Here is a 49,428-nt window from a genome sequence, read left to right on the forward strand (position 1 = left end):
AGCAGTCCTACCAATTAGATTTGCAACCAGAACACAATACCACTTTAGAAGTTATACCACAAGTTATGACAAATGATGCAGATGAATTTTTGTTTGTTGTAAAATACGTACAAAGCTTAGGCTATAAAGAGTTAAACTGGAATTTAGGTTGTCCGTATCCAATGGTTACAAAATCAGGAATGGGTTCTGGTTTAATTTGCAATCCTACTAAAATTGATGATATTTTAAAAAGAATACACAACGAAACAGACATCACTGTTTCTATGAAAATGAGAATGGGTTACGACCATGCCGAAGAAATTTTAGACACCTTCCCTATTCTAAATAAATATCCGCTTAAAAACATTGCAATCCATGCTCGCATTGGCAAGCAATTATACAAAGGTCCTGTAGATTTAAATGCGTTTGAGCGTTGCATAACTAACACAAAACATAAACTCTATTACAATGGAGATATTACAAGTGTAGATGCGTTTAAAAAAATGCAAACACGTTTTCCTAGTATAGATCATTTTATGATTGGTCGTGGTTTAATCGCAGATCCTTTTTTACCAAGTATGATTAAAAATAACACTACAATATATCCTAAAAACCGTTGGGACATTTTTTTAGAGTTTCACAACACAATTTACCAACAATACGATGAGTATTTGTCAGGACCAACACCCATAAAAATGAAAATGTTAGGTTTTTGGGAGTTTTTCTCTCAGTCGTTTTCTAATCCTCAAAAAACGTATAAAGCCATAAAAAAAGCAGGCAATCCTGTTAAATACAAACAAGCTGTTGCTAGTATTTTAAATAATGAACAATAAAATTTGATATTTAACTATATTTACAGCTAATCCTAACAATTAATAATGCGAAATAATTACAGATCCAAAAGCTTTAAAAAATGGTTGGACCAACTACAACAAGAGAGTTGGCAACTAGAACTTATTATTTCTGGGTTTTCAATTTATGGATTATCACAAGCAATAGGACCATTAGGAGTATATTTTAATATTTTTCAAAATGAAGGACAAGGCATTGTAGCATTTATATTAACAATAGCACTTATCTCCTGCTCCATTTTAATGTTTACACTAATCCTACATGTTATATTAAGAGGGTTATGGATTGGTGCTTTAGGATTACGTTATGTTTCTGGAGATATCGATTATAAAGCACTTAACTACAGTTCGTTATTCGATAAATATTTACGGAAACGAATAGGCTCTTTCGATAAGTATATAGCCAGATTAGAAGATTATTGTAGTGTTTTATTTGCACTATCTTTTTTATTAGTTTTCTATGTAATATCAGCCTTTCTAACCATTGGAGTTATAGCTTCAATTGCTTGGGTGTTTTTTGATTTTGGTGATTCGCAAACAGATAACTCTGTTTCAATGACAGTTGGTATTATATTAATTTGCATTTTTTTAATAGGTGTATTTTTAAATTTTATAGATTTTGTCACTCAAGGTATTTTAAAAAAATACAAATGGACGTCACTAATATATTTTCCCTTTTATTGGGTGTTTAGTTTTATAACACTATCCTTTTTATACAGGCCATTAGTGTATAATTTTTTAGACAATAAGTTTGGCAAACGCTTAAGTTTGTTTCTTGTCCCTTTGTATGCAATAATTATATACACTACTACTTTAAATTATAACAGATCAAACTATTTAGACGAAACTAATACTTCTTCTTCTTATACATCAAATAAGTTTAATTATGAGGATTTAATTGAAGAAGAAGGAGAATTTATAAACGAAGTATCTATTCCTTCTAAAATAATTGAAAAACCTTATCTACCTGTGTTTTTTGAATATTATAATCAAATTGAAACTGAAGTCTTTAAATTTAACAACTCATTAAAACCTAAAGAAGATAAACGAGGTGTTGCCTCTAGCATTGAGCTAAATATAAACTCAGACATAAACGCTTTACAAAGAAAAAAAGACAGTCTAACTATAGAGTATTTAAAAACTCTAAAACACATGTATAATATTAAAATAGACTCTATTAATATTACAAATTATGATTTTGTGTTTACAACAAATAAACAAAACCAATTAGGTTTTGAAACCGTTTTAGATTTAGACACTCTTCCAAAAGGGAAACATGTTTTACATATTAATCGTTTAGAAAAACTAAACAAAACAGACTCAACAGTTAACAAGAAAATAATATCAATTCCTTTCTGGTATTACAAAAATTAATCTATTTGACTACAATTTCTTTTTCAGACAAAAAGCAATTTATAATGTTTGCACTCCGTAAACACTTAGGTTTAATTGGTATATGGTTAATTTTTATTGTCTTTGGGATTTTGTTTTATTTGATTGGTACGCAAGTAAATGATATAGGATTAGGGTTTAAAATTTTTGGCAGTTTATTTATTGTATTAAGCTCTGCATTTGTGCTATTTACTTTACCTTCTAGTTTTAAATATTATTACAATAAGGCACTCACAAAAAAATACGGAAGTTATACTTTTGCAACTGTAACCAATAAAAGAATTGACGATTATTCACATACAACAAGTACATTAAAGGGTGGAAAAGCAAAAAAAATTGAAACCTTTTTATATGTTATAGAATTTCAGTTTAACTACATTACTACTACATATCATAGTGAGTGTGCTTTTAAACACCAATCTACATATAACGCTATAACAGAAGACACAGAGTTACCAATAAAATTTCTTAAAACAAATCCTAAAATTGCATATTTAAGACGACGAAAATTAGCAAATCAGCTTGGTATCCCAGAAAAAGACTGCCAATAACAACCCTTTCTTTAAAGTAAACTTTCATAATGTAACGCTTTACTCACTCAAAAGTAGAGTTCACTAATTCCCTGTTTTTATAAGTTATAATCCTTCTTAAGTTTGATGTATAATAACATTAAAACTAAATATTATGGAAAATCAATTCAACTTAGAGATTAACACACCTTGCTCAGAAAAATTTAATCAATTTACACCAACTCCAAAAGGTGGATTTTGTGGTTCTTGCGAAAAAGAAGTTATCGATTTTACTGGCATGAATGCACAGCAAATTATTTCTTATTTTAAAAATAAAGAAAACAAAAACACTTGCGGACAATTTAATAGTAACCAATTAGGCTCTTATGTTAAAAACCCAAGAAAAAGTAAACTAGTAAGTCTATTAAGCGGAATTGGCTTAGCTTGTCTCTCACTATTCTCATTTACTACAGTACAAGCGCAAGAGATCAAAAACTCTTCAGAAATAAAAACGGATACTACAAAAAACACTTTTAAAGTACAAGGTACCATTTTGGACGAAAACAACTTACCATTACCAGGCACAAACGTAGTATTACAAGGCTCTGCAATTGGCACGCAAACAGATTTTGATGGCAATTTCGAGTTTCCTCAAAAATTAAAAATAGGAGATGTTTTACTCTTTAGTTTTGTTGGCTACGAGTCTAAAAAAATAGTTATTACTAATAAAGATTCTGCTTCAAAAATAAGCTTAAAAGTGAATATGGATGCAAGCTCAATGATTATTATGGGAAGAGTTGCAGTTAAAGAAGTGTACAAATCTAAAAAACAATAATAGCTGTTTTTATGAAACATACGCTACTCTTTCTAGTCATTATAACATTCTCTGTTGGGAATGCGCAAATCTCGGATTTTAAAACTATAGATTTTACTGTTGCAGATAATCGTGCTAAACTTCACAAAGGTCATAGTTTAAATAACATGCCTTTGTTAGCACATAAACTCACCAAAAATTTACCAACAGAAGTTGAGAAATTTAGAGCCATTTACACTTGGGTGTGTACTAATATTAAAGGAGACTCCAACCAGCATGATAAAGTAAGTAAAAAGCGTAAACAACTACAAAATGATAGTTTAGGGTATATAAACTGGAATAAGAAGTTTAAAAAAGTAGCCTTTAAAACACTGCTAAACAAAAAGAAAACTATGTGTACTGGTTATGCCTATTTAATAAAAGAACTATGTTTTTTAGCAAACATAGAATCGAAAATAATTGATGGCTACGCACGATCAGTGAGTACAAACATTAACTCTTTAGAGTTAGCTAACCACTCTTGGAATGTTGTAAAACTAAATAACAAATGGTATTTGTGTGATGCCACTTGGTCTAGCGGTTACATGCTATCCAACGGTTATTTTGTTAGTGATTATAACGATGGTTATTTTTTAACAGATCCTGTTTTATTTGCTCAAAACCATTATCCAATACATAAAAAATGGTTATTAAACGAAAAGCTAATTGCTGAAAATTTTATTGCTACTCCACTCGTTTATTCTGAAACATTTTCGCATAAAATAATACCTGTTAGTCCAGAAAAAATGAGTGTGACTGCTTTTAAAAATGAAAACATCAAATTCAGATTTAAAATGCTTCAAAATAATCCAAATGCTAAGATTAAATTAGTTTACTTCTCTGGAGACAACCAACGAGAATTTGAAATCAGCAACCTTAAAAAAGAACAGGATTCAATTTCATTTCAAACTCAAATAAAGCGCAAAGGGTTTTACGATATTCATTTAAAAATTGACAACGATATTGTAGCTACATATACAATTAATGTGATTAAAAATGATGATAAAAACGTATCTCCTAAATTAGTTTTTCAATAAAGTAAGGATTAAAAAACTACCTTTGTAGTAAACGTTTAAAATACATGTCCTTTAAAGACTTACAACTTAACAAGCCTCTTTTAAGAGCCATTGCAGAAGCTGGTTACGACAATCCAACACTTGTGCAAGAAAAAACAATCCCTTTTGTATTAGATAAAAGAGATGTAATTACCTCTGCACAAACAGGAACTGGTAAAACAGCTGCCTTTGCATTGCCAATTTTACAGGTATTGTACGATAAGCAAGTAGCCTCTAAAAAAGGAAAAAAAATAAGAGCATTAATTGTAAGTCCTACTCGAGAATTAGCTGCTCAAATCCAAGAAAACTTTAAAACCTATGGTAAAAACACCAACTTAACAAGTACTGTTATTTATGGTGGTACAAGTATAGAACCACAAAAAGATGTGCTTAATAAAGGTGTAGATATTTTAATTGCTACTCCAGGTCGTTTGCTAGATTTACACAAACAAGATGTTATAAACTTAGATTATATTGAAACTCTTGTTTTGGACGAAGCCGATTTAATGTTGGATATGGGATTTATAGACGATGTTAAAAAAATAGAACGTCTGTGTCCTGAAGACAAACAAATTTTGCTATTCTCTGCAACAATGCCATTTAAAGTAGAGCAATTAGCCAACACCATTTTAAAAAACCCAGAACGTATTGAGGTCACTCCAACGTCTTCTGCTGCAAAAAATGTAAGCCAGGTTTTATATTATGTGCCTAAAAAAAATAAAATCGAATTGTGTTTACACTTACTTCGCAACACAATTAAAGGAAATATTTTAATTTTTAGACGCACAAAATTTGGTGTCGATAAATTAGAACAAACACTACTAAAAAATGATTATAAAGTAGAAACTATCCATGGCGACAAATCGCAAAATTTAAGAACAGATGCGCTTAAAAAATTTAAAAATGGGTATGTAAATATTTTAATTGCAACAGACGTTGCAGCTCGTGGTATTGATATAAATGAGTTAGATGCAGTTATTAATTTCGATATGCCAAATGTGCCAGAAACCTACGTACATCGTATTGGTAGAACTGGTCGTGCTGGTAGTTTTGGAAAATCGTATTCGTTATGTTCTGCAGATGAAAAAAGCTATGTAAAAAGCATACAACAACTTATTAATGTACAAATCCCAGTTGAGGAGAATCATCCTTATCCTTTAGATCCTAAAGCGAAACCAATTATACATAAAAAACAAGGCAGTAAATATAAAAAAGGACGTAAAAGCGAAGCGTCTAAAAAGAAAAAGAAACGTTGGTATTAAAAACCATAATCAGTTAAGTAATACATCGCCTTATTTTAGCGTTTACACCATTGTACCCAGAAGCATTAAACAAAAAAAATGAACAAATACATTATTATAATTGCACTAGTAATTAGCAATTTAGTTTGTAGCCAAACTGTAATACAAGATCGGCAATCAAAAATTGGTGTTTCATTTGCAACTATATCTTTTGGTAATGGTAATGGGTTGTTTGCGGATGAAGATGGTCAGTTTATTTTCACCCAAAAACTATATAACGATATAGACTCGTTGTACATTTCTGCAGTAGGCTACAAAGCAGTAACATTTGCAACAAAAAATTTAGCATCTACACTTTTTTTAGAACCTTCAACCGAAGCTTTAGATGAAGTTATAATAACTACAAAACCAAAAGGGAAGTTTAAAACTGTAACTATTAAACCTAATGCCTACAACGACTATTTTAAATGTTGGTTACCAACCATAGAATCAGAAATAGCAGTATTTTTCCCTAACAACGACACAAAAACCAAACAGGTTTCAAAAGTACTTGTACCAATAAAAGTGGAAGATAATTGGGATAATAAATCTTCTAACAAATTAAAATTTTCTACCTTATTTAGACTTCAGTTTTACGAAAACAACAATGGTGTGCCTGGAGACCATTTAACCAGTGATAATGTATTATTTATAGCGACTGAAAACAGCAAAAACAAATTAGAAATCGACGTCTCCAAACACAATATTTATGTGCCTAAATCTGGTATTTATGTTTCAATTCAGGTTTTAGGTTATACCAATGTTAAAGGCAAATTACTGCCAAACAAAAAATATCAGGAAGTAAAAACAAAACGAGGTATTGTAAAAGTCTCAACAACCTTTAGACCTCTTTTACCTTTTACAGATAAGGTTATTGGTAAAAACACGTATGTAAAACGCGTGTTTTTAAATGGAAACAGATGGCAACGTTTTGACCAAAATAACATTAACGACTCTAACCTATTAAGCCAAGGCCTAACCAATTACGGAATGGGTTTAAAACTTCAGGTTTATAAAAAATAAACTTATTTAGTTTAATCTTCAAAAAACATACTGCACATTCAATTTTTTTACTATTTTTAGTATAGAAATCACAATATGACAGCAGTAGATCTAGAAAAAGAAAATCAGGCCATAACCAAAGCCTACAAAGAGCTTTTAAGTGTAAGCTATCGCGATTTAACAACCGACGATAAAAAACTAATACGCAAAGCCTTTGAGGTTGCTGTTGATGCGCACAAAGACCAACGCAGAAAAAGTGGCGAAGCCTATATTTTTCATCCCATTGCTGTGGCTAAAATTGTGGCTAAAGAAATTGGATTAGATGCTACGTCAATTGCTGCTGCCTTACTCCACGATGTGGTTGAGGATAGCGACGATTACACCATAAAAGATATCGAACAACTTTTTGGAGAAACCATTGCGAAAATTGTAGATGGACTTACAAAAATATCATCCTTAAAAAAGGATATGGATGTCTCACTTCAGGCAGAGAATTTTCGTAAAATGCTGCTTACTCTTAATGATGATGTGCGTGTAATTATTATTAAAATCGCAGACCGTTTACACAACATGCAAACCATGGAGTCTATGCGTGCAGATAAGCAAATAAAAATTGCTAGCGAAACACTTTATATTTATGCGCCTTTGGCACATAGAATTGGACTTTATAATATTAAAACAGAACTTGAAGATCTTGGATTAAAATATACTCAACCAGAAGTATTTAATGACATCCAAGAAAAAATGCAAGAAAGCAAAGAAGAACAAGATGCTTATATCGAAGAATTTAGCAATGTCCTAAAACAATCGTTAGATAAAGAAGGTTTAAATTATGATATTAAAGGCCGTCCAAAATCTATTTTTTCAATACGTCGAAAAATGGAAAAACAAGGTGTTGCTTTTGATGAAGTTTACGATAAATTTGCCATTAGAATTATTTATAAAAGTGATCTTGAAAACGAAAAATTTCTGGCATGGAAAATATATTCAGTTGTAACCGATCACTTTAGGCCAAATCCTGTTCGTCTTCGCGACTGGATTTCTTCACCTAAATCCACAGGATATGAAGCCTTACACATTACAGTAGTTGGACCAAAAGGACGTTGGGTAGAAGTGCAAATACGTAGTGAGCGTATGAATGAAATTGCCGAAAAAGGTTATGCAGCCCACTACAAATACAAAAATACAGACGATAAAGAAGATAGTCTAGACGATTGGATTAACAAACTCCAAGAAACCTTAGAAAATCCCTCACAAAATGCAGTAGATTTTGTAGAGCAGTTTAAACTCAATCTCTACTCTAAAGAAATTTTTGTGTTCACTCCAAAAGGAGATTTAAAATCCTTGCCAAAAGGCGCAACACCCTTAGACTTTGCTTTTAGTATACATACAGAAGTTGGCATGAAAACCAGAGGTGCAAAAGTAAATGGTAAATTAGTGCCTTTAAGTCACGAATTAAAAAGTGGAGATCGTGTAGATATCATGACTTCAGAGAATATTAGACCAAATTCTAACTGGTTAGATTATGCAACTACAGCAAGAGCTCGAAGCAAAATAAAAGCGTCATTAAATGATGAAAAGAAAGTATTAGGAGAAGAAGGAAAAGAAATTTTAAGACGAAAATTAAAACAGCTTAAAATTACGCTTAATGAAAACTCTGTAAACGAAATGGTAAATCATTTTAAACTTAAAACAAGTTTAGATTTATTTTATCGTGTTGGACTTGGCACTATTGATAACACAATGCTTAAAGAGTATGCTTCCTCAAGGAGTAATGCTTTTATGAGCTATATTAAAAATAAAATTTCCAGAAAACCATCGACTAATAAAGAAGACATTGAAAAGGATGAAGTTACTACAAAATACGATCTTTTAGTATTTGGTAAAGAAGAAGAAAAATTAGATTATTCCTTTGCTAATTGTTGTTCTCCAATTCCTGGAGATAATGTTTTTGGGTTTCTAACCGTTAGCGATGGCATAAAAGTGCATAAAAAAAACTGTCCAAATGCAGTAAGCTTACAATCCAATTATGCCTACAGGATTATGACTGCAAAATGGATAGACTCCTCTCAACAAGAGTTTGCAGCACAAATTAAATTGTCTGGTATAGATAATTTAGGCTTGGTTAACGAGATCACTAAAGTCATTTCATCTAATATGCATGTTAATATGAAAAGTATTAGCTTTCAAAGTGACGATGGTATATTTACAGGAAAAATTAATGTAGTGGTTAACAACCAAACCATGCTTAAAAAGCTAATGGAAAACCTCAAAAAGGTAAACGGAATTGATAACGTTTCTAGAGAATAAAAACAGTTATTAACAATTATTAATAACACTTCTACCAAACAATTCTTTAAGTATAAGAATACTCAAAAAATTCCGTAAATTTGCCACTATATATGAGTGTGAAAACAGATACTAAAAATCAGGAAATAGTAAAAAATGTATTTACTACATTTTTAGAAAGTAATGGACATCGTAAAACTCCAGAACGTTACGCTATACTTCAAGAAATATACGATAGTGAGGAGCATTTTGACATAGAATCGCTCTACTTAAACATGAAAAACAAAAAATATCGTGTAAGTCGTGCAACCTTATACAATACTATAGAGTTACTTTTAACTTGTGGTTTGGTAAGAAAACACCAGTTTGGTCAAAACCAAGCACATTACGAAAAATCGTATTTCGATAAACAGCACGATCATGTTATCCTTACTGATACAGGAGAAGTGATTGAGTTTTGCGACCCAAGAATTCAATCTATTAAAAAAACAATTGAAGAGATTTTTGATATCGAAATCAACACACACTCACTCTACTTTTACGGCAACCGAAAATCAACCAAAAAATAATATTTTACAATGGCAGTAGATTTACTACTAGGACTACAATGGGGAGACGAAGGCAAAGGAAAAATTGTCGATGTTTTAACCTCTAATTACGATATTATTGCACGTTTTCAAGGTGGACCAAATGCTGGTCACACACTAGAATTTGATGGCATAAAACACGTATTACGCACTATTCCTTCTGGGATTTTTCATAAAAAATCTATGAATGTGATTGGTAATGGTGTAGTTATAGATCCTGTGGTTTTTGCAAAAGAGCTGGAAGGACTAGATCAATTTGATATTGATTACAAAGCTAAACTTATCATTTCGCGTAAAGCACATGTTATTTTACCAACTCATAGATTATTAGATGCGGCAAGTGAAGCCTCTAAAGGAAAAGCTAAAATCGGCTCTACTTTAAAAGGTATTGGTCCAACGTACATGGATAAAACAGGTCGTAATGGCATTCGTGTTGGCGATTTAGAGTTAGCAGATTGGAAAGATAAATACAGAGCTTTAGCCAATAAGCACGAGGCGATGATTAATTTTTATAATGTAGATGTACAGTATGATTTAGAAGAAATGGAAACTGAGTTCTTCGAATCTATTAAAGTATTAAAATCACTACAATTTATAGATTCTGAAGAGTATTTATACCAAGCGCAACACTCTGGTAAATCTATTTTAGCCGAAGGTGCTCAAGGGTCTTTATTAGATATCGATTTTGGGACGTATCCTTTTGTAACTTCTAGTAATACCACTGCAGCAGGAGCTTGTACAGGTTTAGGTGTTGCACCAAATCAAATTGGTGACGTCTATGGAATTTTTAAAGCCTATACTACTCGTGTTGGTTCTGGTCCTTTCCCAACCGAATTATTTGATTCCGTTGGCGAAGATATGGCACGTATTGGACACGAATTTGGCGCAGTTACAGGACGTGCTCGTCGTTGTGGTTGGTTAGATTTAGTAGCACTTAAATATGCTTGCCAAGTTAATGGTGTGACTAAATTAATGATGATGAAAGGTGATGTGCTTTCTGGATTTAAAACCCTTAAAGTCGCAACAGCTTATAAATATAAAGGAGAAACTATTACGCACTTACCATACAATATAGAACCTGAAAACATTACTCCTATTTATACAGATTTTAAAGGCTGGAAAGAGGATTTAACTCAAATGACAGATAAAGCGCAATTTCCAAAAGAATTAAACGATTATATCTCGTTTTTAGAAAAAGAACTCAATATTCCTATCCATGTGGTTTCTGTTGGACCAGATAGGAAACAGACTATTTTTATGTAACTGAATTTGAGTGATTTAAATTTTAATATATACAATATAATTATTTTCACTGGAATAATACAAGGCTTAATTTTTAGCCTAATCGTATTATTTAATAAAAAATATAAATCTAAGACTAATAATTATATTGTATTTACCGTTTTAGCTTTATCATTCAGCAATTTACAATACTGGATAGATGACGTTGGTTTAAAAGGATTTATATCAATTTTTGTTAACTTAAGAATTCCTTGTGACACCTTAATAGTTCCCTTTTTCTTTTTATTTGTTAATAGTTATTTAAAAAATAAAATTTCAAATAAAAATTTATTTTTATTAATCCTTCCGTTTTTTATTAGCCTATTTTTTAATATTATAATATCCTATAAATTATTCTTCAATGATAATCAATTAAGAACAATAAATATTTTATTAGAAACTTTCTCATTCTTATTCAATTTAATATTAATTGTAATTATTATACTAAAAATTAAAAATTATAAAAAAAATAATATTGAATATATAAAAGAAAACGTTAGAGCTAAAACTAAATGGTTAATACACATACTTTATATTGGAGGTATTATGTGTTTATTTTGGTTTGCAACTATAATAATAATGCAAACTAGTTTAAATACTGGACTTAAAATCTATTATCCTCTTTGGATAAGCATTTCGTTACTTGTATATTGGATTTCTTATGTAAGTATTATTAATTCTAAAATTAATAATGATAGAGAAACGATAAGAATAGCTTTAATAGAGCAAAACACTTTTTCAAAACTTTTAAAACCAAATAACAATATATCTAATAACAAATCTTTGAACAAAATCATGGATTGGATTACAGAAGAAGAAATATATTTAAATCCAGACTTAAACTTAACCTTAGTTGCTGATAAATTTGAGATAAGTAAAGGTTATATATCCCAATTATTTAATGCTAATACTAACTATAATTTTAATGATTTCATTAATAAATTAAGGATAAACAAATCCCAAGAAATGCTTTTAGATAATAATTACAAAAATTATACAATTGAGTCAATTGGGTTAGAAGCGGGTTTTAATTCTAAATCAAGTTTTTATACAGCATTTAAAAAATTTACTAACAAAACACCTGTGCAATATAAAAAAGGTGTCCGAAATAATTAACTATCTTAATATTTCGTACTTTTAAAATTATAATACAACTTATTATTGTTTCATTAAAAATTTAAAAACTAAACTTATGAAACACAAAATGAAAAATTTATTAAAAATCGGATTCTTAGCTCTAGGAATACTTTTACTTAATGTTAGTTGCTCGGAAGAGAGTATATCAAACCTTGAGCTATCAGAAATTAAACAAATACAAAACAATTTTACGCTAGAAAATTTTAGTAATTCATTTATAAAAAACAATCTAGATGTAGATTGGACAAACTATAATCAAAAAGTTAACAACGAAAACTCTTTTTTAACTTATGAATTTAATACACATTTAAAAGTAAGAAGTGAATTAGAAAAATTTTCTGTGTTTAAATTAATTGTATACCAAGACGATGATGATTTATGGAATTATGAGATTATTAAATTTTTATCTAGTAACACTAATTTACCGAATGAATTAGGCTATTTTAAAACTAAAGACTTTAATGGCACAGTATATCATTACAATTTAAAAGGAGAAAACACAATAATAAAAGCTTACGAAAAAGGTGTTATTATTGAAAAAATTACACTACAAGACTTTACAGGAATTAATACTCTTGAAAGAGCTCCTGCAGTAGGTGGAACACATTGTGCTGGCTGTTGGACCTTGGTAAGAACTAACCATTATACAGATTGGTATTCAAATTCTGGAGGAGGCTCTACTTTGTATTATTCTCACTCTTCTTATGATGGAACAACAACAGAATGGGTATATATACCACCAAATAATGACTATCATGGAATGCCTTACGATATAGATGATGCTTCATATCATGACCACTATAATGGTCCACATGCTGGAGGAGTCGGTAATAATCATAATGAAGAAGTTATATTAACGCAAGAAGAAATTGATGATATTTGGTCGGATATTTTTCCTGTAGATTATGGTGGAAATCCTATTCAAAACTTAGTGGAATATTTAAAATGTTTTGATCTAACTCAAAGTGCTGAAATAACAATATACGTAGACCAACCAATACCAAACTCAACAGATCCGTATAGTTATAATTTGAGCATTTCTGATCCTATTGATGTAGGACATACTTTTATTGGTATCAATCAAAATGGTATAACAAGATATTTAGGATTTTACCCTACACCAAATACAATTAATCCGACAAGTGGTGTAATAACTTCTGCTGGCTTAATTCGAGATAATAGTGACACAGAATTTGACGTAAGTTTATCTACAAATATTACGCCTACACAGTTAGCAAATGTTCATAATTTAATTACGAATTACAGTGCTAATTACAATTTAAATACAAATAATTGTACCGATTTTGGTAATCAAGTTTTTAATTTAATAGGTATATCGCTTCCTGATACAAATGGAGTTTGGCCTTATGGAGGGAATGGTAGTAATCCAGGTAATCTTGGTCAGGATATTAGAAATATGACAGTTCCTCAAGGAGCTACAAGAAGCACAAATAATAGTAACACGCAAAATAATAATGGAACATGCAACTAATTATGAATAATACAATATTAAATATTTTATTTGTTTTTCTTATTTTTAACTTTACTTCTTGCTCAAAAACTAGTAAATTAATAACACAAACTGGAATATCAAATATAAACTTAGGTGATAAAGTCAACACAAGAAACGTATCTGATATTGAAGTTATTACCGATGAAAACAATGTTATAAAATCTATTAGTACTGATTCTGAAAAATATAAAACTTCGGAAGGGGTTTGTGTAGGCTTTAAAATTGATTCAGTTAAACTAATTTATAAGAATAGCTTTTTACAAAAAATCACAAACAATAATCAAAATGAAAATGGTAAATTAGTAATTCATAAAAATATCTTTTTTTTAGATTCTGATAATGATGGGCTTATTGATAATATTTCAGTAAAAAAGTTATATATAAACAAAAACTAAAATATCTCCATAACGCTCCAAGCTAATAGCTTGGAGCGTTTAAATAAATATATAGCCATGTACAGACTTATATTTACAACTTTATTAACTCTATGCACATTAAGTAATAATGTAATAGCGCAAAGTAAAGATATCACTATTTATTATGAGAAAAATAATGACAATTCAATAAGTTTTTATTACGAAAAAGAATATTCAGGTAGCATATACTTAACTGTTGAGCTAAAGAATTTACAAAACACTAGCAAATCTGATTTTAATGGATTAATAAATAGGGATTCTGGTTCTCTTTTTAATTTGCGTCCTATTAATACAAAGAAAAACATCGGGTTTGGTTATAAATACTCTTACATTAAAGGCATTCCAAACTCTAAATTTGACCGTATATTTGTTTATAGTTTACCTTTTGATAAAGGAAAAACATTAACAGTTGTCGAAAGCCAAAATTTAAAAAAAAGTACTTTGAAAGTATATAAGAGATGAAATGACAAATGGTACACATATTAGTGGTGGAAAAGCCAGTTTCACTCCTCCATTGGGCTTTAATGGTCCAATTAAAGACTATGAAAGCTATTGGTTTCTGCCAGATGATTGTGACTAAAATTATTGTAAAATGTTATTCGAAAACTATTTAAATACTATTTCTTATTTATATTACCCAAAAGGAAAATCTATATTTGACATAGATTATAATGACAGTTTGGAAGCTAAACGTTATTTAGAAAAAACAAATTATAACAATTCAAATAACACTGAATTTAATCTTTTTTTAAAAAAATTAGAAAATAAAATTAGACCTCTTTCAATAACTGAGTTCAAAATGGGTTTAACTTTTCCTTCTTATAATTTTCAAATTGTTTTGGATTGTTATAAATCAAAAATAAATGTGCTATCAATTTACATTAGTCATCTAATACCATACTATCATATTTGCTTATTAGAAGGTAATAATGATGTAGATTATAATAAGGTAACTTTGAAAGAAAGTTATTCATTTGACACAATAAAACTAGTAGAATTAATAAAAAATGAAATAACAAACAATCTTTTTTATTACGAATTTCCTAAACAATTTTTATTAAAAAAAGCATCTAATATTAGGTCAGAAGAAAAATTCACTTATTTAAATGCTTTTTTTATAGATCATTATAGAATTATTAACTTTTGATATAAAAAAAATATGGATATTAGTATAGGTGATTATTACTTTACTATTTTAAATTGGCAAATTATAGTGTGTATTATAATTTTTGTAATTATTATCTATTTAATTATAAATAAAATAGTTAGCAAGAGAATAAATAAGTAGTAGTACTTATTATAATTTTAAAACATATTACCCAAATCAAAACGCTCTAAGTTAGCTTGGAGCGTTAAAATAAATATATAGCCATGTACAGACTTATTTTTACAACTTTATTAACTCTATGCACATTAAGTAATAATGTAATAGCGCAAAGTAAAGTTATCACTATTCATTATGAGAAAAATAATGATGATTGTTAACATGAAAAATATTTTAATTACTATAATTCTTATATCATTTTTCTCATGCCAACCTAACAATTTAGATTGGTCAAATTTAGATGAATTTATCATTTATAAAGAAAAAGGGTTAGATCCTTCTTATTTGCAAAACAAAGATTTTTTTAAGTTAAAAACTGAAAAAGTTATACCTCTACTTAAAACTAGTAAAGAAACAAACTCTATATTTCTTTGGAAAGGACATTGGATTGCAAAAGCTAGTTTTAATAACAAAGAGGTGTTATTTTTCAAAATTAGTGTCTATAGCGATATTATTTATGATTTAAAAAATAAAAAAAGCTATAAATTACCAAGTGGAAGCATAAACATTCTATTGAACACTAAATAAAAGAAATTACAAAACAACCCCTAAAAACCTGCCAACAAAAACTGGCAGGTTTTTTGGTATTTAATCATAAAGTTTTCATAAGTGACTACAAAAGCACTAATACTTAACTAAATTTATCATTATTTTTGCGCAAACAATACATTATATTGAAATTACACAAATACATATTCCTATTTTTAAGTCTTACGTTTTTAAGCACAATTGCTCAAGCTCAAAACAACAAACGTATTGAGATTAGGGAAGCAGGTTTTGGAGATATCGACGAAGAAAAATATCCAGGAGCTAGAATTTTAACGCGTAGCGAAGCAGGACAAGTCCACGTATTCCACGATGGCATAGACATGTGGTGTGACCAAGCCATTATATATAGTAAAGACGATTTTATAGAAGCCTACGGAAACGTAAAAATGAAGCAAGGCGATACTATAAACATGAATGCCAATTACGCCGAATATAGTGGAAAAACCCAATTAGCATTTGCTAGTGGAGATGTGGTGTTAACAGAGCCAAGCTCAAAATTAACAACAGATAAACTCTATTTTGATCGTGTAAAACAACAAGCCTTTTATAAAACAGGAGGCACTGTGGTAAGAGATAGTTCTGGTACTATTACAAGTACAATTGGTCGTTACTACATGAACCAGAAAAAATACCAATTTGTTAACAAAGTAAAACTTGTAAATCCAGACTACGTATTAAAAACAGAGCAGTTAGATTATTATACAACAACTGCACACGCTTATATGTTTGGACCAAGTACAATAACAGACGCTTCGAGTAAAATTTATAGCGAACGTGGATTTTACGACACCAAAAATAAAGTAGGCCATTTTGTAAGAAAATCGAGGATTGATTACGATAATCGCATTATAGAAGGCGACAGTTTGTTTTTTAACCGTTTGAAAAATTTCGCCTCTGCAACCAATAATATTACAATTACAGACACTATAAATAATAGCATTATTAAAGGTCATTATGCCGAAGTGTTTAAAGATAAAGACTCCGTGTTTATTACCAAACGCGCTTTAGCCATTACGCTTCAGGAAAACGATTCTATTTTTATGCATGCAGACACGCTAATGGTTACTGGTAAGCCAGAACATAGAATTACGAGAGCCTTTAGAAACGCTAAAATTTTTAAATCCGATATGAGCGGAAAAGCAGATTCTATACATGCTAATCACAAAACAGGACTTACAAAACTTATCAATTTATCGCGTTTATCGTCTAATGATGCCTTTGCCACCAAACGCAAACCTATTCTCTGGAATTTCGCCAATCAGATGACAGGAGATACTATTCATTTAAAATCAAATCCAAAAACAGAGAAATTAGATTCGCTAATTGTATTCGAAAATGCCTTTTTAATAAGTAAAGACACTATAAGTGAAGATGGTTACAATCAAATTTCTGGTAAACGACTCTATGGTTTGTTTAATGAAAATAACAAGCTAAAACAAGTTGATGTGATTAAAAATGCAGAATCTATTTATTACGCAAGAAATGATGAAAACGAATTAATAGGTATCGAAAAATCAAAATCTGCAAGTATTGTGATGTATTTTGAAGCTAATGAAATTGTTGAGCTTAGAAAAAACAATCAAGTAGAAGGCAAACTATATCCAGAAACTGAGTTTCCAAAAAACGCAAGAAAACTAAGAGGTTTTGATTGGCGAGAAGACGAACGTCCAACAAGTGTAGAAAGCCTTTTTGAAGACGATCCACCTTTAAACCTACCAGTAATTAAAGGTTTGGAAGCTTATGTGCCACAAGAAGAGTTTTTTGATGAAGCTTTAATTGAACGCGTTCAAAAAGCCGAAAAAGAAGAAACAAAACCTAAAACCGAAGCTAAGAAACCACAACTTAAAGCAGAGCAAAAACCCTCAAAAGCGGCAAGACGTTTACCTCAAAAAATGAGAGATTCTCTTATGAATTCAGACTCTGGAAGAAAACCTATTTTAAAGAAAAATGAGTAGTGATTTTCAAAAATATCAGGCACAAACAACACCACATCCTTTAGCTTTAGAAATCGCTCATGCAGAAGGCTCGTATATCTATGATACAAATAACAAAGCCTATTTAGATTTTGTCGCAGGAGTTTCCGCATTACCTTTAGGCCACAGACATCCACGAGTAATTTCAGCAATAAAAAAACAGCTCGACAGCTATATGCACGTTATGGTTTATGGTGAATATATTCAAAAACCAGCAGTCGAACTTACCAAGTTATTAGCCAAATATTTACCAGCACATTTACAAACCACTTATTTAGTAAATTCTGGAACCGAAGCTATTGAAGGTGCACTAAAACTAGCCAAACGTTTCACTGGTCGCTCACAACTAATTGCCGCTCATAATGCCTATCATGGCAATACTTTAGGCTCACTTAGTCTTATGGATTTCGAGGAACGCAAAGCACCATTTAGGCCTTTGTTACCAGATGTTAGTCACATTACTTTCAATTACGAGCCTCATTTAAAACACATTACTACAAAAACAGCTTGTGTTGTTTTAGAAACTATACAAGGTGGAGCAGGTGTTATTGAGCCTCAAAATAACTTTTTACAAAAAATTAAAGCACGTTGTACAGAAGTTGGTGCTTTGCTTATTTTAGACGAAATTCAACCAGGAATAGGACGTACAGGAAAGCTTTTTGGTTTTGAGCATTATAATTGCGAACCAGATATTTTGGTTACAGGTAAAGGATTAGCTGGTGGCATGCCAATTGGAGCCTTTACAGCTTCAGAAAAAATGATGAGTTGCTTGCAGGACAATCCAAAACTTGGTCACATCACTACTTTTGGTGGTCATCCAGTAATTGCAGCAGCTGCACTTGCTACCTTAAAAGAAATAACCGAAAGTGATTTAATGGCTAAAACACTTGAAAAAGAAGCTTTATTTAGGAAACTCTTACAGCATCCTCTCATAACAGAAATTAGAGGCAAAGGCTTAATGCTTGCTGCACTAACGCCTTCCGCAGAACTAACAAATGAAATTATTTTAAAAGCGCAAAACAAAGGTTTAATTCTATTTTGGCTTCTTTTTGAAACTAAAGCTATTAGAATTACACCTCCTTTAACGATTTCAAATGAAGAAATTGAGAAAGGTTGTGGCATTATTATTGACATACTTAATTCAATAACACAAAAAAAGTAGGCTTTTAACCTACTGAAAATCAATTAAAAACCACCAAAAACAAACTATTAAAGTGCAAAGTGTTAATTACTTTGTTAAAAACATTTAATGTTTTAAAGCCTTCAAACGGCTAATGAACATTACATTTATTGAACTATAAACAAGTGCCTATGGAGTTTAGTCAAGAAGACCATAACAACTTATCGCTAACAAAATTTGAATCGATGTTAAAAACAAACAATGTGTTGTTTTTTGACTCTGCAGAATTTGAAAATATAATCCACTATTACCTTAATCAAGGCAAGGTGGCATTGGCAAAAAAGGCTATTAAATTAGGATTAGAACAACATCCAACCTCTACAAATCTTAAATTATTTAAAACTGAAGTTTTCATTTTTGAAAACAAACTCGATGAAGCCAATAAACTACTTAATGAACTGTATATTGTTGAGCCTTTAAATGAAGAAATCCACATTCAAAAAGCAAATCTTTTATCTAAAGAAGATAAGCATGAACTTGCCATAGATGTCTTAACTAAAGCCTTAGACCTTTCGGAAGATAATGTAGATATATACTCACTAATTGGTATGGAATATTTATTTCTAGATCAATTTGAAAATGCAAAAGTAAGCTTCATGAAGTGCCTAGAAAGTGACCCAGAAGATTACACCTCACTTTATAATGTTATTTATTGTTTCGATTTTTTAGACCAAAATGAAGAAGCAGTCACCTATTTAAACATTTATTTAGACAAAAATCCTTATTGCGAAGTCGCTTGGCACCAACTAGGAAAGCAATATTACGCCATTAAAGACTATAAAAAAGCACTTGCTGCTTTTGATTTTGCTATAATTTCTGACGATACTTTTATAGGTGCATACCTCGAAAAAGGTAAGGTATTAGAAAAACTTGGCGAATATAAAGAAGCGATAGAAAATTATGAAATTTCCCTTCAATTAGAAGATCCAACGTCTTTTGCTTTATTAAGAATAGGACAATGTTACGAAAAATTAGGAGATAAAAAGTTAGCAGTACAGTACTATTATAAAACAGTAAAAGAAGACCCATTATTAGATAAAGGATGGATTGCTATTACCAAATTTTACAACAAACAAAAAAAATACCAAAAAGCATTATACTATATAAATAAAGCAATACATATAGATAGTGAAAATGTTAAGTACTGGAAATTATATGCACAAATCAATCATCGTTTAAAGTTTTATGAAGAAACCGAACATGGTTTAAAGCGTGCCTTAGAATTAGGGAATTATGAGCTAGAAACTTGGTTACTAAGATGCGATGTCCTTATACTATTAGGTGAACCTGAATCTGCTATTAAAAATGTATTACAAGCGTCGGAGTTTTACCCAGAACAAGCAGAAATAGAATTTAGACTTGCAGGATTATACTATAAACTTTTAGAAACAGAAAAGGCAAGTTACCATTTAAAAAATGCCTTTATTTTTGATGCTGAGCAAGTAATTATTCTCGAAGAATTATTTCCAAAAGTGTATCAAATGCTAAAAGATACCAATAGGTTAAATTCTTAATATAAAACTCATCTTCTTTTAAAAATTATATACCTTTGGTTTACTAAAAAACTAAAGATGCAAAGACGTTTTATAGATTACCTAATTATTTCATTAAAAGGTGCTGCAATGGGAGCAGCAGATGCAGTTCCAGGAGTTTCTGGAGGCACAATAGCTTTTATTTCTGGTATTTACGAAGAGTTGGTAAATACCATAAGCAACATTAATATTTCATTATTCAAAACGCTAAAAAACGAAGGCTTTAGCGCCTTTTGGCGACAAGCTAATGGTAATTTTGTATCTGCTTTACTCATTGGCTTAATAATTAGTTTTGTCTCTTTTATGCGCTTGGCAAAAGTACTTATAGAGCAACATCCTGTACTTATTTGGTCGTTCTTTTTTGGCCTTATTTTAGTTAGCATTTATTTTGTTGGTAAACAAATAACAAAGTGGAATATTCCTACTGTAATAGCACTAATTGTTGGAGCACTTGTTGCATTTTACATTACTAGCTTACCGTCTTTAGCCTCTAGTACAAACTCATTCTTTCTGTTTTTTGCAGGTGCAATAGCTATTTGCGCAATGATTTTACCAGGCATTTCTGGTTCGTTTATATTGGTTATTCTTGGTGCTTATAAAACCTTAAGCAATGCGTTTCATGATTTCGATATTAAAAAAATTGCACTTTTTGCTTTAGGAGCTATTGTAGGTTTATTAAGTTTTAGCAGACTTTTAAAATGGCTATTTAAACATTATAACAATATAACTTTAGCGGTTTTAACAGGTTTTATTGCAGGTTCTTTAAACAAAGTTTGGCCTTGGAAACGTACAATTACTGTAATGGATGATGCATCTGGTAAAATTGTACCTTTTAATAAAGTGTCTGATTTAGCAACCCTTTCTGTACACCAAAAAAACACACTAGATTTCGAATCCTATAAAATTGTAATAGAAGAAAGTATTTCGCCATTTACCTATGCCAAACTTAATGGTATTGACGATCAACTTTTAATTGCAATTATATTAATGACCTTTGGGTTTTTAACCATTTTAATATTAGAAAAGCTAGGCGCTAAAAAGAAATAATGGAACAAACGCGTACACTAAAAGATAAATTTTTCTTGGTTTTAAAAGGTCTAGGAATGGGAGCAGCTAATAAAGTTCCTGGTGTATCTGGTGGTGTTGTTGCGTTTGTTGCTGGTTTTTACGAAGAGTTTATTTACTCCCTTCAAAAAGTAAATAAAAATGCATTTAAGCTACTTTTTACTGGTCGGTTTAAAAGCTTTTACAATTATATTAATGGTCCATTTTTAAGTCTTCTCTTTTTTGGAATGCTAATTAGCTACTTTAGTATTTCTAAGATTTTAGATTATTTTATAAAGCATTATGAGCTATATGTTTGGAGTGTCTTTTTTGGGATGATTTTAGGGTCTATTTACTATATAAGCAAGGATTTTAAAGACTGGAATACCAAAACGTACCTTAGTCTCTTTTTAGGTGTGGCTCTAGGAATTGCGATTAGTTTTTTAGATCCTGCTACCGAAAATGATAATCTTATTTTTGTGTTTTTCTGTGGTATAATAAGCGTTTCTGGTATGACACTTCCAGGATTTTCAGGTTCTTTTATTTTAATCTTGTTAGGAAATTATGTATTGCTACTTGTGGACTCTGTAAATGCTTTATACGACACATTTATTGAAATGGTTTCAGGCGATTTTAGTTTTTTAGAAAATACTATTAGATTAAGATTACTAAAAGTATTAGCTGTTTTTACTTTAGGCTCCATAACAGGATTAGTAACCTTTTCGCATGTTTTAAACTATATTTTAAAACATTATAAAAGCATAACTATTGCAACTATTATAGGCTTTATTGTTGGCTCACTTGGTGTAGTTTGGCCTTGGAAAAAAACTGTTTTTAAAACAAATCCCGATAACAGTTATATGCTAGATTCCACAGGTAAAAAAATTATAGAAAACTATAATAGGTACATACCTGAGTTAAACCAAGAGACTTTTTTAGCCCTTTTGTTTATAATTATAGGTATTGCAATTGTTTTAGGTTTAGAACTTTATGGACGAAAAACCAGACCAGCAAATGCGTAGATTCGGACTTTTAGGCAAAAACATTTCGTACTCTTTTTCTAAAGGGTATTTTGAAACTAAGTTTAAGCAAAAAGCAATCGAAAATGCTTCCTATGAAAACTTTGACATAGAAAATATTAAATTATTTAAAAGCATTTTTAAAAAAAACGCAAATATTAAAGGCCTAAACGTCACCATTCCTTATAAAGAAGCTGTAATACCATATTTAGACAAACTGAATAAAAAAGCTAAAAAAATTGGTGCAGTTAACACTATCAAAATAACAAAAAAAGGAAAGCTTATTGGATACAATACAGACTATTATGGATTTAAAAACAGCTTAAAACCGCATTTAAAACCACATCATAAAAAAGCATTGATTTTAGGAACTGGAGGTGCAAGTAAGGCGGTTGCTTTTGCACTACAACAACTTAATATTGAGTATAAATTTGTGTCTCGCAACGTTTCAAATAATAGTACAATGGCTTATAACAATTTGCTAGATGACCATATAAATAATGCCTCTATTATAATTAATTGTACACCTTTAGGTACGTTTCCAAATGTTAAGCAACGACCAGAAATTCCTTACCATGCAATTAATAATAAACATATATTATTCGATTTAATTTACAATCCTGAAGAAACCACTTTTTTAAAATTAGGAAAATCACAAGGCGCTACCATTATAAATGGCTATAACATGTTAGTGTTACAAGCAGAAAAATCTTGGTCTATTTGGAACAAGTAACTTAAAATTAAAACTCTACAACCTTTGTATATATTGAAGTTGTTAGTATATTTAAACACTAATTAATACAGTAATAAATAACATTTTAAAATGTCAGAGCAAGATAACCTGCAAAATGCAGACGGAATTGAGAAGAAAGAAGCTGTTAAAAGCACAGAATCTACAGTAACTTCGGAAGAAATTAAAGAGGAAGCAACACCTAATGAAGAGGATGCTGCTTTAGACGAAATTGAAGCCTCTAATGCTGAAGATGCTGAAGATGAAGGCAATAGTGAAAGACATAATATAGAAGAAAAAGCTTACGAAGAGCTCTCTATGGATGCTTTGGTAGAAGAATTTGAGAAACTACTTAACTCTCAAAAAATCCAAGCTATAAAAAAACCTGCAGACGAGATTAAAAACGAATTTTACAATAAGTATAACGAACTTGTAGAGGAAAGAAAAGAAGCATTTTTAAGCGAAGGCGGAAACGAAATCGATTTTCACTATTCTAATCCTGTTCAAAATAAATTTAAATCCCTTTATAAGGAATACAGACAAAAACTAAACGCACATTATAAAAACTTAGAGTCGAGTTTAAAAGATAACTTATCTAAAAGACTTACTATAATTGAAAATATTAAAGCGCTAATGGAAGATGCTGAAGACAGTATGAACTCCAAATACAAAGCCTTTAAAGATTTACAAGACCAATGGAAAACAGCTGGTCCAATACCAAGAGATAAATATAATAATGCTTGGAATAGCTACCACTTTAACGTAGAGAAATTTTACGACCTCTTACATTTAGACAGAGACTTAAGAGACAAAGATTTTGAGCATAACTTAGAGCAGAAAATTAAAATTATAGAACGTGCCGAAGAACTTGCTGCAGACGATGACACCAATAGAGCCTTTAGAGAACTCCAAGTCTTACATAAATTATGGAAAGAAGATTTAGGACCTGTAGCTAAAGAACATAGAGAATTAGTTTGGGATCGATTTAAAGCGGCAACAAAAAAAATACACGATAAAAGACAAGAATATTTCTCTAAATTGGATGAAGTTTACGAGCAAAATCTAAAAAACAAACACGAGATTATTGATAAAATTGAAGCAATTACTGCCTCTGAAATGAAATCTCATGGTGTGATCCAAAATAAGATTAAAGAAATTGAAGCATTAAGAGCCGAATTTTTTAAAGCAGGAAAAGTACCTATTAAGGTTAATGAAGCAACGTGGACTAAGTTTAAATCTGCTGTTAGAGAATTTAATAAAACCAAAAATGCGTTTTACAAAAATTTAAAGAAAGACCAATACGATAATTTAGCAAAAAAACTAGAGCTTATTAAAATTGCAGAAGACAATAAAGACAGTGAAGATTTTGAATCCACTACACCTTTAATGAAAAAAATACAAGGCGATTGGAAACGTATTGGCCATGTACCAAGAAAAGACAGCGACAAGATCTGGAAACAATTTAAAGCTGCTTGTAATCATTATTTTGATCGCATACATGCTGAAAGGAATGCTGCTACACAAGAAGAAGAGCAACATTTTGAAACCAAAACTACGCTTTTAAAAGAAGTAGAAAGCTTAAAACTTAAAGGCGATCAAAAAGAAGATTTAAAAGACATTAAAGAGTATATCCAAAAATGGAAAAACGTTGGTCGTGTACCAAATAACAAGCGCCAAATAGAAGGACAATTTAATAAAGCTCTCGATGGTTTATTTACATCGTTGGATATGAATAAAACCGAAGTTGAGCTTATTAAATTTGATAATAAACTACAAGATTTAAGTACAGCAAAGGACTCTAGAGTATTAGATAACGAACGTAGTTTTATAAGAAAAAAAGTGGATGAAATTAAAGGAGAAATCAACCAGTTAGAAAACAATTTACAGTTTTTCTCTAATGTGGATGATAAAAACCCTTTAGTGCAAGATGTACACAAAAACATTGCTAAGCATAAAGACGCTTTAACGCTTTGGAAAACTAAACTTAAAAAAATTAAGGAATTATATTAAGCAAAAAGAGATTACAAAATAAACTCATTTTATAAAAACAGCTTTTACATGTAAAAGCTGTTTTTTTTTGAGCAAATTATGAGCAATTACAAAAGGTATAAAAAACCAAATCCTGCTTGTATAAACAAGCAGGATTGTGGCTCCTAACTAAACTAACTAATAGTATTTATAAAGCTATAAATACAATTGTTTTTAAATGATATGACAAGTTTATTTGTGTTTGCTATTAACCAATTATTCTTATGAAAACCATATCATTTTATATATATACGCAACAAAAATAGTTTTGGACTACGAAGACTATAAAAAAATAAAATTTTTTTATAGTTCTGATAAGTAAAGAAGAATATTAAATGTTAATTATCTGGTTTTGAGAATTTTATATTAATTTTAAAATCTACTAAAAAAGAGTTTCCAATTACTGTTTTTTGGCTTCTTCCCAAAAATTGAGGTATTTGAAAAATCTACTAAAAAGATTTTCCAATTACTGTTTTTTGGCTTCTTCCCAAAAAACATCCATTTCACCAAGAGTCATGTCTTTTAAGTCTTTATTTAAGCTTTTAGCCTTTGCTTCTAAATACTGAAAGCGTTTTGAAAACTTTTTGTTTGTGCGCTCCAAAGCATTTTCTGGATTAATTTTTAAAAAACGTGCATAATTCACCATTGAAAATAAAACATCTCCAAATTCGCTTTCCATAGCATCTCTGTTATTGGCTTTTACTTCGTCTTTAAACTCTTGTAACTCCTCCTCTACTTTTTCCCATACTTGTTCTGGTTGTTCCCAATCAAAACCTACTCCTGCTACTTTATCTTGTATTCGGTTTGCTTTTACTAATGCTGGTAAGCTTTTAGGCACACCTTCGAGCACACTTGTTTTGCCTTCTTTTAGCTTCAGTTTTTCCCAATTGCTTTTTACTTCTTCTTCATCTTTAACATTGACATCGCCATAAATATGTGGATGTCTGTAAATTAGTTTTTCGCAAATAGAGTTACACACATCTGCAATATCAAAACTATTTGTTTCGCTTCCTATTTTAGCATAAAACACTAAATGCAATAAGAGATCTCCAACTTCCTTCTTTACTTCTTCTAAATCATTATCCAAAATAGCGTCTCCTAATTCGTAGGTTTCTTCTATGGTTAAATGGCGTAGTGTTTCCATAGTTTGTTTTTTGTCCCAAGGACATTGCTCACGCAACTCGTCCATTATAGTTAACAATCTATCAAAGGCTTTTAGTTGGTCTGCTCTAGAATTCATTTTTTATGTTTTTGTAAAAGTACTATTTCTATAAACAAAAAAATCCAGCGATTGGCTGGATTTTTAATTGGTAATATTTTATTTATTCTTCTTCATCTGAAGCGTCTTCGTCTTCTAAGTTAAGCAAGTCGTTTTTTAATAGCATATTGTACCATTGTACAACTTTTTTTATGTCGCTTGCATACACTCTATCTTCGTCATAATCTGGTAAAACTTCAAAGAAATACTCTTCTAATTTATCTTTTCCATCTTTATGGCTAATAGAAGTTTCCTTACCATCTTCCTTGTCTTGGATTTTTTTAAACACAGCTTTAAGTGGCACTTCCTCTGTTAAAGTATAGATTGCTATTTCGCTTAACACACTTACATTTTGTTGTAATCCTACAGAAATTCGCTTTTTATCTATTAACGATTCTGCAACAAAACCTGAACGTGTTTGGGTTAATAATTTATATAATCCTGGCTTCCCAGAAATGGCTAAAACTTTCTTTAAACTCATAATCTATTTTTTAAGGATAGCAAATATGCAATGTTAGTTACTATTTTGCAACAATTATCTTTTCTTTTTCATATCAGGAAAACGCATTCTGTAATCTATGCTAATTTTCCCTTTAGAAATATTAGATAATTTTCCTTTTATTAAACGTTTTTTTAATGACGATAGTTTATCTGTAAACAAAACACCTTCAATATGATCGTACTCGTGTTGAATAATTCGTGCTATTAATCCTGAATAATTTTCGGTATGTTTTTTAAAATTCGCGTCGTAATATTCAATAGTAATATCTGGTTTTCTAAACACGTCTTCGCGCACGTCTGGAATACTTAAACAGCCTTCGTTAAAAGCCCATTCGTCGCCTTTTTCCTCTAAAATTTTGGCATTAATAAAGGTCTTTTTAAATACTTTTAATTCTTCTTGCTCTTCTGAAGTAAACACGTCGTCTTCTGCAAATGGAGAGGCATCGACCAAAAACAAGCGTATTGGTAATCCTATTTGAGGAGCTGCTAAACCTACACCATGAGCGCCATACATGGTCTCGTACATGTTTTCGATAAGTGTGTCTAGCTTAGGATAGTCTTTATTAATTTCTTTTCCTTTTTTCTTTAAAACAGGGTCGCCATAGGCTACAATTGGTAATATCATGTAATTTTTATTTGTTGTAAAGGTAACTTTGCAAAATTATTGTTGCACTAATTTCGTCTAGTAATGCTTTATTTTTTCTTTGTTTCTTTTTTAAACCACTATCAATCATGGTTTGAAATGCCATTTTTGAGGTAAAACGCTCATCTACTCTTTCCATTGGTATGTTTGGATATTGTTGTTCTAATGTTTTTAAAAACGGAAGAATTAATGCTTCGCTCTCTGACACCTCGTTATTCATTTGTTTGGGAGCACCAACCAAAAACAACTCTACCTTTTCTTTATTTAAATAGTTTTTTAAAAATGGTAACAATTCTTTTGTAGCCACAGTTGTAAGTCCTGAAGCTATAATTTGAAGCTCATCAGTCACAGCGATTCCTGTTCTTACTTTTCCGTAATCTATTGCTAAAATTCTTGCCATAATATGTTACTCAAAAAAACGACTATTTTTTTATTAATTTTTTGTGCAAATTTAAACTTTTATAGTCTTATCCTATAAAATTTCGTGCCATAATTCATTTTTACAGTTTATATTTGTTGAAAATTCAATGATTTATGAGCACATTACAGCAAACCATAGAAAACGCTTGGGACAACAGTGCACTTTTAAAAGAAGAAGCAACTCAAAAAGCGATTAGAGAAGTGGTTAATTTATTAGACTTAGGCACATTACGTGTTGCAGAACCTACTACAAAGGGTTGGCAGGTTAACGAATGGGTTAAAAAAGCTGTAGTGTTATATTTCCCTATACAAAAAATGGAAACTTTAGAGGTTGGTATTTTTGAGTATCATGATAAAATTCCATTAAAAAAAGGCTACAAAGAAAAAGGTGTTAGAGTTGTACCACATGCTGTTGCACGACATGGTGCTTACATTTCTAGTGGCACTATTTTAATGCCAAGTTATGTAAATATTGGTGCGTATGTAGATGAGGGCACAATGGTAGATACTTGGGCAACTGTTGGGAGTTGTGCGCAAATTGGTAAAAATGTACACTTGTCTGGTGGTGTTGGGATTGGAGGCGTTTTAGAACCTCTACAAGCTGCTCCTGTAATTATAGAAGATGGTGCTTTTATTGGCTCGCGTTGTATAGTTGTTGAAGGCGTACGTGTAGAAACCGAAGCGGTTTTAGGTGCAAACGTTGTGCTAACTATGAGTACAAAAATCATTGATGTTACTGGAAATGAACCTATAGAGATGAAAGGTATTGTGCCAGCTCGTTCTGTAGTTATTCCTGGTAGTTACACTAAAACATTTCCTGCTGGAGATTATAATGTGCCTTGTGCTTTAATTATTGGTAAGCGTAAAGAAAGTACTAATAAAAAGACGTCACTAAACGATGCTTTGCGTGAGCATAATGTTGCAGTTTAGGTGATTGGGTGTAGATTTATTCGATTGTTGGAAAATAATTATTGATAACTGGTAATTGTTAATTGTTAATTGATAATTAATAAAAAATCAATTTCCAAACCGCATTTTCCTTCCACTACGTCTTAGCTTTTTACTATTAATTTTTCGTTGAAAATCTCGACTATGCTTTAGCATTAAATCGTGTGTTTTGTCATAAGATTCGCCATACAATTCTGCATATTTCTTGGCCATTATTTTTACCATAGTTTTAGACAACCAAAGACGTCTAAAATTATGCATACGCTTATTAAAATTAAGTGTTTCAAAGCGCATTCGGTTTAAATCAATAAGATAAAAAGCGTAATTATTTTCGTTTTTTACAATTAAGGTATTGCCTGGAGAATGGTCTAAAAAGTTAATATTATTTTCGTGTAGCTTAAAAGTAAACTCCGTAAACTGTTTTAAGATTTCTTCTCTATTCTCAAATTTTGGCTGGTGTATTAAATCTCTAAAATCAAAATCGTAATCAACCTGTTTACTTATGTAATAGCTCTCCTTTAAACCCAAACCACTACTCTGCTCTACATAAGCAATTGGGAATGGTGTTAAAATATGACTAGCAATTAGTGTTTTAGCATACTCAAAAGAGCGTTTAGCTTTAGAGGGTCTAATGTATTTATAAATAAAACTATTAAATGTATTTGGTGTTTTAAAGGACTTAATATTAATCGCTTCGCCTTCTATAGTAAAACGCTTAATAACATTACGTTGCCCTTTAGTGACATAATCTCCTTCACTATTAAAATTAGAAATACAATCTGCCAATTGCGCTTCTAAATGCTTATATTTTGGATGAATATGTATAATAGCTTACTTATTTTGAGATTTTTCAAAGATATATGAATTCATATTTTAATTAAAGCCGAAAAAATAATATTTTGCATTGTTCTTTATAAAAAAGCTCTGTTTGCAGTAAATAGTATGAAAAAAATTCTGGTAATTCAAAATAAACGAATTGGTGATGTCTTAATCGTTTCGGTCATTGCGCAAAACATGAAAACCATTTTTCCAGACAGTCAAATAGACTATTTAGTGTACGATTACACGACTGGTGTAATTGAGAATAATCCGAATATTGATAATATTATTACTATTAACGATAAAGAGCTAAAGAAAATAGGCAATCTATTCCGTTTAATTTCTTCTATTAAAAAAGAAAAATACGATATTATTTTCGACCCTTACGCTAAGCTTCAAAGTCGCTTAATTTGCTTATTCTCTAAAGCTCCAATGCGAATAAGTTTCAAAAAAAGAAATCGAAAAACCATACTACCTTTTTACACGCATACAGTTCCATTTTTAGACCATAAAACTAAAGTTTGTGGAAAAGTTATAGAAGACAGAATACGTTTAGTCACTTCCTTTTTTGATATTCCTGAAGACAAAATAGTGTACGAACCTCAAATTTATTTAACTGAAGAAGAACAACGCTACAACAAATTAGAGCAGTACAACAACCCTTTTGTTATGCTTGGCGTTTTAGGCAGCACACCACAAAAATCGATGCCTTACGAGTATATTGTAGAGCTTATAGATTTTATTACAGCCAATTTTGAAGTGAATGTTTTATTTAATTACGCACCTCACCAAAAAGAAGATGCTTTAAGTATTTACGAACAGTGTAAACACAAAGACGCTATAGTTATAGATATTTACGAAGACAGCATAAGAGGATTTATTAAACTTATGAATAAATGTGCTATTCTGGTTGGTAACGAAGGCGGAATTATCCATATCTCTAAAGCTTTAGACAAACCTACATTTACCATTTTCTCACCTTATGTGATTAAAGACCATTGGGCAAGTTTTGAAGATGGCAAAACACATACTTCCATTCATTTATTAGAAGAAAAACCCGATTTATTTTCAACAGATAGAGCAGAAAGACGTAAAATTGAAGCCGATCCAAGTTTTATGTACAAACAGTTAACACCAGAATTAATACTACCAAAACTCAACGTGTTTTTAAAACAGCACCTTAAAAACAACGCATGAATATTGTAGATAAATTTAGACTTTGGAAACGGAAACAACGCTGGAACAGTCAATACAAAAATGGCAAATGGGAAAAGTTAAAAGGCAAAGAAGAAGCCGAAAGATATAAAACCATTGGTGATTTTGTGTTAAAATCTGCTCCCAATAATGCTACACTATTAGAGCTTGGTTGTGGAGAAGGTATTTTATTACACTACTTAAAAGCTGTAAACTATAAAAAATATATTGGCATCGATTTCTCGCAAGTATCCATAACTAGTGCAAAAACACTAAATTATAAAAATACCGAGTTTATTTGTGCAGACATCCATACTTATAAACCAGAATTACTATTCGATGCTATAATTTTTAATGAGTCCTTTTATTACATCCATAAAAACGAACGTGCAAAAGTATTAAACACTGTGCTTGCGCATTTAAAACCAAATGGATTAGTAATTAATTCGGTGTATAAAGACAAGTTTAATTGTTGGCCTTATTTTGAGAAAGACCTCTTAAAGCATTTAGAATTTAAAACAATAACTGGGAGCCATCCAGAAAACTTCTGGAAAATTGGAGTGTATAAAAAAATTTAATCTTTAGTAGTTAACTTTTCAATACCATAAGGTGTTTTTATCACATTATTCACTTTGGTGTTTTTTCTAATAGCTAAGTTTCTATCTAAAGATTCTTTAGTTTTATAACCACGAGGATGGTCTAAATGCAAGCAAATGGCTTTGTAACGTATTTGTTTAGGTTTAATACCAAGATTCACCAAGCGCTCACCTAGTTCTCTATCTGGTCCACCATATTGCATACGCTCGTCATAACCATTAATAGCAATTAAATCGCTTTTCCAAGCAGAAGAGTTACAGTTGTTAAATGTTGCTCCTGTTGGTGTAACTACATCCAAAAAACTAGCAAGCTTATCGCCAACACTTAATTTTAATTTTTGCTTTGTGCCTAAAACACCTTGTTTTTTTAACCATTCCGGATTAAAGCAATTTTCGTTTTCAATATCTGCTAACTCAATTTTTTTGCTAGTTGGCATATCTAATTTGCAATAACCACCAGATAAAAAATACCCTTCTTCAGCATATTTTGCGTGAGTAGATACAAAATCTGTACGTGCAATACAGTCGCCATCTGTCATTAAAATATAATCGTGTGCAGTTTGTACAATACACTTATTTAACAACTCTTGTCGTCTGTAGCCTTTATCTTCATGCCAAATATGGCGTAAGTTTACAGGATAATCTGCCTTAAAACTATCAATTAAATTTTTAGTAGTTTCTCGCGAGCCATCATCTGCAACAATCACTTCAAAATTATCATAATCCTGATGCTTGTAGCTCTCCAAAACTTTGGCTAACCAGTCTTCAGAATTATAAGTACTCACTATTACAGAAATAGGCAATCCGCTCATAAAATGCTTCTTTTTATTACAAAGCAAAGATAAACATATTTAATTAATTTTTCTGTTTTCGCTTAAAGCGGAAGGCATCATAATTCCTTTAATGCTTTCAAATAAAATTGTAAATTTGTGTTTATAAAATATAATGGCAACACTCTCTGTAATCATACCAACTTATAACGAACAAGACTATCTTGAAAAAGCATTGCGTTCGGTACGGTTTGCAGACGAAATTATTGTAATAGACTCCTTAAGCACAGACCAAACAGTTGCTATAGCAGAGCAGTTTAATGCCAAAGTAGTACACCGAAAATTCGATAACTTCTCCAACCAAAAAAACCACGCTTTACAATTTGCAACAGGAGAATGGGTGTTGTTTATTGATGCCGACGAGCGCATACCAAATGCACTAAAACAAGAAATTTTACAAGCCATAGATACCAACAAATATGCTGGATACAAACTTAATTTCCCGCATTTTTACATGAATCGGTTTTTGTACCATCACAGCGATACTGTTACGCGATTAGTAAAGCGAGACGCTTGCCATTTTGAAGGTGCTGTTCACGAAAAACTAATTGTAAAAGGTAGCATTGGTAAACTAAAAAATCCTGTATTGCATTTTACCTATAAAGGCTTAATGCATTACATAAGCAAAAAAGACAGTTACGCTTGGTTCCAAGCGCAACAAATGCTAGATAAAGGCAAAAAAGCAACCTATTTTCACTTAGCGTTTAAACCCTTTTACAGGTTTTTTAATAGTTATATTTTACGTGGTGGTTTTTTAGATGGTATTCCTGGTCTAGCTGTAGCAAGTATAAATGCGTATGGTGTGTTTTCGCGCTATGTAAAATTAATGTTGTTAAAGCGTGGGATTCGATAAAACTAATTAAAGCTCTTAAATAATTTGGTTTGTTTCTGATGCTGAAAATTGGTAGATTCGTTAAATGAATGCTATTAAAATACAAAACGTTTAATATCAAAACGCATTTTGAATGGAAGTTATAAACCCAAATGAAATTGGAGCAAAAATTTCAACATTAATAACTGAAGCTGATGAAAAATTCTACGCAGTAACACCATATTTAGATTTATCTAAATGGAGAAAAATATTAATTAGTCTTGAAAATGCAATAAAAAGAGGAGTTGAAGTAAAATTTTATTTTCGTGAAATAAAGGAAAAAGATTTTCAGGTATTACAAAATCTCGGAATTGAATTGAATCAAATAAATGGGCTCCACACAAAACTTTATATTAATGAAAGTGAAACTATTGTGAGCAGTATGAATTTATACGAGTTTTCAGACTTATATTCAATCGATATTGCACTTCATTTTAAAGAAAACAAAGATTACAATAAGATTTATAATTATTTTATAAAATATATTTTATCTAAAAAGAACACTAAAAATTATGTTTCGCAAAATGAAAAAGACAATCTTGATTCCTTGCATGCTTTTTTGGGAAATAGATTCTCAAAATATAGAATAAATAATGGAGGAAATTATCTTTTTACTTCAAATTTAGTTCCAATATTTCATCTATTTATTACTACATCCGAAATCAAATTAAAATACCCAAGAAGAAACCCTGAGAAACATAAAGTTGTAGAGTTGACCACAAAAATTAAACAAGTTTATAAAGGAAAAATAACTGAAATTCCACCAAAAATAGACCTTGATCGTAATACTAGATATGATTATTATTTATGGGAAATAAATTTACCTATTTGTGATTTTATAACTTTTTCGAATATTATTTGTGACTTGCAAAAAATAGAATAGAAAAATTATTAATAGCCTTTTTTGAAGTTTTCTACCAACAAAAAATCAGCATTTAGCATTCACTAATTTCAATTACACACTCAAATAATTTGGTTTGTTTCTAAACCTAAAAAACGCTAGTTTCGTTTAACGAATGATATAAAACAAAACAACGTTTGATATCAGAACACATTAAACAAACCCTCCATTTTTCTACAAAAAAGCCACTTCAACCTAAAACCAACGTTTCCCCTTCCTAATCTTCCGCTTAAAATCGGTTAAAGTATCTTCACCTTTAATATCTAAACGTTGCACTTCGTAATTATTTTTAAAAGGGAAGCTATTTACTCTATTCCCAATTCGCAATCCATACGCTATTTTGTAGCTTTTTAGTAAATCGAAAAAATAGGTTTGTTGCTGTTGTTTTTTCGGATATTTTCCATAAGGATACGCCAAAACATTACTAACTGGCAATTGGTGTTGGGCTATAAACGCTTCGGTTTTTTTAAAATCAAGATCGATTTCACTAAGTGTGATGTCGCTAAAATTTTGGTGCGAAAACGAGTGTAAGCCAAGTTCAATAATTGTTGGATCTAAAGACGCTAATTGCTTAACAGTCATAATAGGCTCAGAACCAGTATTCCAAGTATCGGATTCGCCAACATACTCAAACGGAATGTAAAAACAAGCCTTAAAACCATACTGTTTAAGTAATGGATACGCATACTCTAACTGGTTAACATACACATCGTCAAAAGTGATAATAATAGCCTTTTCAGGGAAATCCTTTGGTGATGTCATGGTCTGCAAATCGGCAAAATGCAAGGTAGTATAACCTGCTTCTTTTAAAAACTTAAACTGTTCGTTAAGTTTGGTTTTAGAAATGGTTAATCCCTTACTCTCCTTGTGGTGAGGTGTTACACTATGGTACATTAAAATGGGTAACTTTGGCATAACTTTTAAAATGATGACTACTGCTCACAAATATATAAAGCCTAATAGTTATATTTGTCAAAAAACTGAAATTCTATTAAATGATAAGCGCTCTCGCTATTACATATAACGAAGAAATAAATATAGAATCCTATATTGAAAGCCTTTCATTTGCCGACGAAATTATTATCGTAGATTCCTTTAGTACTGATAAAACAGTGGCTTTAGCCGAAAAATATGACGTTAAAATTATACAACGAAAATTCGATAATTTTTCTGCACAAAAAAACTTTGCTATTGCACAAGCAAAATACGATTGGGTTACTTTTTTTGATTTAGACGAAAAAATCCCTGAAGCATTAGCACAGGAGATTAAAACTATAGTAAATTCTAGTAATCCTCTAAAAGCCTACAATGTAAAACGCGATTTCCATTTTATGGGAAAACGCATTAAATATTCTGGATTCCAAACCGATATTGCAGTACGTTTATTTAATAAAAACTATTGTAAATACAATGGGAAAGCAGTACATGAAACTATTGAGACTTCAGAAAAAATAGGTCTTTTAAAACATAGTGTAAACCATCAAACTTATAAAGATTTCGATACTTATAACCAAAAATTAAGTCATTATAGTAAACTACAAGCACAGGAACTGTACAAAAAAAATGTACGACCAAACCTGTATCATTTTCTATTTAGACCTTGGTACAGGTTTATGCATCAATACTTTTTAAGATTGGGTTTTATGGATGGTAAAGAAGGATTTATTATAAGTTATGTACACGCGTTTTCGGTGTTTAAACGCTATATTCAGCTGTGGACTATGTACAGAAAAATTGATTAAAAAGCAGTAAAATGAACATATTAAATTTAATAGGTAGATCTAATGAATTGTTTACAAACGATATTAAAACCTACACTAAAGAATTAAAAAAAATAGTGTCTTCTTCGCGCTTTTTAGTTATTGGAGGAGCAGGCTCTATTGGACAAGCGGTTACTAAAGAGATTTTTAAAAGACAACCAAAAAAACTTCACGTTGTAGATATTAGCGAAAATAATTTAGTCGAATTAGTTCGCGACATCAGAAGCTCCTTTGGGTATATCGATGGCGATTTTAAAACCTTTGCGCTAGACATTGGCTCTGTAGAATATGATGCCTTTATTGCTGCAGATGGTAAGTATGATTATGTGCTAAATCTTTCAGCATTAAAACACGTACGTAGCGAAAAAGATCCATTTACTTTAATGCGAATGTTAGAAGTAAACATTTTTAATACCGAAAAAACAATACAGCAGTCTATTGCAAATAAGGTAAAAAAATACTTTTGCGTATCCACAGATAAAGCGGCAAACCCAGTGAATATGATGGGAGCATCCAAGCGTATTATGGAAATGTATTTAATGAAGTATAGCAAAGATATCACCATTTCTACAGCACGATTTGCTAATGTAGCCTTTTCGGATGGCTCGTTATTGCATGGATTTGATCAGCGTATAAAAAAACACCAACCTATTGTAGCACCAAACGATATTAAACGCTATTTCGTAATCCCAAAAGAATCTGGAGAGTTATGTTTAATGTCTTGTATTTTTGGTGACAATAGAGACATATTTTTTCCTAAATTGAATGAAGATTTACACCTAATTAGCTTTGCAGATATTGCAATAAAATATTTAGAAAACAGAAACTTAACGCCTTATTTGTGTGAAGATGAAGAGCAAGCCAGACAGTTAGTAAAAACACTACCAGACCACAACCAATGGCCTTGTTTATTTACAGAAAGTACAACAACAGGCGAAAAAGATTTTGAAGAATTTTACACAGGAACCGAAACTTTAGATTTAAATAGATTCGAAAATCTTGGTATTATAAAAAATGAACTAAGTGTAAATACTGAAAAATTAGAGTACTTTTCTCAAAGTATTGCGCAATTAAGAGCAAATAAAGCGTGGACTAAACAAGATATTGTATCTTTATTTCATGAAATGATTCCTAACTTTAAGCACAAAGAAACTGGGAAGTATTTAGACTCAAAAATGTAATTAATGTATTCTGATTTAATAAATTTTATAAAAAACAAATACCAAACCGAGGATTTTATTCCTTTGCACATTCCACGTTTTAAAGGCAACGAAAAGAAATATGTTATGGATTGCATAGACACGTCTTTTGTGTCTAGCGTTGGCGAATACGTTAATAAGTTTGAAGATAGCGTAGCCAAGTTTACTGGTGCAAAATATGCCATAGCAACCGTTAATGGCACTGCTGCTTTACACATTGCCTTATTACTTGCAGATGTAAAACAAAACGACGAAGTGATTTCGCAACCTTTAACCTTTATTGCTACTGCAAATGCCATTAGTTATATTGGTGCACAACCTGTTTTTATTGATGTGGATAAAGCGACTTTGGGATTGTCGCCAGAAAAATTAGAGCATTTTTTAAAGCAGAATACAGAGCAAATTAATGGAGAGTGTATTAACAAAAACACCAACAAACGAATTAAAGCTGTTGTACCAATGCATACCTTTGGTTTGCCTGCAAAAATTGATGAAATTGCTGCAATTTGCACAACATATAACATTAACTTAGTTGAAGATGCAGCAGAATCTTTAGGAAGTTATTACAAAGAACAACACACAGGAACTTTTGGACTTGCAGGCACATTAAGTTTTAACGGAAACAAAACCATAACTACAGGTGGTGGAGGCATGATTATTACTAATAATGAAGCGCTTGCAAAAAAAGCAAAACACATAACTACTACTGCAAAAGTGCCACACAGTTGGGATTATGTGCACGATAGTATTGGTTATAATTACAGATTACCAAACCTAAACGCAGCTTTAGGTTGTGCGCAAATGGAGAGTTTGCCAGAAATTCTAAAAAACAAAAGAGCTCTTGCTAATGCTTACGCCACTTTTTGCGATTCCAATGGTTATAATTTTATAACAGAACCAGAGCACTCGACCTCAAATTATTGGCTCAATGCGATCCAATTAGAAAGTGAAAGCGTTCGCGATAATTTTTTAAAAATAACCAACCAAAATAATGTAATGACCAGACCAATCTGGAAATTAATGAATGAGTTAGACATGTTTAAATCTGCTGAAACTGGCAACTTAGACAATGCCAAACACTTATCTAACACCATAGTGAATGTACCTAGTAGTACGACTATAATTTAAACTAAATTGTAAAAAATGAAACCTTTATATATTGTTGGAGCCAGTGGAGCAGCTAAAGAAATTTTTCAGTTAGTGCAAACGGTTAACGCGAAACACAAACAATACGAATTTAAAGGGTTTATAGATTTTAATGCTAAAAACAAGTATCACACCATTGGAAAAAAAAAGTATCTAATACTAGACGAAACCCATTTTTTAAACACGCAAACGCAATCTTGTGCCATTGTAATGGCTATTGGAAATAGTAAACGTTTGCAAACAGTATTAAATTCATATTTAAAAAAATCAAATATTGAGTTTCCTAATATGATTCATCCTAATGTAATACTAGACAATTCTGTTACATTAGGCAAAGGCAATACTATCTGTAATGCTTCAGTGTTAACTGTGGATATTAATTTAGGGAGTTTCAACTATATTAATAGAGGAGTACATATTGGTCATGATGTTAGTATTGGTTCTTATAACGTTATTAATCCTTGTGCTGTAATTTCTGGAGGAATAACTATTTTAGACGAAAACTTAATAGGTACACACGCTACTATTCTTCAATATTTAAGTATTGGAAACCGAAATACTATAGGAGCTGGAGCAGTTGTTACAAAACAAGTTGAACATAACAAAACATTAATTGGAGTACCTGCAAAAGAAATTAAAGATGCCTAAAACACTAATTATTGCGGAAGCTGGTGTAAACCATAATGGAGACATTAATTTAGCCAAAAAACTAATTGATGTTGCTGCAGATGCTGGTGTGGATTATGTAAAGTTTCAAACTTTTAATTCTAAAAAATTAGTAAGTAAACATGCTCTAAAAGCGTCGTACCAAAAAGAAAACACTAACAATGAAGATGATTCTCAGCTTAAAATGCTTCAGCAATTAGAATTAAGCAAAGACGATCATCATGTTTTAATGGACTATTGCAAATCGAAATCGGTTAAATTTTTATCCACTGCATTCGATTTAGAGAGTATTGATTTTTTAAATAATTTGCCTATAGATTTGTTTAAAATTCCTTCAGGAGAACTCACCAATTATCCCTATTTGAAAAAAATTGGAGGTTTAGGGAAACCAATAATTATCTCAACAGGAATGGCAGATTTACAAGAAATTAAAGACACTGTTGCTGTATTATTACAATTTGGAGCGTTTAAAAAAGACATCACAATTTTACATTGTAATACAGAGTATCCAACGCCAATGCAAGATGTAAATTTAAACGCTATGCTAACAATTGGTAAGGCATGTGATGTGCCAATTGGCTATTCGGATCACACCTTAGGTATTGAAATTCCAACTGCTGCTGTAGCTTTAGGTGCCACTGTAATCGAAAAGCATTTTACTTTAAACAAGACTATGGAAGGGCCTGATCACAAAGCATCTTTAGAACCTCAGGAATTAAAAGCTATGGTTTTAGCTATAAGAAATATAGAAAAAGCGCTTGGAAACGGAATTAAACAGCCTAGTCCTAGCGAACTTAAAAATAAAGACATTGCCAGAAAAAGTATTGTAGCAAGTACAACAATAAAAAAAGGTGATGTATTTACAGAAAATAATATCACAACAAAAAGACCAGGACATGGTATTTCTGCTATGCAATGGGAACACATTTTAGGCACAAAGGCAACAAAAGAGTATCTTGAAGACGATTTAATATGACCAAAATAGCTATTATAACTGGTACAAGAGCAGAGTATGGCTTATTAAAACCTTTAATAAGTGCAGTGGATAACGATCCTGATTTTGAGTTACAACTCTACGTAACAGGTATGCATTTATCTAAAGTTTATGGCAATACTTACCAAGCTATTGAAGCTGATGGCTTTATAATTACCACAACTGTTGATAGTGCTTTAGATGCAGATACTGCTGTTGGAATCTCTAAATCTACAGCAACTACTTTATCAGGTTTTGCTGAAGCTTTTTCGCGTTTAACTCCAGATTTAGTGATTGTTTTAGGCGATCGTTCAGAGATTTTTGCTGCTGCAACTGCTGCATATATTCAAGGCTTACCAATTGCACATATTCATGGTGGAGAAACTACCGAAGGTGCTTACGACGAAGCCTTTAGACATAGCATAACAAAAATGAGTTATCTTCATTTTACATCTGCAGAAGTGTATAGAAAACGAGTTATCCAATTAGGCGAACATCCTAATCGAGTGTTTACTGTAGGAGCAATTGGAATAGATAGTATAAAATCGCTTCCATTATTATCGAAACAAGAATTTGAAAAAGCTATTGACTTTAAACTCGATGAACAAGCCGTTTCTGTTACCTTTCATCCTGTGACTTTAGAGAATAATTCAGCTAAAAAACAGTTTCAAGAATTATTGGAGGCCTTGGATGTTTTAGAACATACAACACTAATTTTTACCAAGCCAAATGCTGACAAAGATGGTGGCATACTAATAAAAATGATCGACGATTATGTAGCTAAAAACCCAAACAAAGCTATTGCTTTTAAGTCTTTAGGCCATTTACGCTATTTATCGTCATTACAATTTGTAGATGTAGTTATCGGGAATTCTTCAAGTGGAATTCTAGAAGTTCCGTTATTTAAAAAAGCATCAATAAACATTGGCAATCGTCAAAAAGGACGTTTAATGCCAACCAGTGTTATTAATTGTGAGCCTAATAAACAATCCATTTCCGAAGCCATAAAAAAAGGCCTTTCTGCTTCATTTAAAAAAGAAATAGAAACACAGACAAACCCTTATGGAGAAGGCAATGCTACTAAAAACATTATGTCTGTTTTAAAGCAAACCACAATAACTTCAATTGAAAAATCATTTTACGATTTATAATTTAAAACTATGAATACTACTTATATAATTGCTAATACATTAACAATAAAAGACGCTTTAGAAAAGCTAAACGAATCGCGTGGACGAACACTTTTTATTGTTGATAGCACTAATAAATTGGTAGGCACGCTCTCTGATGGAGATATTAGACGTGGTTTTTTAAAAGGCTTTACTTTAGAGACTGTAGTGACTGAAGTTGCGCATAAAACTTACAAATTTATTCAAGAAAATACGACTAATAAACAAGAGTTAGATTTACTTAAACGAGGAGATATTACGTTAATTCCAATAATTGATAAAGATGGTGTTTTAGTTAGGATTATTGATATTTCTAAAATGAAAGCCATTTTACCTATCGATGCCGTAATTATGGCTGGCGGAAAAGGCACACGTTTATTACCACTTACAGAAAACACACCAAAACCATTACTAAAAGTTGGAGACAAGCCCATTATTGAATACAATACAGATAATTTAGCCTCTTTTGGGATTAGAAATCTTAACATCACTATTAATTATTTAGGGAATCAAATCGTTGATTTTTATGAAGAAAACAATAACAACGACTTAAATATTAATTTTATAAAAGAAGATCAACCTCTTGGAACTGTTGGAGCGATTAAGTATATCGACACGTTTTATAATGACTATATTTTGTTAATGAATTCCGATTTATTAACCACGATTGACTTTGAAGATATGTTTAATGAGTTTATTTTAAATGAAGGCGACATGATTGTAGGCACCATTCCTTATAAAGTTGATATTCCTTATGGTGTTGTTGAAACAAAAGGCAATTATGTGGTCTCTTTAAAAGAAAAACCAACATACACCTACTACTCTAACGCAGGAATATATATTTTTAATAAAAGCTATTTAAACCTTATTCCAAAAGACACTTTTTTTAATGCAACCGATTTTATTGAAGCTCTAATCGCCGAAAAACGAAAAGTCATTAACTATCCTATTTTAAACTATTGGTTAGATATTGGGAAGCACGAAGATTACGAAAAAGCACAAGAGGATATTAAGCACTTAAGATTTTAACCATGTACTACTTAGTTATTATTCCTGCTCGAGGAGGCAGCAAAGGCATTCCTAAAAAAAATAGCAAACTACTTAATAACAAACCACTTATACAATACAGTATTGAGGTTGCAAAAGCACTACCAATAGAAAAAACTATTTGTGTCTCTACAGATGATGAAGCGATTAAAAACATAGTAGAAGATTTAGGCACTAAAGTCCCTTTTTTAAGACCAGAGCATTTGGCAACAGACCAAGCCTCATCACAGGATGTGCTTTTGCATGCGATTGCGCATTACGAAAATTTAGGAGTACAATTTGATGCTGTAGTACTACTCCAACCCACTTCGCCTTTTAGAACTGTAAAACAAGTGGAAAATGCTATTAGTTTATTTAATAAAAACTTAGATATGGTAGTTTCTGTAAAAGAGTCTGAAGCAAATCCTTATTATAATATATTTGAAGAAAACAGCACTGGTTTCTTGGAGATTTCTAAAAAAGGGAGTTTTACAAGACGACAAGATACACCTAAAGTTTGGGAATATAATGGAGCCATTTATGTAATTAATATTGAATCGTTGAAAACGAAAAAAATGAGCGAGTTCAAACACATAAAAAAATACGAAATGGATGCGTTAACCTCAACAGATATAGACAATCCCATAGATTGGAAATGGTGCGAGTTTATTTTAAACGAAGGGTTGTTAGACAATTAACATATAACAATTACAAGGTCTCGGCTGCGCTCGACCAGATAAATCTAATAGCACTTTATAATTAATAATTGCTTTATAAATTCGCGTCAATTCGAGTGAATTTTTGTCTGTAAGTGCATAAAATTTGTATTGAGAATAAGAGGTTTTATTGATTTAAAATATTTGGGTCTAGACTGCGCTCAACTAGACCAAAAAACAGCTTCCAAACAAAAAAGACTACTTAATCTTATCTTCCCAAAAGGCTTTTACTTTGCTTTTTTCAAAACCATGGCAACCAAAGGGCAATTGGTTGTTAGTGAGTTTAAAACCTAATTCTGGTTTTCTATCCATTGCAAAACCAATAGCTTCTTTATAATGTGGTATTTTAAAATCAGGAAAATATTCTGGCACTTTTAGCGACCAAAACACATCTTCCATAATCCAAAAATCGTCTTTATCGCGTTTTAGATTTTCTGCGATTTCTGGCTTTAATTCTTTAGCAATTTTTAAACTAGTGGCTACTTTTCGTAAAGAAAAACCACCATTACCTACTTTAAAAAATATCACTTCTCTTTCTTTTTTTCGCTTAGAATGAAACAATTTTATAAACCTATTAACAAGCGTGTTTGGAGATGCTAACCAAGGTGCTCCAATATAATCGTAGCCTTTTAAACACCATGCTTTTAGTTCGTTTTTAAACACATAAGCATCGAGTTGATAAATGAGTATATATTCGGAATCTGTAAAACGCTCATAAAACACATCAGATAACATAAGCTCGTTATACCCAAACACACTTTTAAAGTAGTTGTCCTCAAAAGTTTCTTTTTTAATCAATCCATTAAAACTTAAACCTGAAGTATCTAAAGTTTCTGGTTGCATAAACACTATAGGAAATTCACCTAATAATTTTACACATTGGTTTAGCGACTTTTGCTCGCCTTCGGTTAAATTAGTTTTGTATATTGGTATAACTACTTTTACTAAATGTGTACTCATAATTTAGTTGTATTACTCAAATTTATTAAACAGTGTCTAAATACTCTTTACCTAAAAACACCTTTTCTTCCACGTGTTTTATATTCTCTAAAGCTGTGGAAAATAGTGTATATCCTATTCTAAAGTTAAATGTTTCGCTAAGGTTTAAAACCTCTAATGGAAATTGTTGTGGCAAAACTGTGATGCTATTATCAATCTCCAAATAATTGGTTAAATCTCGAGGATGGTTTTTAATAAACACCTCAAATCCTTCGGCTTTACAACGGTCAATAATACTTTTATAGGCAGCGATTTTTTTCGCTTCGGTTGTAATATTAAATTCCGATAAAGGTTGTGTGATTATTAGTGCTCTATTGCTGTTTTCTGTAATCTCAAAATTGTTTAAAAAGCCTTTAACAATGGTTTTCTTTTCGTGTTCGGTTAGCGAGTTCTCAATAGCTTCTAAGTCTAATTTACGAATTTTTTTAGCTAAATATGGATCGTTCATTTTTTTAGGATAACGCACTAAAACTTCTTTTACTTGCGGATCATATCCTTTTAATAATGGAAATCGCAATACATACTTTCGCATAATTAAACGTGGTAGTTTTAATCGCTCTGTATAGGTACCAACGCCATCTTCAAACATTCTAAAAAAATTATTTTTAAACTGAATTAAAAAATACGCTTTGGATCTATTTATTTGAAATAAATTAATTTCAGAATTTTCAATAAACGCTTTCTTTTCGACTAAATTAGGATTGTGCTTTTCAAAATGCTTAACCAAACTACGGCTTCTATTAAATAGGTAGTTTGCCATACCTATTTTTTTCTTCATTTTATGTACTAGTGTGTAGCCATGTATTAAAATAACATCGTTAAACACACCAATTTTTTCAACAGCATCATAAATATTTTTAGGTTCATCCACACCATCTTTCAATAAAATTAAAAGTGATTGTTGTCCTTCTTTTTTATATTGAAAAGCCTTCAGCATAGCAATATATACATGATACATTGTGCAGCATACAAAAGTTTGGTTGGATTTAGAATTCATTATTTAAAGTAAAGTATATTTGCAATATTACTAAATAATATGCTATAATTTTGAATCAGAAAACATCTAAAGAAATAGAACAAGCAATTGCTACACTTAAAGCTGGTGGACTTATCCTGTATCCAACAGATACAGTTTGGGGCATTGGTTGTGACGCCAACAATAGCGATGCAGTAAAAAAGGTGTTTGCGCTAAAAAAAAGAGCAGATAGCAAAGCACTTATTTGTTTGGTTGCAGACGATAGAATGCTTAAAAAATACGTAAAAAAAATTCCTGAAGCGGCTTTAGATATTATTGATATTAGCGAAACACCAACCACAATAATTTACGACGAGCCTCAAAATTTAGCGCCTAATTTAATTGCTGAAGATAATACTATTGCTATTCGAATTCCTGATAATGAATTTTGTTTTAGACTTCTTAGAAAATTTAATGGCGCAATAGTCTCTACCTCTGCAAATATTAGTGGTGAGCCAACACCAAAATCCTTTAAAGAAATCTCTGATGCTGTTTTAAAAGGTGTGGATTATGTCGTAAATTTGCAAGACGAAAAAAACAACACAAAACCATCTACAGTTATTAAATTAAGTAATAGTGGTATTGTTAAAATAATAAGGAACTAAATCCTGCATCTTTAGAGATGAATTACAAAGACGCTTTACAACATACTATTTTTAAAATCATTTCGGAATCTGCTTCGCAATTGCAACTAGACGCTTACGTAATTGGAGGTTTTGTACGCGATTATTTATTACAACGTGGCACAGCAAAAGATATTGATATTGTTGCTGTTGGTAGTGGTATTGCTTTAGCCAAACAAGTGGCCAAAAACTTACCCAACTCACCAAAAGTACAAGTATTTAAAACCTATGGCACTGCTATGTTAATGTATGATGGTATTGAAGTTGAATTTGTTGGCGCTCGCAAAGAATCGTACACAGAAGATAGCAGAAATCCAATTGTAGAAAACGGAAGCTTGCAAGACGACCAAAACCGAAGAGATTTTACCATAAATGCATTGGCATTAAATTTATCTGAAGCTAATTTTGGAGACCTACTCGACCCTTTTAATGGTATTAACGATTTAGAGGCTAAGATTATAAAAACACCTTTAAACCCAGATATAACTTACAGCGACGACCCTTTACGAATGATGCGAGCCATACGTTTTGCAACACAATTAGGATTTATAATCGAAAAAGAATCGCTAAACGCTATTACCAGAAATAGTGAACGCATTAAAATTATAACTAAAGAACGTATAGTTGTGGAGTTGAATAAAATTTTAATGACAGACGTGCCTTCGGTTGGATTTTTACTATTAGAAAAAACAGGTTTATTAGAGTATATATTACCAGAGCTTACTGCTTTAAAAGGCATAGACGAAATTGAAGGACAAAAACATAAAGATAATTTTTACCACACTTTAGAAGTGGTAGATAATATCTCTAAACACACAGACGATGTTTGGTTACGATGGGCAGCTCTATTGCACGATATTGGCAAAGCACCAACAAAAAAATTTAGTAAAAAAGTAGGCTGGACGTTTCATGCTCACGAATTTGAAGGCTCTAAAATGGTGTACCACTTATTTAAGAGATTAAAAATGCCTTTGAATGATAAAATGAAATTTGTTCAGAAATTAGTTTTTATGAGTTCGCGACCAATAGCTTTGGCACAAGACACAGTCACAGACTCTGCTGTACGACGTTTGGTGTTTGATGCTGGAGATTATGTGGACGATTTAATGACGCTTTGTGAAGCAGATATTACTACCAAAAACCCTAAGAAATTTGATAAATACCATAACAATTTTAAAATTGTTAGAGATAAAATTATAGAAGTTGAAGAGAAAGATAGCGTTCGTAATTTTCAGCCACCAGTAACTGGCGAAGAAATTATGAAAGCCTTTAATTTAAAACCTTCTAAAGAAATTGGTATTATTAAAGAAGCGATAAAAGAAGCTATTTTAGAAGGAGAAATCCCAAACGAACACGAAGCTGCTTTTAATTTAATGCTTAAAAAAGGAGAACAATTAGGATTAAAAACTGTAAACTGATGAAACTTGTAAGAACAACTTCTAGTAATAGTGACTTTGTTCAATTAGTTCAGAAGTTAGATAATTACCTAAAAATTACAGATGGAGATGAACATGCATTTTACAATCAATTTAACAATATAGATGTATTACATCATGTAGTTGTTGCTTATATAAACAATGAGGCTGTTGGCTGTGGTGCATTTAAACCTTTTAATACCACATCTGTAGAAATTAAACGTATGTTCACCAAACCAGAAGTAAGAGGTCAAGGTATTGCTGGTAATATTTTAAAGACTTTAGAAACTTGGGCTAGCAGTCTAGGATATAAGCATACTATTTTAGAAACAGGAATCAGACAAGTAGAAGCGGTTTCGTTTTACAAAAAATGTAATTATCAAATTATTCCAAATTATGGTCAATACAAAACCATGGAAAACAGTTTGTGTTTTACAAAGCAATTACAATAAAAAACGCCACAATAGAAAAACAACTATGAAAAAACACTTTAGAACCTTGGCTAAAATTGCTTTAGTTTTAGTCTATTTAGTAATTATTGCAGGCGCTGTTGTACGTATGACAGGTTCTGGAATGGGCTGTCCAGACTGGCCAAAATGTTTTGGATATTACATACCACCAACACAAGCTTCGGATTTAGAATTTAAAGCCAACCACGAGTATAAAAAAGGAATTGTAATTATAAAGGACGAAGCACTTTTAGTCGCAAAAACCAATTTTAACTCTTCACAAGCCATAAACTTAAATAATTGGGAACCTTATGCTACGCATGACTATGCAATATTTAACCCATTACATACTTGGGTAGAATATATAAATAGACTATTTGGCGCATTATCTGGCATTCCTATATTAATTTTTACAGTAATTTCCTTTTCGTTTTGGCGCAAAAACAAGTGGATTACCATACTCTCCATACTCACTGTTTTTAGCATGGCATTCCAGGCATGGCTTGGCAAAACTGTTGTAGATTCTAACTTATCGCCTTATAAAATCACCATTCACATGGTTATGGCATTGGTAATTGTAGCCTTTATATTGTATCTTATTTTTGCTTCAAAAACCAGCTTTAAAACTCAAGTTTTAGATTCAAAATTTAAAAACGTGCTCCTTTTTGCTATTATATTAACCTTAATTCAAACTGTTTTAGGAACACAAGTAAGAGAACATGTAGATGAGCAAGTAAAAGCTATTGGTCAAGTTAAGGAGTTATGGTTGCAAAATCCAACCTTAAATTTTTATATCCATCGTACATTTTCCTTCCTAGTATTTTTTACAAATGTGTGGTTATATTTAAGAAACAGAAAATTAAACTTAGGTTATAATAAAATGAATTTGGTGCTCCTTTGTATTGTTTTAGAGGTTATTACAGGTATTGCAATGTATTATTTCGATTTCCCATTTTTATCGCAACCCTTACACTTAGTCATAGCAACAATTTTATTCGGAATTCAATTTTATGTATATTTAGAAAGCAGAAGGAAAAGTATTTTTAATTCTGAAAATAATGCGGAAGCATTTGTACCTTTGCAAACCAAAAATTAGAGTATGATTTACAGATTTAGAGTTGTTTTAGACAACGATACAGAAGAAGATATTTTTCGTGATTTAGAAATTCGCGAAAGCGATACATTAGAAGATTTGCACAACATAATAACACAATCTTTTGGTTTTGATGGTACAGAAATGGCATCGTTTTATGTAAGTAATGAAGATTGGGAACAAGGTGAAGAAATTTCGTTGTTCGACATGAGCGAAACAGGCAATAGCCTACGTTTAATGAATGAAACTAAACTAGAAGATACTGTACACGAAGCACAAACCAAATTGATCTATGTTTACGATTTTTTAAGCATGTGGACGTTTTTTGTAGAATTAGCCGAAATTGTTGATGAAGCCGAAGGTATGGACTACCCAAACCTTATGTACGTTCAAGGACAAGTACCAGATACTGCTCCAGAACGACTGTTTGAAGCCGAAGACGATGATGATTTTAACGAATTTGATGATGATTTTGATATTGATGACTACGATAATTTAGACTTTGAAGAAAACTGGAATTAAACAATATTATAAACTGAGTCGTCCTAAAATAGGTTGACAGTTTTTAAAAAATAAATTAAACCAGAGAAGTTAACTTCTCTGGTTTTTTGTTATGTATAAAATTAGGTGTTTTCATGTTAAGATTCAAATGTGGTCTTTTGTTGTTATAAGTTT

The 49,428-nt window shown here is 31.1% G+C and carries 50 protein-coding genes (1 of these 50 cut by a window edge); 41 read left to right on the forward strand and 9 right to left on the reverse strand.

Going from position 1 to position 49,428, the window contains the following annotated elements:
- The 23 genes from ACVC5O_RS04580 to ACVC5O_RS04690 form a co-directional block, all read left to right on the forward strand.
- A protein-coding gene (locus ACVC5O_RS04580; protein ID WP_452220289.1) for a tRNA dihydrouridine synthase crosses the window boundary here: on the forward strand, positions 1-812 show its 3' portion. 136 nt of this gene lie to the left of the window's left edge; only the last 812 of its 948 coding nucleotides appear in the window; its start codon lies off the left edge, out of view; the stop codon is at positions 810-812.
- Positions 813-857: 45 nt separating this feature from the next.
- On the forward strand, positions 858-2,204 hold the full coding sequence (locus ACVC5O_RS04585) for a hypothetical protein (protein WP_452220290.1): 1,347 nt from the start codon (positions 858-860) through the stop codon (positions 2,202-2,204).
- Between the two features lie 5 nt (positions 2,205-2,209).
- Positions 2,210-2,773, forward strand: a complete 564-nt coding sequence (locus ACVC5O_RS04590; RefSeq protein WP_452220291.1) for a hypothetical protein — start codon at positions 2,210-2,212, stop codon at positions 2,771-2,773.
- Positions 2,774-2,906: 133 nt separating this feature from the next.
- Entirely contained in the window at positions 2,907-3,566 is a 660-nt protein-coding gene (locus tag ACVC5O_RS04595; protein ID WP_452220292.1) for a carboxypeptidase-like regulatory domain-containing protein, read from the forward strand.
- A gap of 11 nt (positions 3,567-3,577) precedes the next feature.
- On the forward strand, positions 3,578-4,621 hold the full coding sequence (locus tag ACVC5O_RS04600) for a transglutaminase domain-containing protein (RefSeq protein ID WP_452220293.1): 1,044 nt from the start codon (positions 3,578-3,580) through the stop codon (positions 4,619-4,621).
- 44 nt (positions 4,622-4,665) lie between these two features.
- Complete coding sequence (locus ACVC5O_RS04605) at positions 4,666-5,901, forward strand: DEAD/DEAH box helicase (protein ID WP_452220294.1); 1,236 nt, start codon at positions 4,666-4,668, stop codon at positions 5,899-5,901.
- A 78-nt stretch (positions 5,902-5,979) separates the two neighbouring features.
- A complete protein-coding gene (locus ACVC5O_RS04610) occupies positions 5,980-6,942 on the forward strand; it encodes a hypothetical protein (RefSeq protein ID WP_452220295.1) in 963 nt (320 codons plus the stop codon).
- Between the two features lie 75 nt (positions 6,943-7,017).
- Positions 7,018-9,231 (forward strand): RelA/SpoT family protein, encoded by a 2,214-nt coding sequence (locus ACVC5O_RS04615; RefSeq protein WP_452220296.1) that lies wholly within the window; start codon positions 7,018-7,020, stop codon positions 9,229-9,231.
- Positions 9,232-9,323: 92 nt separating this feature from the next.
- The gene (locus ACVC5O_RS04620; RefSeq protein ID WP_452220297.1) at positions 9,324-9,779 is read left to right on the forward strand and encodes a Fur family transcriptional regulator; all 456 of its coding nucleotides are present in this window, start codon (positions 9,324-9,326) and stop codon (positions 9,777-9,779) included.
- Positions 9,780-9,788: 9 nt separating this feature from the next.
- Entirely contained in the window at positions 9,789-11,060 is a 1,272-nt protein-coding gene (locus ACVC5O_RS04625; RefSeq protein ID WP_452220298.1) for an adenylosuccinate synthase, read from the forward strand.
- A 6-nt stretch (positions 11,061-11,066) separates the two neighbouring features.
- Positions 11,067-12,194, forward strand: coding sequence for a helix-turn-helix domain-containing protein (locus tag ACVC5O_RS04630; RefSeq protein WP_452220299.1), 1,128 nt, complete (start codon positions 11,067-11,069; stop codon positions 12,192-12,194).
- 76 nt (positions 12,195-12,270) lie between these two features.
- On the forward strand, positions 12,271-13,707 hold the full coding sequence (locus ACVC5O_RS04635) for a hypothetical protein (protein WP_452220300.1): 1,437 nt from the start codon (positions 12,271-12,273) through the stop codon (positions 13,705-13,707).
- 2 nt (positions 13,708-13,709) lie between these two features.
- Complete coding sequence (locus tag ACVC5O_RS04640) at positions 13,710-14,123, forward strand: hypothetical protein (RefSeq protein ID WP_452220301.1); 414 nt, start codon at positions 13,710-13,712, stop codon at positions 14,121-14,123.
- 57 nt (positions 14,124-14,180) lie between these two features.
- Positions 14,181-14,606, forward strand: coding sequence for a hypothetical protein (locus ACVC5O_RS04645; RefSeq protein WP_452220302.1), 426 nt, complete (start codon positions 14,181-14,183; stop codon positions 14,604-14,606).
- A gap of 130 nt (positions 14,607-14,736) precedes the next feature.
- Positions 14,737-15,291 carry a hypothetical protein gene (locus tag ACVC5O_RS04650; protein ID WP_452220303.1) on the forward strand — a complete coding sequence of 185 codons (555 nt, stop codon included), beginning with the start codon at positions 14,737-14,739 and terminating at the stop codon, positions 15,289-15,291.
- A 312-nt stretch (positions 15,292-15,603) separates the two neighbouring features.
- On the forward strand, positions 15,604-15,996 hold the full coding sequence (locus ACVC5O_RS04655) for a hypothetical protein (RefSeq protein ID WP_452220304.1): 393 nt from the start codon (positions 15,604-15,606) through the stop codon (positions 15,994-15,996).
- Positions 15,997-16,142: 146 nt separating this feature from the next.
- Positions 16,143-17,972, forward strand: coding sequence for an OstA-like protein (locus ACVC5O_RS04660; RefSeq protein ID WP_452220305.1), 1,830 nt, complete (start codon positions 16,143-16,145; stop codon positions 17,970-17,972).
- Positions 17,965-19,152 (forward strand): aspartate aminotransferase family protein, encoded by a 1,188-nt coding sequence (locus ACVC5O_RS04665; RefSeq protein WP_452220306.1) that lies wholly within the window; start codon positions 17,965-17,967, stop codon positions 19,150-19,152. Before ACVC5O_RS04660 ends, ACVC5O_RS04665 begins: the two co-directional genes overlap by 8 nt.
- 149 nt (positions 19,153-19,301) lie before the next feature.
- Entirely contained in the window at positions 19,302-20,684 is a 1,383-nt protein-coding gene (locus ACVC5O_RS04670; RefSeq protein WP_452220307.1) for a tetratricopeptide repeat protein, read from the forward strand.
- 57 nt (positions 20,685-20,741) lie between these two features.
- The gene (locus ACVC5O_RS04675) at positions 20,742-21,749 is read left to right on the forward strand and encodes a DUF368 domain-containing protein (protein ID WP_452220308.1); all 1,008 of its coding nucleotides are present in this window, start codon (positions 20,742-20,744) and stop codon (positions 21,747-21,749) included.
- Entirely contained in the window at positions 21,749-22,768 is a 1,020-nt protein-coding gene (locus tag ACVC5O_RS04680; RefSeq protein WP_452220309.1) for a DUF368 domain-containing protein, read from the forward strand. Before ACVC5O_RS04675 ends, ACVC5O_RS04680 begins: the two co-directional genes overlap by 1 nt.
- Positions 22,737-23,498: a shikimate dehydrogenase family protein gene (locus ACVC5O_RS04685; RefSeq protein WP_452220310.1), complete on the forward strand. Its 762-nt coding sequence runs from the start codon at positions 22,737-22,739 to the stop codon at positions 23,496-23,498. The genes ACVC5O_RS04680 and ACVC5O_RS04685 overlap by 32 nt, the downstream gene beginning before the upstream one ends.
- Positions 23,499-23,588: 90 nt before the next feature.
- Entirely contained in the window at positions 23,589-25,505 is a 1,917-nt protein-coding gene (locus ACVC5O_RS04690) for a DUF349 domain-containing protein (protein WP_452220311.1), read from the forward strand.
- 484 nt (positions 25,506-25,989) lie between these two features.
- Here the strand turns inward: ACVC5O_RS04690 and mazG are convergent, their stop codons facing one another.
- The 4 genes from mazG to ruvX all read right to left on the reverse strand — a co-directional run bounded on the left by mazG (position 25,990) and on the right by ruvX (position 28,325).
- Positions 25,990-26,763: a nucleoside triphosphate pyrophosphohydrolase gene (mazG, locus tag ACVC5O_RS04695; RefSeq protein ID WP_452220312.1), complete on the reverse strand. Its 774-nt coding sequence runs from the start codon at positions 26,761-26,763 to the stop codon at positions 25,990-25,992.
- 82 nt (positions 26,764-26,845) lie between these two features.
- Positions 26,846-27,262, reverse strand: a complete 417-nt coding sequence (locus ACVC5O_RS04700) for a DUF5606 family protein (RefSeq protein WP_452220313.1) — start codon at positions 27,260-27,262, stop codon at positions 26,846-26,848.
- Positions 27,263-27,316: 54 nt separating this feature from the next.
- Positions 27,317-27,907, reverse strand: coding sequence for a peptide deformylase (gene def / locus ACVC5O_RS04705; protein ID WP_452220314.1), 591 nt, complete (start codon positions 27,905-27,907; stop codon positions 27,317-27,319).
- A gap of 7 nt (positions 27,908-27,914) precedes the next feature.
- Positions 27,915-28,325 (reverse strand): Holliday junction resolvase RuvX, encoded by a 411-nt coding sequence (gene ruvX / locus ACVC5O_RS04710; protein WP_452220315.1) that lies wholly within the window; start codon positions 28,323-28,325, stop codon positions 27,915-27,917.
- Between the two features lie 134 nt (positions 28,326-28,459).
- Between ruvX and ACVC5O_RS04715 the strand changes: the two genes are divergently transcribed.
- Entirely contained in the window at positions 28,460-29,275 is an 816-nt protein-coding gene (locus tag ACVC5O_RS04715) for a 2,3,4,5-tetrahydropyridine-2,6-dicarboxylate N-succinyltransferase (RefSeq protein WP_452220316.1), read from the forward strand.
- Between the two features lie 87 nt (positions 29,276-29,362).
- On the opposite strand, the gene ACVC5O_RS04720 is transcribed toward ACVC5O_RS04715, so the two are convergent.
- Positions 29,363-30,079, reverse strand: a complete 717-nt coding sequence (locus tag ACVC5O_RS04720) for a lipopolysaccharide kinase InaA family protein (protein WP_452220317.1) — start codon at positions 30,077-30,079, stop codon at positions 29,363-29,365.
- A 156-nt stretch (positions 30,080-30,235) separates the two neighbouring features.
- Here ACVC5O_RS04720 and ACVC5O_RS04725 point away from each other — a divergent pair, with 156 nt between their 5' ends.
- Positions 30,236-31,309: a glycosyltransferase family 9 protein gene (locus tag ACVC5O_RS04725; RefSeq protein ID WP_452220318.1), complete on the forward strand. Its 1,074-nt coding sequence runs from the start codon at positions 30,236-30,238 to the stop codon at positions 31,307-31,309.
- Entirely contained in the window at positions 31,306-31,884 is a 579-nt protein-coding gene (locus ACVC5O_RS04730; RefSeq protein ID WP_452220319.1) for a class I SAM-dependent methyltransferase, read from the forward strand. The genes ACVC5O_RS04725 and ACVC5O_RS04730 overlap by 4 nt, the downstream gene beginning before the upstream one ends.
- Here ACVC5O_RS04730 and ACVC5O_RS04735 read toward each other — a convergent pair.
- Entirely contained in the window at positions 31,881-32,714 is an 834-nt protein-coding gene (locus ACVC5O_RS04735) for a glycosyltransferase family 2 protein (RefSeq protein WP_452220320.1), read from the reverse strand. The two genes, ACVC5O_RS04730 and ACVC5O_RS04735, sit on opposite strands and share 4 nt — an antisense overlap.
- Before the next feature lie 133 nt (positions 32,715-32,847).
- On the opposite strand from ACVC5O_RS04735, the gene ACVC5O_RS04740 reads away from it, so the two are divergent.
- On the forward strand, positions 32,848-33,585 hold the full coding sequence (locus ACVC5O_RS04740; RefSeq protein ID WP_452220321.1) for a glycosyltransferase family 2 protein: 738 nt from the start codon (positions 32,848-32,850) through the stop codon (positions 33,583-33,585).
- A gap of 112 nt (positions 33,586-33,697) precedes the next feature.
- Positions 33,698-34,486 (forward strand): hypothetical protein, encoded by a 789-nt coding sequence (locus tag ACVC5O_RS04745; RefSeq protein WP_452220322.1) that lies wholly within the window; start codon positions 33,698-33,700, stop codon positions 34,484-34,486.
- A 213-nt stretch (positions 34,487-34,699) separates the two neighbouring features.
- Here ACVC5O_RS04745 and ACVC5O_RS04750 read toward each other — a convergent pair whose 3' ends face one another.
- Positions 34,700-35,419: a polysaccharide deacetylase family protein gene (locus tag ACVC5O_RS04750; RefSeq protein WP_452220323.1), complete on the reverse strand. Its 720-nt coding sequence runs from the start codon at positions 35,417-35,419 to the stop codon at positions 34,700-34,702.
- Positions 35,420-35,499: 80 nt separating this feature from the next.
- Here ACVC5O_RS04750 and ACVC5O_RS04755 point away from each other — a divergent pair, with 80 nt between their 5' ends.
- Genes ACVC5O_RS04755 through ACVC5O_RS04790 form a run of 8 tightly spaced genes read left to right on the forward strand, consistent with a single transcriptional unit; the run spans position 35,500 to position 43,141 of the window.
- The gene (locus tag ACVC5O_RS04755) at positions 35,500-36,246 is read left to right on the forward strand and encodes a glycosyltransferase family 2 protein (RefSeq protein WP_452220324.1); all 747 of its coding nucleotides are present in this window, start codon (positions 35,500-35,502) and stop codon (positions 36,244-36,246) included.
- A gap of 11 nt (positions 36,247-36,257) precedes the next feature.
- Entirely contained in the window at positions 36,258-37,445 is a 1,188-nt protein-coding gene (locus ACVC5O_RS04760) for a UDP-N-acetylglucosamine 4,6-dehydratase (protein ID WP_452220325.1), read from the forward strand.
- Positions 37,446-37,448: 3 nt separating this feature from the next.
- Complete coding sequence (locus tag ACVC5O_RS04765) at positions 37,449-38,591, forward strand: LegC family aminotransferase (protein WP_452220326.1); 1,143 nt, start codon at positions 37,449-37,451, stop codon at positions 38,589-38,591.
- Positions 38,592-38,606: 15 nt separating this feature from the next.
- Positions 38,607-39,257, forward strand: coding sequence for a NeuD/PglB/VioB family sugar acetyltransferase (locus tag ACVC5O_RS04770; RefSeq protein ID WP_452220327.1), 651 nt, complete (start codon positions 38,607-38,609; stop codon positions 39,255-39,257).
- A complete protein-coding gene (neuB, locus tag ACVC5O_RS04775; RefSeq protein ID WP_452220328.1) occupies positions 39,250-40,251 on the forward strand; it encodes an N-acetylneuraminate synthase in 1,002 nt (333 codons plus the stop codon). Before ACVC5O_RS04770 ends, neuB begins: the two co-directional genes overlap by 8 nt.
- On the forward strand, positions 40,248-41,399 hold the full coding sequence (gene neuC, locus ACVC5O_RS04780; RefSeq protein ID WP_452220329.1) for a UDP-N-acetylglucosamine 2-epimerase: 1,152 nt from the start codon (positions 40,248-40,250) through the stop codon (positions 41,397-41,399). Before neuB ends, neuC begins: the two co-directional genes overlap by 4 nt.
- Positions 41,400-41,408: 9 nt before the next feature.
- Positions 41,409-42,446, forward strand: a complete 1,038-nt coding sequence (locus tag ACVC5O_RS04785) for a nucleotidyltransferase family protein (protein ID WP_452220330.1) — start codon at positions 41,409-41,411, stop codon at positions 42,444-42,446.
- 2 nt (positions 42,447-42,448) lie between these two features.
- Complete coding sequence (locus ACVC5O_RS04790; RefSeq protein WP_452220331.1) at positions 42,449-43,141, forward strand: acylneuraminate cytidylyltransferase family protein; 693 nt, start codon at positions 42,449-42,451, stop codon at positions 43,139-43,141.
- A 216-nt stretch (positions 43,142-43,357) separates the two neighbouring features.
- Here the strand turns inward: ACVC5O_RS04790 and ACVC5O_RS04795 are convergent, their stop codons facing one another.
- Positions 43,358-44,119: a DUF5672 family protein gene (locus ACVC5O_RS04795; RefSeq protein ID WP_452220332.1), complete on the reverse strand. Its 762-nt coding sequence runs from the start codon at positions 44,117-44,119 to the stop codon at positions 43,358-43,360.
- Positions 44,120-44,144: 25 nt separating this feature from the next.
- Positions 44,145-45,155, reverse strand: a complete 1,011-nt coding sequence (locus ACVC5O_RS04800; protein ID WP_452220333.1) for a polysialyltransferase family glycosyltransferase — start codon at positions 45,153-45,155, stop codon at positions 44,145-44,147.
- 50 nt (positions 45,156-45,205) lie between these two features.
- Here ACVC5O_RS04800 and ACVC5O_RS04805 point away from each other — a divergent pair, with 50 nt between their 5' ends.
- From ACVC5O_RS04805 to ACVC5O_RS04825, 5 genes are read left to right on the forward strand one after another with little or no spacing between them, the layout of a single operon-like run.
- Positions 45,206-45,778 (forward strand): L-threonylcarbamoyladenylate synthase, encoded by a 573-nt coding sequence (locus tag ACVC5O_RS04805; RefSeq protein WP_452220334.1) that lies wholly within the window; start codon positions 45,206-45,208, stop codon positions 45,776-45,778.
- Between the two features lie 17 nt (positions 45,779-45,795).
- Positions 45,796-47,214 carry a CCA tRNA nucleotidyltransferase gene (locus ACVC5O_RS04810; protein ID WP_452220335.1) on the forward strand — a complete coding sequence of 473 codons (1,419 nt, stop codon included), beginning with the start codon at positions 45,796-45,798 and terminating at the stop codon, positions 47,212-47,214.
- Positions 47,214-47,663, forward strand: a complete 450-nt coding sequence (locus tag ACVC5O_RS04815) for a GNAT family N-acetyltransferase (RefSeq protein ID WP_452220336.1) — start codon at positions 47,214-47,216, stop codon at positions 47,661-47,663. Before ACVC5O_RS04810 ends, ACVC5O_RS04815 begins: the two co-directional genes overlap by 1 nt.
- A 25-nt stretch (positions 47,664-47,688) precedes the next feature.
- Positions 47,689-48,756, forward strand: coding sequence for a COX15/CtaA family protein (locus tag ACVC5O_RS04820; RefSeq protein WP_452220337.1), 1,068 nt, complete (start codon positions 47,689-47,691; stop codon positions 48,754-48,756).
- 3 nt (positions 48,757-48,759) lie between these two features.
- Positions 48,760-49,275 carry an IS1096 element passenger TnpR family protein gene (locus tag ACVC5O_RS04825; protein WP_452220338.1) on the forward strand — a complete coding sequence of 172 codons (516 nt, stop codon included), beginning with the start codon at positions 48,760-48,762 and terminating at the stop codon, positions 49,273-49,275.
- Positions 49,276-49,428 lie beyond the last annotated feature (153 nt).

The organism is Lacinutrix salivirga (assembly GCF_053604675.1).

What these genes read in the sequence shown, in the direction of transcription:
- ACVC5O_RS04825 (WP_452220338.1), top strand. Translation starts at nt 48,760, where the DNA reads ATGATTTACAGATTTAGAGTTGTTTTAGACAACGATACAGAAGAAGAT.
- ACVC5O_RS04795 (WP_452220332.1), bottom strand. Translation starts at nt 44,119, where the DNA reads ATGAGTACACATTTAGTAAAAGTAGTTATACCAATATACAAAACTAAT.
- ACVC5O_RS04785 (WP_452220330.1), top strand. Translation starts at nt 41,409, where the DNA reads ATGAATACTACTTATATAATTGCTAATACATTAACAATAAAAGACGCT.
- ACVC5O_RS04650 (WP_452220303.1), top strand. Translation starts at nt 14,737, where the DNA reads ATGTTATTCGAAAACTATTTAAATACTATTTCTTATTTATATTACCCA.
- ACVC5O_RS04680 (WP_452220309.1), top strand. Translation starts at nt 21,749, where the DNA reads ATGGAACAAACGCGTACACTAAAAGATAAATTTTTCTTGGTTTTAAAA.
- ACVC5O_RS04715 (WP_452220316.1), top strand. Translation starts at nt 28,460, where the DNA reads ATGAGCACATTACAGCAAACCATAGAAAACGCTTGGGACAACAGTGCA.
- ACVC5O_RS04745 (WP_452220322.1), top strand. Translation starts at nt 33,698, where the DNA reads ATGGAAGTTATAAACCCAAATGAAATTGGAGCAAAAATTTCAACATTA.
- ACVC5O_RS04615 (WP_452220296.1), top strand. Translation starts at nt 7,018, where the DNA reads ATGACAGCAGTAGATCTAGAAAAAGAAAATCAGGCCATAACCAAAGCC.
- ACVC5O_RS04585 (WP_452220290.1), top strand. Translation starts at nt 858, where the DNA reads ATGCGAAATAATTACAGATCCAAAAGCTTTAAAAAATGGTTGGACCAA.
- ACVC5O_RS04610 (WP_452220295.1), top strand. Translation starts at nt 5,980, where the DNA reads ATGAACAAATACATTATTATAATTGCACTAGTAATTAGCAATTTAGTT.
- ACVC5O_RS04600 (WP_452220293.1), top strand. Translation starts at nt 3,578, where the DNA reads ATGAAACATACGCTACTCTTTCTAGTCATTATAACATTCTCTGTTGGG.
- ACVC5O_RS04820 (WP_452220337.1), top strand. Translation starts at nt 47,689, where the DNA reads ATGAAAAAACACTTTAGAACCTTGGCTAAAATTGCTTTAGTTTTAGTC.
- ACVC5O_RS04750 (WP_452220323.1), bottom strand. Translation starts at nt 35,419, where the DNA reads ATGCCAAAGTTACCCATTTTAATGTACCATAGTGTAACACCTCACCAC.
- ACVC5O_RS04815 (WP_452220336.1), top strand. Translation starts at nt 47,214, where the DNA reads ATGAAACTTGTAAGAACAACTTCTAGTAATAGTGACTTTGTTCAATTA.
- ACVC5O_RS04620 (WP_452220297.1), top strand. Translation starts at nt 9,324, where the DNA reads ATGAGTGTGAAAACAGATACTAAAAATCAGGAAATAGTAAAAAATGTA.
- ACVC5O_RS04645 (WP_452220302.1), top strand. Translation starts at nt 14,181, where the DNA reads ATGTACAGACTTATATTTACAACTTTATTAACTCTATGCACATTAAGT.
- ACVC5O_RS04700 (WP_452220313.1), bottom strand. Translation starts at nt 27,262, where the DNA reads ATGAGTTTAAAGAAAGTTTTAGCCATTTCTGGGAAGCCAGGATTATAT.
- ACVC5O_RS04690 (WP_452220311.1), top strand. Translation starts at nt 23,589, where the DNA reads ATGTCAGAGCAAGATAACCTGCAAAATGCAGACGGAATTGAGAAGAAA.
- neuB (WP_452220328.1), top strand. Translation starts at nt 39,250, where the DNA reads ATGCCTAAAACACTAATTATTGCGGAAGCTGGTGTAAACCATAATGGA.
- ACVC5O_RS04675 (WP_452220308.1), top strand. Translation starts at nt 20,742, where the DNA reads ATGCAAAGACGTTTTATAGATTACCTAATTATTTCATTAAAAGGTGCT.
- ACVC5O_RS04685 (WP_452220310.1), top strand. Translation starts at nt 22,737, where the DNA reads ATGGACGAAAAACCAGACCAGCAAATGCGTAGATTCGGACTTTTAGGC.
- ACVC5O_RS04605 (WP_452220294.1), top strand. Translation starts at nt 4,666, where the DNA reads ATGTCCTTTAAAGACTTACAACTTAACAAGCCTCTTTTAAGAGCCATT.
- ACVC5O_RS04755 (WP_452220324.1), top strand. Translation starts at nt 35,500, where the DNA reads ATGATAAGCGCTCTCGCTATTACATATAACGAAGAAATAAATATAGAA.
- ACVC5O_RS04760 (WP_452220325.1), top strand. Translation starts at nt 36,258, where the DNA reads ATGAACATATTAAATTTAATAGGTAGATCTAATGAATTGTTTACAAAC.
- ACVC5O_RS04665 (WP_452220306.1), top strand. Translation starts at nt 17,965, where the DNA reads ATGAGTAGTGATTTTCAAAAATATCAGGCACAAACAACACCACATCCT.
- mazG (WP_452220312.1), bottom strand. Translation starts at nt 26,763, where the DNA reads ATGAATTCTAGAGCAGACCAACTAAAAGCCTTTGATAGATTGTTAACT.
- ACVC5O_RS04640 (WP_452220301.1), top strand. Translation starts at nt 13,710, where the DNA reads ATGAATAATACAATATTAAATATTTTATTTGTTTTTCTTATTTTTAAC.
- ACVC5O_RS04625 (WP_452220298.1), top strand. Translation starts at nt 9,789, where the DNA reads ATGGCAGTAGATTTACTACTAGGACTACAATGGGGAGACGAAGGCAAA.
- ACVC5O_RS04735 (WP_452220320.1), bottom strand. Translation starts at nt 32,714, where the DNA reads ATGAGCGGATTGCCTATTTCTGTAATAGTGAGTACTTATAATTCTGAA.
- ACVC5O_RS04635 (WP_452220300.1), top strand. Translation starts at nt 12,271, where the DNA reads ATGAAACACAAAATGAAAAATTTATTAAAAATCGGATTCTTAGCTCTA.
- ACVC5O_RS04670 (WP_452220307.1), top strand. Translation starts at nt 19,302, where the DNA reads ATGGAGTTTAGTCAAGAAGACCATAACAACTTATCGCTAACAAAATTT.
- ACVC5O_RS04800 (WP_452220333.1), bottom strand. Translation starts at nt 45,155, where the DNA reads ATGAATTCTAAATCCAACCAAACTTTTGTATGCTGCACAATGTATCAT.
- ACVC5O_RS04595 (WP_452220292.1), top strand. Translation starts at nt 2,907, where the DNA reads ATGGAAAATCAATTCAACTTAGAGATTAACACACCTTGCTCAGAAAAA.
- neuC (WP_452220329.1), top strand. Translation starts at nt 40,248, where the DNA reads ATGACCAAAATAGCTATTATAACTGGTACAAGAGCAGAGTATGGCTTA.
- def (WP_452220314.1), bottom strand. Translation starts at nt 27,907, where the DNA reads ATGATATTACCAATTGTAGCCTATGGCGACCCTGTTTTAAAGAAAAAA.
- ACVC5O_RS04765 (WP_452220326.1), top strand. Translation starts at nt 37,449, where the DNA reads ATGTATTCTGATTTAATAAATTTTATAAAAAACAAATACCAAACCGAG.
- ACVC5O_RS04730 (WP_452220319.1), top strand. Translation starts at nt 31,306, where the DNA reads ATGAATATTGTAGATAAATTTAGACTTTGGAAACGGAAACAACGCTGG.
- ruvX (WP_452220315.1), bottom strand. Translation starts at nt 28,325, where the DNA reads ATGGCAAGAATTTTAGCAATAGATTACGGAAAAGTAAGAACAGGAATC.
- ACVC5O_RS04725 (WP_452220318.1), top strand. Translation starts at nt 30,236, where the DNA reads ATGAAAAAAATTCTGGTAATTCAAAATAAACGAATTGGTGATGTCTTA.
- ACVC5O_RS04810 (WP_452220335.1), top strand. Translation starts at nt 45,796, where the DNA reads ATGAATTACAAAGACGCTTTACAACATACTATTTTTAAAATCATTTCG.
- ACVC5O_RS04655 (WP_452220304.1), top strand. Translation starts at nt 15,604, where the DNA reads ATGAGAAAAATAATGATGATTGTTAACATGAAAAATATTTTAATTACT.
- ACVC5O_RS04790 (WP_452220331.1), top strand. Translation starts at nt 42,449, where the DNA reads ATGTACTACTTAGTTATTATTCCTGCTCGAGGAGGCAGCAAAGGCATT.
- ACVC5O_RS04770 (WP_452220327.1), top strand. Translation starts at nt 38,607, where the DNA reads ATGAAACCTTTATATATTGTTGGAGCCAGTGGAGCAGCTAAAGAAATT.
- ACVC5O_RS04740 (WP_452220321.1), top strand. Translation starts at nt 32,848, where the DNA reads ATGGCAACACTCTCTGTAATCATACCAACTTATAACGAACAAGACTAT.